Origin of the sequence: Kordiimonas sp. (assembly GCF_048264555.1) — a bacterium.
Taxonomy (GTDB): domain Bacteria; phylum Pseudomonadota; class Alphaproteobacteria; order Sphingomonadales; family Kordiimonadaceae; genus Kordiimonas.
Window position 1 is genome coordinate 792,022 of record NZ_JBLXCX010000001.1, and the last position, 53,991, is coordinate 846,012.

The following is a 53,991-nucleotide window of genomic DNA, read 5'->3' on the forward strand; positions in this document are numbered from 1 at the left end:
GTGCTGGAGATGTTCCCCTACCCAAGCGGGCGTATCCACATGGGGCATGTGCGCAACTATACGCTTGGTGACGTGGTGGCCCGGTTCCGCCGTGCAAACGGCTATGAGGTGCTGCACCCCATGGGGTGGGACGCTTTTGGCATGCCAGCAGAGAATGCGGCGATGGAGCGCAAGGTTCACCCGGCAGACTGGACCTACGACAATATCGCCAACATGCGCGACCAGCTCAAGCAGGTTGGTTTTGCCATTGATTGGGACCGTGAGATCGCGACCTGCGACCCTGCCTACTATGGCAAAGAACAGCAGATCTTTATCGACTTTTTCAAGGCTGGCCTTGTTTACCGCAAGGAAAGTTGGGTCAACTGGGACCCGGTTGATAACACAGTGCTCGCGAACGAGCAGGTGATCGACGGCAAGGGCTGGCGCTCGGGCGCAACCGTTGAACGCCGCAAACTGAGCCAGTGGTTCCTCAAGATCACCGATTTTGCCGAAGAGCTGCTTGATGGCCTCAAGACCCTTGAGCGCTGGCCCGATAAAGTGCGCCTGATGCAGGAAAACTGGATCGGTCGTTCCGAAGGTCTCAAGTTCAATTTTGAGATCACCGAGACGGACGAAAAACTGCCGGTTTACACCACGCGGCCCGACACACTTTTTGGTGCAAGCTTCTGCGCTATTGCGGCTGACCACCCGCTTGCCGCCAAGCTCGCGGAAGAAAACGCAGAGCTGAAAGCCTTCTGTGAAGAATGCCGCAAAACGGGCACCACGGAAGAAGCGATCGAGAAAGCCGAGAAAAAAGGCTTCAACACTGGCCTCACGGTTAAACACCCCTTTGATGAAAACTGGCACCTGCCGGTTTATGTGGCCAACTTTGTGCTGATGGATTACGGCACGGGCGCGATTTTCGCCTGCCCGGCGGGTGACCAGCGTGATTTTGACTTCGCGCGCAAATATGACCTGCCGATCATCCCTGTCGTGTTGCCGGAGGGCGAAGACGCCGCAAGCTATAACCTCGGTGATGAGCCCTACACAGGCCCCGGCACCATGATCAACAGCCGCTTCCTCGACGGCATGGACACCATGGCCGCAAAAGCCGCGCTCATTGACCGTGCGGAGGCCGAAGGCTGGGGCGAGCGCACGGTTAACTTCCGCCTGCGCGACTGGGGCGTTTCCCGCCAGCGTTACTGGGGTACACCAATCCCCTTTGTGCACTGTGATGATTGTGGTGTGGTGCCGGTACCTGCTGAGCAGCTGCCCGTCACGCTGCCGGAGGATGTCTCGTTCGACAAGCCGGGCAACCCGCTTGAGCATCACCCCACCTGGAAACACACCAATTGCCCGAGTTGCGGCAAAAAGGCCGTGCGCGAAACCGACACGATGGACACATTTGTCGATTCGTCATGGTATTTCCTGCGCTTCTGCACACCAGATGCGGATGCGCCGTTTGAAAGCGATGTGGTGAACGAATGGCTGCCGGTTAAACAATATATCGGCGGTGTTGAACACGCGATTTTGCACCTGCTGTACGCACGTTTCTTCACGCGTGCGCTCAAACATGTGGGCCGCACCAATGTGACCGAGCCGTTTGAAGGGCTGTTCACACAAGGCATGGTCAACCATGTGACCTATAAGGACAGCGACGACGAGTGGGTGTTCCCTGAACTTGTTCGTGCCCGCGATGATGGCTCGCTCTACCGGTCCGATAACGGCCTTGAGGTGACCGAAGGCCGGGTTGAGAAAATGTCCAAGTCCAAACGCAACGTGGTGGACCCGGATGATATTATCGACCAGTACGGTGCGGACACCGCGCGCTGGTTTGTGCTTTCCGACAGCCCGCCCGAGCGGGACCTGTTGTGGACAGAAGCTGGTATTGAAGGTGCGTGGCGCTTTGCACAGCGTGTGTTCCGGCTTGTTGATACACCGCCTGCGCCTGTTGGGGCGTATGGTGCGGCTATTCCTGAAAAGCTGTCAGCCACAGCGCAGGCGCTTCGGAAAGCAACCCATAAGTCTATCGAGGGCGTAACAGCCGATATTGAAAACCTGCATTTCAACAAAGCTGTGGCGCGCCTTTATGAATTTGCGAACGCCATTGGCGGCAAATGCACCGGTGACGGCGCGGGCGAGGTGCTTCGCGAAGCGCTTGAAGCTTTGGTGCTGCTTGTTGCGCCGATGATGCCGCACCTCGCGGAAGAGCTCTGGAAAAAGCTCGGCCACAAGGAACTGGTTGCCAATACACCGTGGCCGAAGGCTGTCAAGGCCCTGACCGTAGACGACACGGTGAAAATGGCGGTGCAGGTAAATGGCAAGGTGCGCGATACCATTGAGGTGGCGAAGGATATGCCGAAGGACGAGGTTGAGAAGGTCGCCCTCGCCTCCGACGCCATCAAACGTTTCACGGAGGAAGGCACAATCCGCAAGGTTATCGTTGTGCCGGGCCGCATCGTCAATATTGTGGTGAACTGATATGAAACACGCATTTGTCATCGCCAGCCTTCTCCTCCTCAGCGCTTGCGGGTTCCGCCCGCTTTATGAGGCTGGTGGCTCGGCAGATGCGATGCGTGATCATCTCTCTGGCATTGAGGTGGCGCCAATTGCCGACCGTCTTGGCCAGCAGATGCGCAACCGGCTTCTTGACCGGCTCGGCAGCGAAGGCACGCCCGAGTACCGGCTTGAGATAACGCTTGAGCAAGCAAGTGAGGGTTACGGCATCCGCCCCGACGCGGCGGCCACGCAGGAACAGCTTACGGTTATCGCGCATGTGAAGCTCGTCAACCTGAACGGTGAAGAGCTGGTGTTTGAAGAAGACATGCGGTCGGTCACCTCCTATGACCTTGTGCTGTCTGACTATGCGATCCTGAGCCGCCGCGAAGACAGCGCGCGCCGCCTTGTGCTTGAACTGGCGGAGCGTATCCATCGCCGCCTTGCCCTTTATTTCACCAAGGCCAAAGAAACGCCGTGAAAGCCAAACCCCGCGACATTCCCGCCATCCTGAAGGCCGTTGACCCGAATATGCGGGCGGTTCTGGTGTTTGGTCGCGATGACGGGTTGGTGCGTGAGCGTGCCGAGAAAATCGGCAAACAGATCGCGCCAGACCTTTCCGATCCATTTCAGGTAGCACGCCCCGGCGCGAGCGAGATCAAGGAAAGCCCGTCCATCCTGCTTGATGAAGTGGCTGCGCTTTCCATGATGGGGGGCAGGCGGCTTGTGCGCCTTGAAGGCGCAGGCAATGAGGCGACCGAGGCGGTGAAGCTTGTGCTTGATAGCACACAGGGCGACGGCCTTCTGGTGATTACTGCCGGTGACCTCAAGCCAACTTCGAGCCTCAGGAAACTGTTGGAAGGCGCAAAAAATGCTGTCGCCATCGCCTGTTATGAAGACAGCGCGCAAGACCTGATGGGCCTCGTGCAGCAGGTGCTTTCAGCGGCGGGGCTGAGTGCCACACAGGATGCAGTAACCTATCTCGTCGACAACCTCGGTGGGGACCGTATGATCTCCCGCAGTGAGCTGGACAAGCTTGTGCTCTATAAGGGTGCGGGCGGCGGCCAGGTCACGATAGAGGATGCCAAGGCCTGTGTGGGCGATACGGCAGCACTTGGCCTTAACCAGATCGCGGAAGCGGTGACCGCAGGCAACCTGAAACAGCTTGAGCGTTTCCTTGAACGGGCCTGGACGGCCGGTGAAAGCGCCATTGCCATCATTCGCACGTTGCAGAACCGCCTGATGCGCATTCATCTGGCGCGCGGGTTCATGGATCAGGGTATGAACGCAAGCGAGGCCGTGGGCAAGCTGCGCCCGCCGGTGTTTTTTGGCGAGCGGGATAAATTTATGGGCGAGGTGAGCCGCTGGTCATCCCGCAAGGTGGAAACCGCGCTTGATATTCTGCTTGAGGCCGAGCTTGAGTGCAAAACCACCGGCAACCCGGCGGATGTGATCTGTGCGCGTGCGCTGCTCAGGCTCGCGAAAGCCGCGAGGTAAGTCATGCGCATCGGGTTTTTTGGTGATAGTTTTGTGGCTGGCATTGGTGACCCTTCCGGCAAAGGCTGGGTGGGGCGTTTGGCTGAAAGCCATGGTTTTACCGCCATCAACCGCGGTGTGGGCGGTGATACAAGCACGGATGTGCTCAAGCGCTGGCGCGCTGAGGCAGAGGCAGAAGAGCCCGAGCGGCTGGTGTTCTCATTCGGTGCGAACGACTGTTTGCTGACAGAGCGCAAACGCATCACCGTGGGGCAGGTGGACCGGCTTAAAAACGCGAAGGCGATCATGATGGCGGCACGCGCCCGCTGGCCGGTTCTTTTCATCAGCCCGCTCCCCATCGCAGACGACGCTGCCGCCACCAACCGCATTGGGGAGATGGCGCGCCAGCTTGCTACTGTGGCGCAGATCAACGGCGCTGCTTATGTGAATGTCTTTGATGCTGTGAATACGAGTGACGTATGGCGACAGGAAGCGCTGGCAGCGGACGGCGCTCACCCGGCGGCGGGCGGCTATAGCCTTGTGGCAGATCTGGTTAAAAACCACCCCGTGTGGCAGGCGTGGTTCCAGGGATAGAGGCCGGACGCGTTAGCCCATATTTTGGTTTTTATGCAGGTTTCGGTAGGCTGTGGGCGATAGGCCAAAACGCTTTTCAAACACCTGTATCAGGCGCGGGGCGGTGCCAAAACCGGCTTCTGCGGCCACGGTTTTCAAAGGTTCTGACGTTTCTTCCAGCATTAGGCGTGCCGCATCAAGGCGGAGCCGCTCCAGATATTTGGCGGGTGTGCTGTTGGTCTCCGCCACAAAACGCCGGTGAAAGCTGCGTTCGCTCATGCCCACATGGTCTGCGGCCCCGGTTACCGTGACCGTGCTTTTCATATTATCCACCATCCAGCCGATGGCCTTGGCAACGGGGGCACTGCCTCGGCTCTGGCCACGTAGCAGTGTGCTGAACTGGCTTTGGTATCCCGGCCTGCGAGCATAAACCACCAGCCGCCGCGCAATCGTCATGGCAAGCTCGCGGCCGTGGTCGCGTTCCACCATGGCGAGGCTCATGTCGATGCCTGCCGTTACCCCGGCTGAGGTCCAGTAGGGTCCGTCCTCCACATAAATGGCATCGGCGTCCACGCTCACGCCGGGATAAAGCCGGGCAAGCGTGTTCGCTGATTGCCAGTGGGTGGAGGCGCGCCGCCCCTTCAGTAGCCCGGCTGCCGCAAGGATGAAGGTGCCGCTGCACACGCTTGCGACCCGGCGCGCATCCTCTGCCGCGCGCTTCACCCAGTCAATGAGCTCGTCGTCCATTACGGCTGCGCGGGTGCCGTGCCCGCCTGCCACCATCAGGGTATCCGCGACCCCTTCGGGTTCCAGCGCCGAAAGGGCGGTTGTTTCAAGCGCGATGCCTGCGCTTGTGGCGGTGCGCTGCCCGGCTGAGCTGACGAGGGTGATTTTATAAGCCTCCCGCTCAAGTGCTTCGTTGGCGGATGCAAAAACCTGCGCGGGGCCCGTGATGTCCAGCACCTGTGCGCCGTCGAAGGTCAGCAAAATCAGCTTGTGGGGTGTGTTTATGGTCATCCGTGCACTCAATTTGGCAGTAATTAATAATAATATGTCATATCTGCCAACCCTTCACAAGGATATGGTGCAAGGAAAGGGGCCTAGGAAGGCCCCGCCGAGCACGACACCGGAGAAAAAGGATACCCCAATGAGCATTAAGTTTGGCTTCTACCTGTTTCCGCAACTGACCCAGCTTGATTTTGCTGGCCCGTTTGAGGTTTTCTCCCATGTGCCCGGCGGGGAAGTGCACCTTGTCGCCAAAACACTCGAGCCGGTGGCGGCGGATACTGGCCTCAAGCTCACCCCGACCACCACATTTGAGGAGTGCCCCCAGCTTGACGTGCTGTGTGTGCCCGGTGGGCCTTATGTTGACTATCTGTTTGATGATCAGCCAACGCTTGAGTTCCTGCGCCGCCAGGCTGCGGGTGCACGCTATGTTACAAGCGTATGCACTGGTTCGCTGATCCTTGGTGCGGCGGGGCTTCTGAAGGGTTACAAAGCCACCACACACTGGACATCCGTTGACATGTTGGCGGATTTTGGCGCCATACCATGCACAGACCGTGTGGTGATCGATAGGGACCGGGCCACCGGCGGCGGCGTAACAGCAGGCATTGATTTTGCGCTGACATTGACGGCGGAACTGGTGGGCGAGCGTGTCGCCAAAATGATCCAGTTGGCAACGGAATATAACCCGGCGCCGCCTTTTGAAAGTGGTCACCCCAGCGTGGCGGAGGAAGAGATTGTTGGCGCTGTCAGTATGCTGATGTCAGAGCGGCTGGAGCGCCGCCGGGCGCAGGCTGCCAAACATCGTGAGCTGGCATAGATTATGAGACTGGCGCCGGGCGCTAGCTGCCCGGTGTGCACTTATGGGTTGAATATGACGTGAGCTTGAAGTAAAGGAGGGCCGAGGGGCGCTAGAGTAATGTAGTTTTGTACTGGAGTCCCGTGTTGAGTATTGCCCGTAGTGCTGTTTTCCTGCTTCTTTTTGCCTTGAGTTTTGCTACCCAAGCGCTTGAAAATAATGCCGAAAATACAACCTACCCTACCCTTCGTGTGTTCACGAATACGCACCCGCCCTACAGTTATGTTGATCATCGCGGCAAGCCGGTGGGCATTGCGACTGATCGGGTACGTGCGTTTCTTGACCGCGCAGGCGTGCCTTATGAAATCACCGTCGTGGGGTGGAAGCGCGCACTGCAATCAACGAGCCTTGAGAAAAACACGCTTATATACTCCCTGAACCGTATCCCTGAGCGCGAAAACCAGTTTCACTGGATCATGCCACTCAATGTGAAGAAGCTCTCGATCTATATTCGCAATGATGACCTCGCCCCGCAGGACATCCCCAGCCTCGTGCGGGGTGGGTACCGTGCGGTGTGCAATATGGGCTCCAGCCAGTGTGAATTTTTCGAGAAACTTAAAATGCCTGAGCGCTCAGTAATGGCGGTGCCAGCCCTGCCGGTTGGTGGGCAGATCAACCTGTTACTTGGCGGCCGGGCAGACCTGATGCTTGCGGATAAGGCTGTGGTGGCCTGGTACATCGGTCAGGGCAGTGTTGGCGCGGATGCGCTCAAGTCGCTCGGCGAGATAGATGTCGATGTGCTTGACTATCTGGCGGCGGGTAGAAACATGGACGACAGGCTTCTTGATGCGCTTCTCAGCGCGGCGCAAGACAAAGAACCCCCTTTAGAAACGAAAACCGACTGACGGGTCACCCCGACAGCCGGCCTGCATTTCGGAAATTTACTGCCTGATCAGTTAAGGCTGATCGGGGCAGGGTCTTCGCCACTTGCCGCGTTAGCTTGCGCTTCCCCGGCTTGTTGCGCTTCCTGAGCCTGTTGAGCCCGGAAAAGCGCTTCGAAGTTGATCGGTTCCAGAAGAAGGGGCGGGAAGCCACCGTCACGGCTTGCGTCCGCAATAATGCGGCGTGCAAACGGGAACATCATCATTGGCGCTTGAACCAGAAGGAAAGCCCGCAGAGCTTCTTCTGGAACGTTGCGGATACCGTAGAGGGAGCCATAAGCAAGCTCAGCCACAAAAGCCACCTGTTCGCCACCGTCCTGGGTTGGTGCAGTTGCTTTAGCGGAGATTTTGAGCTCAACCTCATAAACTTCGTCGTTCATTTTGCGAACGCCAACATTGACGTTTACGTCAATTGCAGGCTTCGCGCCCTGAAGCGCCTGAAGGCTTGCTGGCGCGTTTGGGTTCTCGAACGAAAGATCTTTTACATATTGTGCAATGACGCCGGCTTGTGGGCCTTCGGCACCTTCTGGTGCTGGGCCGCCTACTGGCGTTTGGTCGTTACCAAATTCATTTTCAGCCATTTTTTCACTCTTTTAATTGTCTGCCACCCCCCCAAACCACCTGGGTTGGCGAATCTGGGGCAAACGGCTAGCACGGTTTCCGGGATTGAACAATAAACAAATGCGCCGGAGATGGCGGATTTCCTAATTTTCAGGCTTGTTTGTGTCCCTTTTTTCATCCTCAAGGGATTTCACATACTCATAGGGGCGATCGTCTCGGCTTTCAGCCTGCCAAAACTCCCCCTCAATGATGATATTGCTGCGCTTGAGGCTGTCGGAGCGGTGTTTGCTGAGCCAACCCACAATACCGCGCCCGAGAAACAGCCTGAGCGGCGGGATCAGCAGCAAGGCACCAACGATATCGGTCATAAAACCGGGGATCAGCAGGAATAGGCCTGCAATGGCAAGGAACACACCATGCACGAGGCTTGTGCCCACGCGGGCACCTTCAATATTCCGGAGGGTTGAAATACCCTGTTGGCGTACAATCGAAAGGCCGATCGCTGCCGTCAAAAAACATAAGGCGATGGTGGGAAGTGCGCCGATCTCACCGCCAATGTCGATAAGGATCGACAATTCCACCACCGGAATCGCCAAAAATAACAATAATATGAGTAAGGGCATTCCTTGTTCTTTCTTTCAAATCCTCCTATCTATAAGGGCATGTTGGTCCGCCGGTTCAATAGCTGCGTACCAAGACTTGTAATTTTTAAAGATGATCGGGCATAAACCTAACCATGTTGGATATCATTCTTCTTGCAATGCTGGCGGCCTTCATTCTGTTGAGGCTGCGGTCTGAACTGGGCAAAAAAACCGGTAATGAACCGTTGCCGCCTGCTGCACCGCGTCCCTCTTCCCGAGGCGGGGACCGCACGACGGTGGATGCGGACTATGAAGATGTGTCCGCCCGCAATGACACGGTCATCGACATGGAAGAAGATCCCGCGCTTCGGAAAGCCTATCAGGATATCCGCCGGGCGGATTCTTCCTTTGATGTGCCCACATTTGTGGGCGGTGCCCGCGCGGCGTATGAAATGATCCTTGAGGCCTTCTGGTCTGGTGACAAGGAAACCCTGCGCAATTTCCTTGATGACAGCGTTTATAACCAGTTCACGGCCGCGATTGATGCGCGCGAACAAAACGGCTACCGGCTTGAGAACAGGCTGGTGGATATCGCAGAAGCTGAGGTTGCGGACGCGAAGCTTGAGGGCCGCACGGCGGAACTTGTTGTGCGCTTCAAAGCAGAGATTATCGCCGTGACAAAGGATAGCGACGGCAACCTTATTGAAGGCAACCTTTCTGAAGCTGTTGAAGTGAACGACCGCTGGACCTTCTCACGCGATACAAAGTCGCGCGACCCGAACTGGCTTCTTGTGGCAACCCGCGCGGGCTAAGGGCCATGCCGGGGCGGCTTCTCAAATATCTGGGGCTCTTTGCCCTTCTGGCGCTGCCGGTTCTGGCGGCGCTTTTGCTTATGAGCCGCAAGCCGGACGGGCTGCATTTCCGTGCCGTGCCGTTTGCGGAGCTTCCCGGTTGGCAACAAGATGACATCGCGGGCGCGCTTCCTGCGCTCCGTAAAAGCTGTGACAGTATGAAAAAACAGCCTGCCTCAAGGGGGCTGCCCGGCGCACGGGTCGGCGGCACCATGGGGGACTGGGCTGAGGTATGCGACACCATTCTCGGCCTCAGCGCCACAGATGATGTGCGCGGCTTTTTTGAAGCCGAGTTTCAGCCGCTTGAGGTCAGGCTGGGCGGTGAAGCCATGGGTATGTTCACCGGCTACTATGAAACGCTCCTTAAAGGCAGCGAAGTACAGAGCACACGTTACCATGTACCGCTTCACGTGAAACCGCCCGAGCTTGTAAGCGTTGACCTTGGCGCTTTTCGGTCTGACCTCAAAGGTCGCCGCATCGCGGGCCTCGTGAAAGGGGACAGGCTTGTCCCGTTCGCGGACCGGGAAGCGATCGCCTCAGGTGCCCTCGCGGGGCGCGACCTTGAGCTTTTATGGGTTGATGACCCTGTGGATGCCTTTTTCCTCCATATTCAGGGCTCGGGCCGGGTACTGATGGAAGACGGGCGGCTCGTGCGGGTTGGCTACGCGGGCCAGAACGGCCATGCCTATACGGCGATTGGTCGTCAGCTGATCGCGGAGGGTGAGGTCCCGCGTGAGCAGATGTCCATGCAGGCGATCCGCACCTGGCTGAGCGAAAACCCGGACCGTGCGGAAGAGCTTCTCAATACTAACGCGTCTTATGTGTTTTTCCGCCTGCTTGAAGATGGTGACGGCCCGTTTGGTTCCGCCAACGTGGCGCTCACGGCTGGCCGATCGCTCGCTGTTGACCGCAGCCATCTGGCGCTTCATGTGCCTATCTGGCTTTCCGCCACCTATCCTGACCCTTTGAGCCGCGAGGCTGAACCCCTGCCGCTCAACCGCCTGATGGTGGCGCAGGATACGGGCGGCGCCATTCGCGGTGAAATTCGCGGTGATGTCTTCTGGGGTTTTGGCGATGAGGCCGAAGAGATCGCTGGCCGTATGGCAAACCGCGGACGTTATTGGCTCTTGCTGCCAAAACCACTGGCGGCCCGCGTGCTTGAGGGCCAGAAGGGTGGCTAGGAAAAAAGAACCGCTGAGCGCCCGGGACCTTGAGATATGGCGTAAGGTGACAGAGACGGTAACCCCGCTTGGGGGCCGCCCGGACACACCGCCCCCGCCCGCGCGCAGCCGCCCCCTTATTCGGCAGGAAGCCGAGGACCTGCCCTATGAGTGGCATACCCGCACCTCCCCCAAACCCGAAGCCCGGATAGACAGGCGCATGCAGCGCCAGATCGCCACCGGCAGGCAGGAGGTTGACCGCTCGGTCGACCTGCACGGCATGACACAGGACCGTGCTTTTGCCACCCTTCGCCGTACCATTGAGGGTGCTATCCGGCGTGGGGACAAAACGCTGCTGGTGGTTACAGGCAAGGGCGGCAAACGTTTCGCGCAGACCGATGCAACACCCGCCGCGTACCGCACCCGCAACGACTTTGACCAGCACGGCGGGGTGCTTCGCCGCATGGTGCCGCTGTGGCTTGAGGGGCCTGAGCTGAAACCTTTCATACAGTCATACGGCAGTGCCGCGCAGGAGCATGGGGGTGACGGCGCGCTTTATGTTATTTTGCGCAAGCGCCTGCCGGGCAGCCGGAGGGCGCAGGCATGACCCCCTTTGGTGAAAAGCTGCGGGCGCTGAGGGAAGCGCGCGGCATCAACCAGGCTGAGCTTGCGGCTGAGCTCGGTGTAAGCCCCGCGTATCTGTCCGCGCTTGAGCACGGCAAACGCGGTGCGCCGTCGTGGGCGTTCCTCCAGAAAGTGATCCAGTATTTTGGCCTGATATGGGACGATGCGGAGCAGTTGCAGGATCTGGCGCATCTCTCCAAACCCAAGGTTACGATCGATACCGCAGGTATGGACGCCCGCGCGACCCGCGCCGCCAATCTGCTTGCCCGCCGCATTGGCCGACTGAACGACCGGGAGCTGGACCAGCTTCTGGCGTTCCTCTCCGAACAGCCACGTGGCAAATAACGCGGATCTCTCCTTATATCATCAGCAAGGAACGGGACGACACCAGCCCACCTGTGCCCGCATCATGCAGCGATCATCCTTTTAGGGGCATTTTGGTGCGGGAGATGGCACATGAAAAACTTCCTACTCATTCACGGCAGCTGGCACGGGGCCTGGTGCTGGTTCAAGATATGGCCGCGGCTTGAGGCAGCGGGCCACCGGGTGATGGTGCCTGACCTGCCGGGTCGTGGCCGCTCGCCCGCGTTTGCCCCTTTTGTATCGCTTGAACGCATGGTGCGCTCGCTTGAGGCGGCGCTGCCACACGGTGAGAAAACAACGGTTGTGGTGCACAGCCGCTACGGCATCGTGGCCTCCATGCTGGCGGAACGCGCGCCCGAGCGGGTTGAACGCACCATTTATCTGGCATCCTTCATGTTGCCGGACCGCAAGCGTGTGCTTGACTATGTGCCCGACAGGGCGGCGGCGATCACAGGTCATGTAGAGGTCAACCGGCGCAGTATGTGGGACTGGCTGGACCCCAAGGTATACCGTGAGGTGCTGTATGCAGATTGCACGGACGATGACATCGCCCTCGCCCGTGCGCTTCTGGTGCGGGAGCCGGTGCGCCCGGCGCTTAGTAAACTCAAACTGAGCGCTGAGCGATACGGCAGCGTGCCGCGCGCTTATATCCGCCTCACTGAAGATCAGGCGGTATCGCTGCCGTTGCAGGACCGGTTGCTTGGTGAAACAAAGGTTGAGCGGGTGGAAAGCTTGCACGCCAGCCATTCGGCTTATTTCTCAAAACCCGATGAACTGACGGCAATGATCCTTAAGCTTGCGGGAAGCTAGGGCGGCGTTGGTGGCTAGCCTGCCAGCAGCTCAAGGCCGGTCATGAGGTTTGAGCCTGAGGCGTGGGTCGCCTTCAGGCGCAGCCCTTCCGGGCCCGAGATCAGCTCATAGGTTTCCCACAAGTCCACCACAGCGTGCCACTGGGCCTGGCTCATTTGCAGGTAGGATTTCCGGTGCACACCAAAACACAGGCAATGTGTGCGTGTTGTGCGCTTGATGCAGCGGTCGAACTTCTTGTCAGACAGGGTAGACTTGGCCCAGACGGTGCTGACAAAAGGTTTGCCGAAGCTATAGAGGTTTTCCACATTCTGCGCTTTGCGCACATACGCCTCATACACATAAAACTCGGTGAGCTGGCGTTCAATGGCGGCACTCAGGAAAGTTTCGGCATCACCGCCGAAATGCTCACCAAGCAGCGTCCGGGTCGTGGCAGTTTGCATGATATAAGGCGTCCATGCAGGCATGCGCACCTTGCCCGCTTCAAACAGCTCGGTCCCAATAAAACCAAATGAGCCTTCATAGAAGTTGCTCAGGTTTTTCTCGTTAAACTGAAGGAAGCTGACAGCTTTTGTCTCGGCAAAAAGCGTCTCGGCTGAGGCCCGGCGGATAAAATGGTTTTTGCAGTCAAGCGCCAGAAACCAGGGCGAGCCAACATGTTGGCTGATGAAAAGCTTGTTCGCCATCTGGATATACCATGGCGGATATTTGGAGAGATCAGCACCCGCCAGAAGGTCGGACGACTGCAACAGCACGACCCTGTTCTGGAAGCGGCCATATTGCGGTTTGATCTTTGTTTCAAAATACCGGGCGAAAACGGCATAGTCGTCGCTGTTGTATACCGCGAATATCTTGCCAACGAAGTCAGAGTCCAGATGCTTCTCAAAGGACCTCGCCTGCAGGATCAGCGACATATAGTCGCCTGAATATACTGTGGTTACAATGTCGATCACGGCCGGGTTGTCCAATCGCTATTTTACTCAGGCCAAATGGCCCGAAACTTTCGCACGGCTTTCTTAATCCCCCGTTTAAAACCGGGGACAATTGGCTGTATTTTTTTGAAAGAGATAACTCCTCAACACATCCACTGAAGGTCCATATCTCACTGAAAGTGGCGGTTCGTCAACACACTTGGCCCTTTGTGCAGGTCGCTTTTAGGTTTGTTTACACTTGCTGGCGTGGGAAAACATCGGTGTTTGAAGGCTTTAGGGCCGCAGCGTCCAATGTTGCCAGTTTTGGTCTTCCGCGCCGCCGTGGCAGGTATAGAAGCGCTGCGCCGCCAGATTGTCCGGCAATACCAGCCAGTCAAGGCTCGAGGCACCCGCTGCCTTGGCGGCAGAGACGACGGCGCCGAACAGCTTTTCCCCCACACCATGGCTGCGCGCCTCGCGAACCACGTACAGCTCTTTCATGATGAGGCGGGGCCGGAGGTCATAAGTGAAGGGAATTGTGTAATAAACCGCGTACCCAACAAGGGTTTCGCCCTCAACCGCCACAAGGGCATGGAATTCAGGGGAGGGGCAAAAGCCGCGGTCCAGAAGGTCCTGTTCCGTGACCCTGAAATCATCGATATAGCCTTCAAAACGCGCGAGCGAACGCATGAGGGTGAGAAGCGCAGGCACATCCGCCCGGCAGGCCGGGCGGACGGTTATCGGGGAGATGGCGGGCATCAGGCGGCCTCCAGCTCCCGCACCGATGAGGGTTCAGCCCCTTCAGCGAGGGCAAAACCTTCATCAAGCCAGCCGGTGATGCCGCCAGCCATCAGCTTGACCGGGCGCCCAAGTTCCGCCAGCCGACGGGCTGCTTTTGCGGCACCGTTGCAGTGTGGCCCCGCGCAGTACACCACAAAAAGTGTTTCCTTGGGCCAGGTTTCCATGCGGCGGCGGATGATCTTGCCGTGCGGCAGGTTCAACGCCCCCGGCACATGGCCCCTCTCATAAAGCGCTGGCCCGCGTACATCGAGAAGGACAAAACCGGGCTCATCCAGCATCAAGGTTTCATGGGTGTCCCAGCAATCGGTTTCAAATTCAAACTCGCGGCTGAAATGCTCAAACGCCACCTCAGGCGACGCGGCGGGAACATGGGTTACGGCATTGGACATGGTTTTCTCCGTCATTGTTGGTGCTGTTCAATAGCTATGCGGGGTCGCCGGTTTTTTGAAGTGGCGTAAATGACAATATGCGGTAATATTACGCCATGACTGAAAATACCCCCAAACGCCCGCTCGTATGTGCGCTGGTTTATGATGGCCTGTGCCTGTTCGAGTTTGGCATTGCGGCCGAAGTGTTCGGCTTGCCCCGGCCTGAGTTTGATACATGGTACGACTTCAAGACGGTCGCGGTGGATGATGGTCCCTGCCGCGCTTTTGGCGGCCTCTCCCTCACGTCAGACCACGGCCTTGAGGCGCTTGAAGACGCGTCGCTTATCATCGTGCCCGGCTGGCGCGGCGCGGATGAGCCGGTGCCTCGGCCGCTGGTTGAAGCCCTACAGCGGGCGCACGGGAGGGGGGTGCGGCTGGCATCTATCTGCTCCGGTGTTTTTGTGCTGGCGGCAGCGGGTCTGCTTGAAGGGCGGCAAGCCACAACCCACTGGCGCTACGCCACCAAGCTGCAGGACAGTTACCCCTCCCTCCGTGTGGATGCAGATGTGCTTTATATTGATGAGGGCGGCGTGCTGACCTCGGCGGGTTCGGCGTCCGGGCTTGACCTCTGCCTCCATATCGTGCGGCAGGATTTTGGTGTTGAGGTCGCGAATGAGGTGGCCAAGCGGCTTGTGTTGCCCGCGCACCGGGAAGGCGGGCAGGCACAATATATCCCCCGCCCCATGCCGAGGGAGCGCGGCGGCCAGATCGCCAAACTGCTCGACAAGGTACGGCTGCGCCTGAACGAGGATTGGGGTGTTGACCGCATGGCGGATGAGGCAGGCCTGTCTCCGCGCACGCTCCTTCGCCGCTTTGTGGAGGCAACGGGCGAAAGCCCCAAGGCCTGGATATTGTCCGAGCGGCTCGCGCGTGCCCGCGAACTGCTGGAGAGCAGCGACATAGGCCTTGATGACCTTACCCTCGCCTGCGGCATCGGCGCGCCAGAGACCCTGCGCCATCACTTCCGCAAACGTTTTGGCACCAGCCCGATGCAATACCGCGCGCGGTTCCGCCCGAGAGTTTAACGGCCTAGCGGCGTACCATCTGGCTCATGGCGGCCAAGCTGCACAGGGCAAAGAGACCGAGCATCATAAAATCAGCACTCAGGCCCGAGATCAGGGTTTGAGGGGCTAAAAATGCCTGCCAGGCATCCCCCAGAATGGGCGAGCTTTCCAGGCTGCCCGCTGGTGCGGCTGAAGCCTTTTGCACTGCCTCGCCCGCTGCGTGACGGAGGGAAAAGGCGAGGAACCCAAAAACACCGAGTATTGCTGTGCCCCATGGTAAAAAGCCTGCGGTGCCCTGACGTTTTTTTGGCGCCTGTTTCAAAGCGGGGAGCGCGGCGATGCGGGCGGCAATCCTGGCGTCCATGCCTTGGGGGGCATCGCTGAGCGGCAGGGTTCGCAGGTGTTCGCTAAGGAGCAGGCTGGCGTTCATCGCCGCATGGCAGCCCTCACAGCCTTCAATGTGGGCGCGTGCCTCAAGGGGCAGTTCGCTACCCTCAACGCTTGCGAGGTCAATGGCATGTTTCACCTGATCGCAGTTCATTGTGTTTCTCTCTCTTCACTTGTTTCGCTCAGCTGTTCCCGGAGCTTTGCGCGCGCCCGAAACAGCAGGGTTTTCACCGTGCCTTCGGTAACACCAAGCGCAAGGGCGGTCTCAGCTAAGGTCATGTCATCCCGGTAGAACAGATAGGTGGCGGTGCGCTGCGCCGCCGGTAATGCGCTTACCATGTCCCAGACCGTGGTCGCTTGCTCGTTTGCCAGCAGGGTCGAGAGGGGTGTCTCACCGGTCAGGTGCGGCTCAAGGCTCTGCTCCGCGTGATAGTCTTCGTTTTTTTCTCGCTCTCGCTGCCTCTTCCTCAGCTCGGTTTGTGCGAGACGGACAGCGATTGTTGCCATCCACGGGTAAAACGGCCGCGCAGGGTCATAGCGTGCGATGTTCGCATAGGCTTTTACAAAAGCGTCCTGCGCGATTTCTTCCGCGCGTTCAGGCTGCTTGAGCACGGCAACACAAAGGTTGAAGATGCGGCGGTCAAAAAGCGCCACAAGGGCACCAAACGCCTGATGGTCACCCGCTTTTACGGCGTTTACGGCCAGACGAACGGTATGGCTTTCATGCGCATCCGTTCGTCCTCGCAGGGTATGAGGCTTGTCAGCCATATATTAGTCGGTCTCTGCTGTATCGAGACTATTGTCGAGGCCCAGCCCCAACACGCCGTACATCACTTTGCGCCCACCAAAAAACAGCGGGAAAGCACCGATGATGATGAGCGGCGGGAAAGCCAAACCCAGCACACAGAAGGCCACACCGTACATGGTCATATCAACCGCTTCCCGGGTTTCATCTTCTGATGTGGGGGCCGCGCGCAGATAGTCACCAAAGCTTCTGTAGCCATGGGCTACTGCGTACCCACGGTACCGGTTCAAAAGCTTGGCCACAAAAACCAGTGCCGCGATGATAAAAATAAGCCCGACTGCCAAAACAAAACCACTAAACATCGTGTTCTCCTCTTTTTCTTGTTGGCGCCGGGTGGGGGTATCCCACCCAAGCGCTACTTATGATACTCACGGCAAAAGGATCAGGTTGACAGCATAGCCAATTATTTTCCCGAAGCTCCATCCTCCCGCATTTTGGCTGGACCGCGTTCCCTTTTTGTTCTAATTTATGCCACCAAGGTTGGAGGAATGGGGGCATTATGGTTGCATCGGTCCAGACGGTTGCTTTTGAGGGTATCGAAGCCCGCCCGGTTGAGGTGCAGGTGCAGATCAGCTCCGGCCTGCCGTCGTTTACCATTGTGGGCTTGCCTGACAAGGCTGTTTCTGAAGCGCGGGAGCGGGTGCGTGCGGCCTTGTCCGCCATTGGTCTTGCGCTCCCGGCTGAGCGGATCACGGTCAACCTCTCCCCCGCTGACTTGCCGAAAGAGGGCTCGCATTACGATCTTCCCATCGCCCTTGGTATTCTCACCGCCATGAACGTGCTGCCGCATGACGGGCTTGAAGGGCATGTGGTGATGGGGGAGCTGGGGCTTGATGGCAGCATCCGCGCGGTTGCGGGCGCCTTGCCTGCCGCTATTTTCGCGAAAGAGCAGGACGGCATTTTCATTTGCCCGGCGGCGGTGGGGCCGGAAGCCGCATGGGCGGGGCTTGACGGCCTTCTCGCGCCCGATAGCCTGCTTGCGCTCATTAACCACATGCGCGGCAACCAGCTTTTAAGCGTGCCGGATATCCTGCCGGAGGCTGACCTCTCACCGCTCGCAGACCTTGCCGACATCAAGGGCCAGGAGGTGGCAAAACGTGCGCTTGAGGTGGCCGCAGCCGGGGGCCACAATATGCTGATGGTGGGCCCTCCCGGCTCTGGGAAATCCATGCTGGCGTCACGCATGCCGTCTATCCTGCCGCCCATGAGCGCTGAGGAAGCGCTGGAGGTCAGCATGATTGCGTCTGTCGCCGGACTTCTCAAGGAAGGGCGTATCAGCAGGGCGCGCCCGTTTCGCTCCCCGCACCATAGTGCAAGTCAGCCCGCGCTGATTGGTGGCGGGCAAAAAGCCAAACCGGGCGAGGTATCGCTCGCGCACGGCGGTGTGCTTTTCCTTGATGAACTGCCCGAGTTTAACCGCTCGGCGCTTGAAGCGCTCCGGCAGCCGCTCGAAAGTGGGGAGGTGGCGGTGGCCCGAGTGCAGGCTCATGTTACTTACCCCGCCCGTTTTCAGCTTATTGCGGCGATGAACCCGTGCCGGTGCGGCCATCTGGATGATGCGGCCCTTGCCTGCGCCCGTGCGCCCCGGTGCGCGCTTGACTATCAGTCCAAAATCTCGGGGCCGCTATATGACCGGATTGATTTGCATGTGGATGTGCCCGCCGTGGCGGCGAGTGATTTGAGCCTGCCCGCACCGCGTGAAAGCTCCGCCGATGTTGCTTTGCGGGTGAGTGCCGCGCACGCTATCCAGAAGGCACGCTTCAAGGCGCTCGGCGCTCCCGTCCACATGCGGCTGAATGCCCATGCAGATGGCAGGGTTTTGGAGGAGATCGCAGCGCTTGATACCTCCGGCCGTAGCTTGATGGAACGCGCGGCGGAGCGTATGCGCCTTTCCGCCCGTGGTTATCACCGGGTGCTTAGGGTGGCGCGCACGCTCGCGGACCTTGAGGCGGCAGAGCATATCAACTCAGGCCATATCGCGGAGGCCCTGACCTACCGCCGCATGAGCCCTGCACTCGCCCTGAGCGCTGCCGTTTAGCAGGCGAGCCGGAATAATTTCAAATTTTATTTCCCATATTTTTCAATATGTTGGATGTGGTTCACCAATCTTTTTTGGCTTGGCTGTCACGTTTTTTGTCGTGGTTTCGTCACCGTGCTAACACATGGAAATCACGGCGACTGAACAGCAAACAACCACCGGGGAGCGCAGATGAAAGAAGAAAACGGGCTGGCGGCGCATTTTGAAGATAGCCGTGGCCGCCTGAAAGCGGTGGCTTATCGCATGCTGGGCACCAAAGCCGAGGCGGAAGACGCGGTGCAGGAAGCCTGGATCAGGCTCAACCGGTCTGATGCAGATGAGATTGACAATCTGGGCGGTTGGCTCACCACCGTGGTGGCGCGTATCTGCCTTGATATGCTGCGCAGCCGCAAGTCACGCGGCGAGGAGGAGCTGGAGCCTGACGTGCTCGAGCAGGCTGGCGATGCCGGCGAAAGCATAGAGGCTGATCTTATGCTGGCGGATGCGGTTGGCCCCGCGCTTCTGGTGGTGCTTGACCTCCTCACGCCAACGGAGCGCATCGCCTTTGTGCTGCATGATCTTTTTGATCTGCCGTTCCGGGATATTGCGCCGATTATTGACCGCACGGAGGAGGCCACGCGCCAACTGGCAAGCCGGGCGCGCCGCCGGGTACGCGGGGCAGCACCACGGCAAGATACCCTGCGCCAGCAGGAGATGGTTGCAGCTTTCCTCAAGGCCTCGCGGGAGGGCAACTTTGAGGCGCTGATCGGCCTTCTGCACCCTGAAGTCGCGCTTTATGCCGATGAAGCCGCCATCAAGATCACCGCCGCCAACAAAGACAAGGGCGCGCCCGAGTTCAGGGATGAGATCAACGGCGCGAGCCATGTGGCAGAAACCTTCAAGGGCCGCGCGGCAGGGGCCCGGCTTGCTATCATCGACGGCGCGATCGGCGCCGCATGGGGCTGGGACGACAAACCCGTTGTTGCCTTCTGTTTCACGCTTGAGGGTGACAGCATCTCAAGCATCAAGGTGGTTATGGATAAAAAACGGCTGAGCGAGATGGACATCAGAATGTTTGACGCAGATGAAGGAGCATCATCATGAATATCGTTCTTTGGGTTTTAGGGGTGTTGCTCGCGCTGCATACAGCCGTGGGCGCCGCGTGGAAGTTCACCAATTCGGAACAGTCGGTGCCGTCCCTGAACGTGATCCCGCACGGGGTGTGGATGGCCATGAGCGGGGTTGAGATCCTGTGCGCCATCGGCCTTGTGGTGCCAGCTTTCTATAAGCCGCTTGCGTTCCTTGTGCCGCTGGCTGCTGTGCTTATCGCCATAGAAATGCTGGCGTTCTCCGTCCTTCACCTCGTATCGGGAGATAGTACCATGGGCCCTATGGTCTACTGGCTTGTGGTTGCGGCCATCTGCGCTTTCATCGCCTACGGGCGTTATGCGCTGACCCCGTTTTCATAACCGCCGCAGCGCGATAATTGCTTCACATTCCCGCCATCCTGCCGTCTTGAAAGCAAGAAACCTTTCAAGGAGGACAGGATGGCCCTTGATGCAACCCTTGCCGCCAGTGTGTCTGCGGTCCTCAATGACCTGCCGCCGGTGATTGACCATATCCAGCAGCGGAAGGACTATGCAAAAAGCACTGCCGCGCAAAAAACGGTGACGACCTATAACGCCTATAGCCTTGCGCTGAAGACTCTGCAGTCGAGCCAGAACCCGAGCGCGACAGATTATCAAGCGCTGGATGACACCACAAAAGAAGTGGTGCTGCCGCAAACTGCGGACCTGATCTCCGCCAATATTGCGATGGCTAACATGGGCCAGCTCAACACCAGCCGCACCATCGAGCCCACATACGCGACCGAAGAAAACAAACTGCTCACCAAACTTCTGGATGATTGCCAGACGCTCTCAAGCCTTCTGGCGGCGGAGTATGCGGGCAGCAACCCGCCATCCCCACCACCAAGCGACCTGCCGGACCCGCCGCCTTCCCCCAGTGAAGGTGCCAACACCGATACGCCCAATTTTGACATCGACAGTTACCAGCCTGAGACAATCACGGTGGGTGATCTCGATCCCTATCAGCTGCCCGGCGATACCACGATTTATGTGCAGGACAAAAACTGAGCGACCCCCAACAAGGACCACCCATCATGCTGAACATAGACTTTACAGCACAACTGCCAGCCACCCTGCCCGGCGTGAACCGTAATCAGGTGGTCAAGTTCAACAACAGCTGGGTAAGGGTGGGCCAGAACGGCAACAACGTGCAGTTCCTCGTCGCCTACCGCGCCATGGTCCACAAGGTGCAGGACCAGCAAAACAACTGGGTTTTTGCCAACCCGGCACCGCAGTTCCCGGGGCAGGCAGGCACCCCGTGGGGCTCTGGCTGGGGGCTTCCGGCCGGGCAAGCCATCCTTGAGGGGCAAGTGCCCGATGGGCGCGGCGGGCGCTATTTTGACGGAGTGGGCATCGCGCAGATACAGATAGATATCAACAATCTGGGCAACCCGGCGCAGGCGTTTCAGGTTGTTGCTGACGAGATCATCCCCAACACAGACGGTTATGAAGACCCCCGCATTTTTGAAGCGAACGGGCGCTATTTCATCCACTCCCACAGGTATCAGCCAGACAGCTTTCGCGGTGCGCCGGGGCCGCAACACCGCATCTACAAAGGTTATGCGCCCGAACGCATCCCCTGGGTGCCAGGCGACATCAATACCCAGCAGCGCTCGCTTTTTGTCAAGATCACTGAAGTTGAGTTTCGCAACAACCAGTTCTGGCTCGGGCCTGAGTTCTACTATGGTAGCAACGTCTCCAGCAATTTTGAGAAAAACTACGGCTTTTTCCTTGATGGTGACACGCTCTGCGCTGTGTATGGGGTAACACCCAACAACCGGCCTTTCACCATGCTGCGGGCCATTCGCGGGCTTGGCGGGCAGGCGGTGCATGATTTCCCGCGCGGCAACCGTTTCATCGCGGAAGAGTTTCAACCCAATACTGACCCCCAAACGGGTAACACGCGGGACTGTTTCCTGCGCCTGCAGCAGTATTATGCAGACTTTTTCCCCGGCCCTGCACCGACGGTGTTTTCATCCAGCGGCCCCTTGATATGGGATGCAGGCTTCCAGCGTTGGCAAGGGGTGGGTCACGTGAAGGTGCTGCATGCCAACTATATGGCTTACCTGCGTCAGATTGTTGTCTGTGCGCTGGCGGCGGGGCAGGCGGCCAACTACCAGAATGGCCCGCAAAACGGCAATCAAGCCTATCAGGCGCTCATGAACACCAATGCTTACGTGCAGGCGGTGGATGCATATCTGACCCAAAACCCCAACACGGCGCAGCAATATGTGGCGGCCTATCTGAACGGTGTAACAGGTGGTAACCTGCAACCCGGACAGGTCGCGGACGACGACCGAGATACTTTCATCAACGCTATCCGGTCGGACTTCATTCGCGGCAGCCTCAGCCGCCGCATTGCGGAAGCCTATAGCCTGCAACAGGGCAATGTGTCGCCGTGGCAGGGCAACCTGCTGCCTAACCCGCGCAACGGGGGTGACAACCGCGTCATTTTCCATCCAGCGTGTTTCTATTACAGCTTTTTCTATGAGATCGAGGCGAACACCTATCGGCTCAATCGCTTTTCCAATTCGTTTCTGGTGTATGACCAAAACAACCCGAGCTTCCTGCAGTTTGCCAGCAATCTGGCGCGCGCGGGCGGCAATTATCTCATGAGCTTCGGGCAGGATGACAACCGCACCAAGGTTCTCCAGATAACAGCGCAGGAATATGATAACGCCATGGTGCACGATGCCACCAATTTTGCACCAGCGAACTATAACTTCGTAAATACCCCGGTGAATGAAACCGTGCTTTAGCCGGGCTGAAAGCCAGTAAAGGTTTGCAGCGTCCGTGCTATGCAGCCTAAGCTGCGCCAATGCAAAGGCAGCTTTATATTCTATCAGGCGGTTTGGTGATGGCATTGGTGCTATGTGGTGCCATTTGGCTGCCTGAAGGCTTGCACGGCACAGGTGCCCGCTGGGCCGCGCGCGGTGCGCTCGTGGGCGTGTTTATCTGCCTGCGCCTTCGCCGCTATCAGATGCAGCCGCTTTACACCAGACATGTGCTGCTCTCTGCCGCGACCGGCGGGTTTTTGGTCATGGCCGCCGCGAGCCTGTGGCTGGTGGATACAGCACCCGCCCCCTTCATCTGGCTCACGCCTATCCTAAGCGCCAGCCTTCTCAGCCTCAGCTTTCACCTGCTCACCCTCGGGCGTGGCAGAATGGTTTAGCGCGGCGTTATGTTGCCTCTTCAGGCCATTCACTTACGGAAGTGAAAAAGTGATCTGCTTTCTCTCGGATAAGGGCCCAATCATCCTTCATCGCTCGCGCAAAGCTAATTGAAATCAGAAACTTATCGCGCCAGATATACTTTAGGGTGCATTGGGGGTTTGGAACGCGATCTGTGCGGCTGCAAATAAGCAGTTTTGCTTGCGCACTACCTTGATTCACCGCAAAAATATCTTTCTCCAATTCGCCCGCTTTTGCCTCTAGAGTAGAAACGCGTGTACCCAGATGCTCCATACCTGGAACGTCTTGGTTATCAGGACGTTTCTCTTCAGCAACTGGCGCCAATGACTGAGCGTAAACTTTGAATAACGACTGCAGACTGGATGTCGCCGTGCAAGGCTTCGCGTCAATACTCCTGGGGCCTACGCGGCACATTCTTCCAATTGACACGTACACTACTTTGTTGGCTTGCCCCTCGGCGATGAAGTCATCTTTGTGCTCATAAGAGAAAGGTAAAAAGTCAGGCATAAGGGCATGCACCATGAAGCCGTTTGCCAGCTCATCCGGTTTCCGATCACTAAGCTCCAATAACGACCTGAGATGATTGCCGGGGATATGAAATGTTACCCCCTCCATTTTCGCATCAACCGTTTTGGCAGAGGTTTCCCAGGGGCTTGCTGGCCTGAACGGTTTGCCTTTTATTTTGCCGTACAGCAGAAACCCGCCGACAAACAGGGCGGGTACCAGAAAAAGCGCGATGATATGGCTTGGTTTGACCATCAGTTCCCCCATCAACCGTTGGCGTTTCGCCCAGGCTTGCGGGGATACTAGGGGCGGGACATCCGCTTGTACATAACCTTCGTGCAATGGTTGTGAAGGTGGGGTTATTCCACCCTGAACTCAGTGCGCAGGGTTTTGCTTTCCGCGCCATCGCGAGAGGCTTTGATCTCTGCGGTCCAGATGCCGGGCGTCAGGCCGCCGGAGGGGCGCTTGCGGCCAATGAAGCGGTAGATAAACTGGCGGTCCCGCTCCAGCGTCTCGGTTTTCTCCGCGAAGGTGCGACCCATAGGGTCTTTGATCTTCATGGCCCAGACATCCCCCTCGCGGGCATGGAAGGCGTGGGTTGTCATCACCAGCGCGGGTGCAGTGCGGGGGATCACCTCATTTGGCGCCTGCCAGATATCCGCGCGCTCAGGCGGCGCGGATGAGAGGCGAATGCCGATCAGCACCAGCGGTTCATAGGAGGGTGTTGTGGCCCATTGGCTGTTGTCGTCCGCGCTATCGGCCGTGCAGGCGTCGCTCATCTTGCGGCCATCAAAGGGGTCGATGATCTCACCGCCCTCGCGCAGCATATAGTGCAGGTGGGGGTATTCCGTCTCGCCCGAGAGGCCCACCTGCCCGAGCTTCTGGCCTGCCTTTACGCTCGCGCCCTCACCCACCGTGAGGCTGCCGTTTTTTAGGTGGCAATATTGGCTTTGGCGGCCATCTTCATGTTGGAGCACGATACCGTTGCCGCATTCCTTGCCGTCGATATCGCTTTCATCCAGTTGCCGGGCAGAGATGTCGGCCACGCCGTCGCGGCGGCGCAGGATGGTGCCTTCGGCGACCGCAAGCACATCAACGCCTGCTTCCATCATGCCCATATGCCGGAGCGCGATATCCACGCCCTTGTGGCCTTCCTGAGTTTCGCCCAGGCAACGGTAGTCGGTCGCAGCGCCACCTGTGCCCGCGCCCCGGTCTACATACCGCGCGATGAGGCAGGTATCGCCCAGTGTGCAGTCCAGCGGGAACTTGAGGCCATCCGGGTTGGTTGGTGTGGCCTGTGCGGCTTGTTGCTCGCTCGGTTGGTTGCTCTGCTCTTCGCGCTTTTGTTCGCAGGCAGTGAGGGAAAGGGCTGTCAGGCTCGCGCATAATAGGGTGAAACTTTTCATCTTTATGGTCATCGCGGTTGCCTTTCTTGCTCTCTCACATCTTAGGTTTTGCGGTTCGCCTTCTCGGTCAAGCCCGAGAGCCCTTCGCGGCGCGCCAGCTCCTCCGTGACATCGCTGAGCGACAGGCCCTTGGCGCTGAGGAGCACCATCAGGTGAAAGAGAAGGTCCGCGCTTTCGCTCACCAGCTCACGGTCGTCGCCTGCGGCTGTGGCCATCGCGGCCTCCACCGCTTCTTCCCCTACCTTTTGCGCGATCTTTTTGGCACCTTTATGGTAAAGCCGCGCAACGTAACTTTCATCTGCTGACGCGCCTTTGCGCTCCTCCAGAAGGGCCTCAAGCCGGGCCAGGGTATCGCCGATGCTGTTTTGCTTATCCGTCATATCCATGCCTCACTTTCCGCCACACATGCGCCACACATTGGCGGTTTATACCCAATATACGCCACAGATACGCCTCACATTTTGGGCTTTTCGCCACACTTTTATAGCCTAACAGCTATGCCCGCTTTGGCCATATGGGCTTTTGCTTCCGCGATCGTGTGGTCCCCAAAGTGGAAGATCGAGGCCGCCAGCACGGCAGATGCGTGGCCGTCCCGCACCCCTTCAACCAGGTGATCAAGCGTGCCAACACCGCCCGATGCGATCACCGGAATGCTCACTGCGTCAGAGATTGCGCGGGTTAGGGCCAAGTTGAAGCCTTCGCGTGTGCCGTCCCGGTCCATGCTGGTGAGGAGGATCTCGCCCGCGCCCAGCCTCGCGGCCTCCTTGGCGTATTCAACCGCGTCTATGCCGGTTGCCGTGCGGCCGCCGTGGGTGAAAATCTCCCACTTGTCTGGCCCAACTTCTTTGGCATCAACGGCCACCACAATGCACTGGGCGCCAAATTTTTCAGACAGTTCGCCGATCAGCGCAGGGCGGTTGACCGCCGCTGTCATCACGGAAACCTTGTCTGCGCCCGCGAGCAGCAGCTTGCGCACATCTTCTTCCGTGCGTACCCCGCCGCCGACCGTAAGCGGCATGAAGCACGCCTCCGCCGTGCGGCTCACCACATCAAGGAGGATGTCCCGCCGCTCGCTGGAGGCGGTGATGTCAAGGAAGGTCAGCTCGTCGGCGCCAGCGGCGTCATACACCCGCGCCTGTTCCACCGGGTCGCCCGCGTCGATAAGGTCAACAAAGTTAACACCTTTGACGACCCTGCCGTCTTTCACGTCAAGGCAGGGGATGATGCGTGCCTTCAGCATTTTGCAAGCTCCAGCGCGGCTTTGAGGTCCAGCCGTCCGTCATAAATCGCGCGGCCCGTGACCACACCTTCAAGGTTGCCAGCGGCTTTCACGCGAGTAATGTCGTCAATATCCTTCACGCCGCCGGATGCGATCACCGGGATAGAAACGAGGTTCGCGAGGGCGGATGATGCCTCTGCGTTGACGCCGGTGAGCGTGCCGTCCCGGTCGATATCCGTATGGATAATGGCGGCAACGCCCGCATCTTCAAACTTGCGAGCAAGCTCGCCCACCTCAAGCTCGCTGGCTTCCGCCCAGCCTTCAACGGCAACCATGCCGCCCTTTGCGTCAATGCCCACGGCGATCTTGCCGGGGAAAAGGCGGCAGGCTTCTTTCACCAAATCCGGGTTTTTGACGGCTAAGGTGCCGAGGATAAGGCGGGAGATGCCAGCCTCCAGCCACCGTTCCATGGTTGCGATATCGCGGATACCACCCCCAAGCTGGACCGGGATTTTCACGGTTTTCAAAATGGCTTCAACGGCAGCGGCGTTCACCGGCGCACCCGCAAACGCGCCGTTCAGGTCCACGAGATGCAGCCAGGTACAGCCCGCATCCTCAAACTCTTTGGCCTGGGCTGCGGGGTTGTCGCTAAACACGGTCACAGCGTCCATATCGCCTTTGAAAAGGCGCACGCAGTTGCCGTCCTTGAGGTCAATGGCAGGATAAACTGTAATCATGGTTTCCACTCCAAAAACGCACTCAGGAGCCTGAGGCCAACCGCCTGGCTCTTTTCCGGGTGGAACTGGGTGCCCACCATGTTGTCTCGGCCAACTATGGCCGTTACCTGCCCACCATGGTCGGTATAGCCCAGAAGGGCATCACCTGTGTTGAGCGCCATATGATAGCTATGCACAAAATAGGCATGGTCTCCCGCTGTAATGCCGCGGCACACAGGGTGCCTCGCGCCTGCGTCCGTCAGCGTCAGCTCGTTCCAGCCCATGTGCGGGATCTTGAGGGCCGGGTCTTCCGGCTCCATGCGTTCAACGGTGCCGTCAATCCAGCCCATGCCTTCATGGATGCCGTGCTCGTGTCCCTCATGCGCCATAAGGTGCATGCCCACACAGATACCGAGGAAAGGTTTCCCGGCCTCCAGCACCGCTTCTTCAATGGTGTCGGCAAGGCCCTCGATCGCCATAAGGCCGCGGCGGCAATCGCCAAATGCACCTACACCGGGCAGCACTATGCGGTCGGCTTTTGCGATGACATCGCAATTGTCGGTCACAACAATCGTGCTTGAAAGCCCGGCCTCACGGGCCGCCCGCGCCAATGCCTTTTCAGCAGAACGCAAGTTGCCCGAGCCATAATCAACGATGGCAACGGTTTCGGTCATCAAAAGCTCCTTGCCGCTTAGAGGCTACCGCCGAGGGTGCCCTTGGTGCTTGGCACGGCGTCTGCCTTGCGTGGGTCTACCTCAAGGGCGACCCTGAGCGCCCGTGCGAGCGCCTTGAAGCTGCTCTCGATAATATGGTGGTTGTTCACCCCATAGAGATTTTCCACGTGCAGGGTTACACCGGCGGCAAAAGCGAAGGCCCGGAAGAACTCTTCAAACAGCTCCGTATCCATCTCGCCGATCTTGTCGCGGCTGAAATCCACCTTCCATACAATGAAAGGGCGGCCTGAGATATCGATGGCGGCGCGGGTCAGCGTTTCATCCATCGGAATATAGGCGCTAGCGTAGCGGGTGATGCCCAACATGTCGCCCAGCGCTTTTTTGATGGCTGTGCCGATCACGATACCACAGTCTTCGGTGGTATGGTGCCCGTCGATATGTAGGTCGCCTTTTGCGCGCAAGGTGATGTCAATGAGCGAATGGCGCGATAGCTGTTCGATCATATGATCGAGAAAGCCAATGCCGGTATGAACGTCGTACGAACCTGTACCGTCCAGATTTACCGTCACGGAGATTTCGGTCTCCTTGGTCTTTCTTTCATATGATGCTGTGCGCATTTCATGCTCCGCATTGCAGTTTGGTTTGACCAATTGGTGCTCATGCTCCAATTTGAAAACACTATGGCTTTAGGGTTAAAGCGCCTCTAAAGCAAGGATTTATGCGGCTTTTCCGCACATAAGCTTGTAAGAGATCACTTCGGTTCATATATGCTTTCGCAAAGATAAAAAGTAGAAAAGGAAAACTTAAGTCTCATGACTCAGTTCCATTCAGAGCTGCCAACCTGGCATGCCACCACCATCTGCAGCGTACGCAAGGACGGTAAAGTTGTGATCGCTGGCGATGGTCAGGTTTCCGTTGGTGATACGGTGATGAAAGCCAATGCGCGCAAGGTCCGGCATTTGGCGGGCGGCAAGGTGATCGCTGGTTTTGCGGGGGCAACGGCGGATGCCTTCACGCTTTTTGAGCGCCTTGAAGCCAAGCTTGAGCGGCACCCCGGCCAGCTCGCCCGCGCCTGTGTTGAGCTTGCGAAAGACTGGCGTACGGACAAATACCTGCGCCAGCTTCAGGCCATGATGATTGTGGTGGACGGTGACACGAGCCTTGTGGTGACCGGTAACGGTGATGTGCTTGAGCCAGAGCACGGTGTTGTGGCTATCGGCTCAGGCGGTAATTATGCGCTTGCGGCTGCTCGCGCGCTTTATGACCAGGACCTGAGTGCCGAAGACATCGCCCGCAAGGCCATGAAAATTGCCGCTGATATCTGCGTTTACACCAACGACAATGTGATCGTTGAGCAGATGGACGCCACCAGCAGCACCGCCTTTAGTACCGACAGTCAGGAGTAAATATGTCCAGTTTTTCCCCGCGCGAGATCGTCTCTGAGCTCGACCGTTTCATCATTGGCCAGAAAGACGCAAAACGCGCTGTTGCCGTGGCGCTCAGGAACCGCTGGCGGCGCCAGCAGCTTGAAGGCCAGATGCGCGAAGAGGTGCTGCCGAAGAACATCCTGATGATCGGGCCAACCGGTGTTGGTAAAACCGAAATCTCCCGCCGTCTCGCCAAACTTGCGGAAGCACCCTTCATCAAGGTTGAGGCCACCAAGTTCACCGAGGTGGGGTATGTGGGCCGTGATGTTGAACAGATCATCCGTGACCTGATCGAGAATGCTATCCTGATGATGCGGGAGAAGCGCCGCAAGGAAGTGGCCGCCAAGGCTGAAATTCACGCGGAAGAACGCGTGCTTGACGCCCTTGTAGGCGAAGGTGCCTCGGATGCCACACGGCAGAAGTTTCGCAAGATGCTGCGGGAAGGTGAGTTGGCGGAAAAGGAAATCGAGCTTGATATCGCGGATACCACGAGCCCATTCCCGCAATTTGATATCCCCGGCATGCCAGGCGCCAGCGTTGGCATGCTCAACCTCGGGGACATGTTCGGCAAAGCCATGGGTGGCCGCAAGGTGAAGAAGCACCTGAAGGTGGCGGAAGCCTATGAAGTCCTGATGGGGGAAGAGGCAGACAAGCTGGTGGATGATGAAAGCATCACCCGCGAAGCCACGACACTCGTTGAAGAACACGGCATTGTCTTTCTGGACGAGATTGACAAGATCTGTGCGCGCCAGGATGTTCGCGGCGGTGACGTGAGCCGTGAAGGTGTGCAGCGTGACCTGTTGCCGCTGATTGAAGGCACCACTGTTTCCACCAAATATGGTGCGGTGAAAACCGACCATATCCTGTTTATTGCGTCTGGCGCATTTCATCTCGCGAAACCGAGCGACCTGTTGCCTGAGCTTCAGGGCCGCCTACCGATCCGCGTTGAGTTGCGCCCGCTGACGGAAGAAGATTTCAAGCGCATCCTCACGGAGCCTGACTTCAGCCTCATCCGCCAGTATGTGGCGCTCATGGGCACAGAAGACCTCACACTTGAGTTCACTGATGACGGCATTGACGAGATCGCGCGTATCTCGGCGCATTTCAACGAAACCGTTGAGAATATCGGCGCCCGCCGCCTGCATACGGTGCTTGAAAAAGTGCTGGAGGAGATCAGCTTCACTGCCTCTGACCAGAGCGGTGTCACCATCAAGGTGGACGCTGATTTTGTACGCAAAAACATGGGCGAGCTGGCGGAAAAAGACAACGACCTCTCCAAGTTCATTCTCTAGGACGCTGTGGCGGTTATTTTCGCGGTTGGTGGCTGGACGCCGCCAACCAGCCCGCTATAGTGTGCGCATTCCAGTGAGCAAAGCGGGAGTGCAATCCATGGCCTACGACAAGAACAATATCTTCGCAAAAATCCTGCGCGGGGAAATTCCTTGCAACAAGGTTTATGAAGATGAGTGGGCGCTGGCGTTCCATGACATCAACCCGCAGGCGCCAACCCATGTGCTGGTGATCCCGAAGGGGCCTTATGTTTCGATGGCTGATTTCACCGCAGAAGCACCGGCGGACCTGATCGCCGGTTTCATGCGCGCAGTGGGTAAAACCGCAGAAATGCTGGGCCTTGTTGATGGTGGCTACCGTACGCTCGCAAACGCGGGCGATAACGCGCACCAGGAAGTGCCGCACCTGCATATCCATATTTTTGGCGGTAAAGCGCTTGGCCCGATGCTGATAAAAGACTGGTCAGGCAAGCTCTAGGGCTTAAAGTTCCCGCGCTTCATCCGCCAGCAGGATGGGAATGCCGTCTCTGATCGGGAAGGCAAGGCCCGCGCTTTTACTGATCAGTTCCTGCTTTTCCGCATCATACTCAAGCCGCATTTTGGTGACCGGGCAAACCAGTATTTCAAGAAGTTTGGGGTTTGTGCTGCTGCGCTCAGGCATCTTAAATGTCTCCGGAGAAATAAAATCGCGCCTAGTGGGCGGAGCTGTCACTATCGTTTGCGGCTAGGTTCGAGGCTGCCATGGTGAGAAGTTGCTTCAGAAGCTCTGAGCGGTCCCACACCTCAGAGGCTTCGAGAAGCGCCTGTTTCTCCGCTGGCGAGAAGGGCACGATCATCGAGAGGGTGTTCACAAGCACATCATCGGGTGCTTCCGCAATGGCGCTGAAGTCTGCGTCCAGCCCTTTGATATCAAGATATGCTTTTAGGGATGCCATCAGGGTATCCCGCTCCACCCGGGTTTTGCTGTTGCCGCCCCATGGGTCCTCTTTGAAGGCTTTCCAGTCGGCGCGCACCTGTCTGTAGGGTGTGGTAACACTCAGTTCTTCATCCACACGGAAGCGGGACAGGCCTTTGAGCCGAATGAGGATGCGGCCATCCTCGGTCTCGTGAAACTCGCTGATCGAGCCGACACCGCCAATAGAGAAAAGCGGCGGGGCTTTGCCATTTCCTTCTTTTTCGCGCGGCTGCAACATGCCGATGAGATTGTGGCCCGTGGCGGCGTCCCGCACCATCTTGAGGTAACGGGGCTCAAATATATTGAGGGGCAGGCTGGCGCCGGGCAGCAGGATCACCCCCGGTAGCGGAAACACAGGAATAACGGAAGGCAAAGCGTCCAGAGTTTTGCTTTTCTCCGTCATCCCCAAACCCTCAGCTAAACAGCACTGACGACAGGCGCCGCCGGTATTTCATCGTGAAGGGGTCACTGGCGCCTGCGGCTTCAAACAGCTTCAGAAGCTGCTTGCGCGCAGCGTCTTCGTTCCATTCACGCTCGCGCATGATGATGCCGAGAAGGACTTCCGCCGCTTTATCAAGCTCGCCCGTTCCCTGGTAGGAGAGGGCAAGCGAATAGCGGGCTTCATGGTCAAGCGGGTTGCTTTCAACTTTGGCTTCAAGCTCTGCCCGGTCGCCCGCCTCTGCACCCTCTGCAGCAAGATCAAGGGCCGTGCGGATACGCGCGAGGCGTTCTTTCTGTTTCGGGTCCTCGATCTCATCCTCGGCAACAGCTTCAAGGATGCGGGCTGTTTGGTCGCTTTGCCCCAACTTAAGGGACGCCTCGGCCATGCCGATCAAGGCGGCTGTATTGCCTTGGTCATGCATCAGGATCTGCTGGTAAATCTGGGCTGCCTGCATCGCTTCGCCGCTATCAAGCAAGCCGTTTGCATGCTCAACAGCTTCCGCGATCGGGTCATCACCACCCTCACCGCCGGACATGGCAACAAGCTTGTCGACAAAGGTCTTGAGGTGTGAGGGTGGCACAGCGCCCTGGAAACCATCAACAGGTTGCCCTTGCCAGAACGCCAGCACCGTTGGCAGGCTTTGCACTTGCATCTGGGCACAGAGTTGCTGGTTCTGGTCCGCATTTACCTTCACGAGCGCCACGGCGCCGTTCGCGGCCTTTACGGCTGCTTCAAGGGCGGGCATCAGCTGTTTGCACGGGCCGCACCAGTCAGCCCAGAAATCAACAATCACCGGGCGCTGTTGGGAGGCTTTGATGACATCTTCGCCAAAAGAGCGCGTATCCGTGTCTTTTATAAAATCTGTGCCTGCGCCGGGGGTGCCGTCGCCAATGAGTGCGTCCATCTCAAAACTCTTGGATCAAATTAATACTGTACCAACAGGCGCTCTGGCCCATGGCGATCTACCGCTGACCATAGGAGGTCATGCCGGTCTTTGCCAGAGGGGATTATCTATTTTTTCGCGTTTTCCGGCCGTGGCTTCAGCTGAGGTCAATTATCAGCGGTTCATACCCGCAGGCACGGATAAATTTAAGGAGGTCATCGGGGGCGATGGCCGTGGTGGCGGCATTATGAAGTGGGTGGCAATTGACGACCGGGCCCGACAGCAGCGTTTTATCAATAGCGACTGTAAGCGAAGGCTCTTCGCCTTCAGGCACCCGCGCGTTAAAGAGCCCAAAGGCGGTGACGGAGCCGGGCTCTACCCCCAGCATGTCCCTCAAGCTATCCGCACTCCCGAATGACACGCGCCCAAGGCCGATGTGGTCCGCGAGTGTGCGAAGGTCGATTTTCACACTTTCCTCAGCCACCACAAGCGCGCGGCGCTTTTTCTTGTCACGCACAAAGAGGTTTTTGGTGTGCCAGCCCGGCATGCCGCCTTCTGCGCCCCGCCGTGCGGCCTGGGCTTCCTCGACCGTGAAAACGGGGGCATGCCGCACCGTTTTGGTAGCGATGCCAAGCGTTTCCAGAAAGGTAAAAAGGGCATCCTCAGCGGGAAGCGATTCCATGATCCTGACCTGTGTTTCTCGTTTGAACTGAGGGTTTTATCGCATAAATCACTATGCATTTCATGAGCTTAGTGAGGTTTCATAAAAAAATAAAAAAAGGTGTTGCAATGGCAATGCGGATAGCTATTATCCCGCCTCGCAGACGGCACCGCCGCCTGTTACCCCTCACAACGCTTGCGTTGTGTACGCGATGAGCGGGCGTAGCTCAGGGGTAGAGCACAACCTTGCCAAGGTTGGGGTCGTGAGTTCGAATCTCATCGCCCGCTCCATCTTCTCCTTGAGAAATCAAGGCGTTACAAGAAGCCTCCTCGACTAGCGATAGTCTGGAGGCTTTTTTGTTTTCCGTGGATTTTAGGGTGGAGGCTGTGCCGCGTGAGGCTGATCTTGCATCGCCATTGTGGGCGTGCGGCATATACGAATATCCCGCCTCCCGTCTTATAGATATGGGCTCAAACGGGATTGCTTCAAGACCCTGTTCATCCTGTACATATGCGCCGGATCGTTATTTCACGGAGCAAGCTGATGACATCTTCCACCGATAACCTCCCGCTGGAGTTTTACCATGGCACGCGAGCAGACCTGAAGCCCGGGGACTTGATTGAGACGGGCTATAACTCCAACTTTGGCAAGCGAAAGCGGGCGTCCTGGGTTTATCTCACAGGCACGCTGGATGCAGCGATATGGGGAGCTGAATTGGCTGTCGGTGATGGGCGAGAACGCATCTATATCGTGCAGCCGACAGGTGCGATCATAGACGACCCGAACCTGACGGACAAAAAATTTCCAGGCAACCCGACAAAATCCTACCGTTCCGCATTACCGCTGCGGGTGATCGGGGAGGTCGAAGAATGGCGGGGTCATTCGCCCGAACAGTTAAAAACTATGCGGGATCGTCTTCAATACTTGAAAGAACAGGGTATCGAGGCGATTGACTGAGGCCTCCTCGATCAACGCGGCGTAACTAGGTTTGCCTAGAGACGCGCTTCTGTCGTTCGGCAACGGCGGCGAGGATCGTGCGTTTTTCTTCATTGCTAGCGGTAGACCATACCGCGATCTCGCCCCGGGTGCGCAGGCAGCCGATGCAATAGGTGCTGCTGCTATCAAGTTTGCAGGTACCAATACATGGGCTTTCAACCTCACCCCAGGTCACTATTTTAGTATTGCTCATACGGGTTTCAATAATGGGGCGGTGGTGGCTCGGATTTGCTGTCGCGTCTGCCGCCGTCCTCAAGCTCGATCACTTCCGCCTGCAGCTTCTCTAGCCGCCTTTTAAGGCGGTCAATCTCGCCCCACTGTGCCGTGACGGTTTCATTGAGTGTATCGATGGTTTCCTGCATGAAGGCGAACCTGATTTCAAGGTCCGCGATCTGCTCGCTGCTGTCTGTCATTCATTCATGCCTTTGCGCGGTGATACAGTTTTTCAAGCCGTTCACCATAAAGCTCACCCACCACATGCCGCCTTAGCTTCAGTGTCGGGGTAAGCTGCTCGTTTTCAATTGAAAAAGCCTCATCCGCGATTATGAAGCGGCGGACCTTCTCAAGGTTTGATAGCCGGTGGTTGATACGGGTCACGGCGGCATCGATTGCCTTGCGGAGGTCAGGGTCGGCGTTCAGCTCCATGCCTTCAAGGGTTTTACCCTTGGCTTTTGCCCAGCCTTTGAGCCATTCGGCATCCGGCACAATCAGCCCGACAAGGTGCGGTTTGCGGTCACCATAAACCATGGCCTGGGCGATCTCGTCCTCAAGGGCAAGCATGCCTTCAATACGCTGTGGTGAAACATTATCGCCCTTGTCATTGACGATAAGGTCTTTTTTGCGGTCGGTGATGACAATGTGATTGTCTTCATCAAACTTGCCGATATCGCCGGTGTGCAGCCAGCCGTCCACAATGGTCTTGGCCGTGGCTTTATCGTCCCGCCAATAGCCTTTCATCACCAGCTCACCTTTCACGAGGATCTCGCCGTCTTCAGCGATTTTCACCTCCGTGTTCGGGAAAATGGTGCCAACCGTGTGCGCCTTGGGGGCGGCTGGCGGGTTCACGGATATAATCGGGCCGGATTCTGTTTGCCCATACCCTTGCAGAAGCGGCAGGCCAAGGGCTTCGAAAAAATACCCCACATCAGGCGCCAGCGGCGCACCGCCGGAGACCAGCGCTTTAATGCGGCCACCAAACTGGTTGTTCACCTTGCGCCGAACCGTAAGGCTCAGGAAGATATTCTCGATCTTTTCCTTGAAGCTCAGGCGTTCACCCTTGGCGATTTTGGTGCCAAGCTCAATTGCCCGGCCAAACAGCTTGGCCTTGGTGCCGCCTTCTTTTTCTATCGCGCGGCTGATGCGGGTGCGCAGCATTTCAAAAAGCCGGGGCACCACCACCATAACCGTGGGTTTGGCCTCCGCCATGTTGGTGGCCAGCTTTTCAAGGCTTTCCGCGTACCAGATTTCCGCGCCGATGGTGAGCGGCCAGCACTGCCCGGCTGTGTGCTCATAAGCGTGGCTGAGCGGCAGGAAAGAGAGAAAGACATTATTAGAAAGCCCAAGCTCGCGGAAAATCTCAATCGCGCCTTCTGCGTTATGGAGGATGGAGCCGTGATGGGTTTTCACCCCCTTCGGCGCGCCGCCTGTGCCGCTTGTGTATATCAGGCAGGCGATATCATGGCGCGATACGTCTTTAGCGCGCCGGGCAAAGTGAGCGACATCGGCTTCCTGTGCGGCAAGGGCCTTGTCCCAGTGGTGCACAGCTACATTGAGCTGTTGCTCAAGTTTCACCTCTTCAATGGTGATGGTGTGCTCCAGTTCATCAGACTGATGCGCGGCTTTGAGGAAGGTGCGGGCAAGCGTTTTGGTGGAAACGATGGCGGCCTTGGCGCCGCTGTTCTCAAGGATATGCAGGTGGTCTCGCGCCGTGTTGGTGATATAGGCGGGCACGGTGATGGCACCAAGGGCCATGATGGCAAAGTCCGCGATCAACCATTCCGGCCGGTTTTCAGAGACGACAACAACCCGGTCACCGGCAACGACACCCAAGGCTTCAAGCGCCTTGGCAAGTTTGCTGACCTCTTCTGCCGTCTCGGTCCAGCTTCTTGATCGCCAGGCTCCGCCTTCCTTGGCGTAAAGCAGTGGTTTGCTGCCCATCTTGGCGGCTTGATCAAAAAACATGGCCGTGAGGCTTTGCCAACGCGCATCTGGCTGCGTGTTCTGCATAGTCTGAGTCTCCCTTACCTTCCCCCGAAAGATCAGTTCTTTTTGGCGCAAAAAGGATTTCGGGGCAAGCCGGAACGCTTGGCAGCGCTGTCAAAACAGTGTGTAGTGAAGCTGGTGTAAAAAAGTTGTCTAATCTGGTTGATCTTTCTTGCATGTGTTCTAGGGCGGTGCCATACCCGACTTATGCGACACACGCTGACGCAGAACTCAGAAACGGTTTGTTGGCCATGAACGGCGACGAAGAAAAAAACGCAGACCATAGCCCCTTGGACGCCGGCGTCCCAGACGACTTCTCGACCGCTCAATCCAGTGATGCCGAAGAACGCCGCCTGCATTTGCGCGCGTTTGATTATTGGCTGCAGCTGAAGGCGGAAAAAGCCTTCCCGCTTTTTAAAGACCTCACACCAGATGGGCTTGCGCCTTTCAAGACCAACACGCTGCTGCTGGAGTTTACACCTGCGGGGGCGGTCGTGCGTTTTGCGGGTGATGATGTGCGCCGCCTGATGGAAGAGCCGATCGGCCCCGGTGTGAGCCTTGAGGCTTTGCCGAAATCTGCTTTTGCGGGGGCGCTTCTGGGCCAGTTTGAAACCGACGACGGGCGTGAGCGTGCGGCGGAGTTTGAATTTGCAGAGGGCTCCCTTGATTGCCGCGGCATTATGCTCCCCTTCAGCCGCACAGGTGACGCACCGCACTTTATCATGGTGGTGGTAAGTTTCCGTGCGCGTGATGCTGCGCTGCGTGAGGTCGCGGAAGAGAGCGATGCCTCTGAATTGGCTGACAGCCTTGACGCCTGTGAGCGTGCGGCAGGCCGGGTGGCGCACCTTGATGGTGGCGGGCGTGATAGCCTTTATCAGGCGCTTGCTGCGGCCCTTTCGCTTTATGAGGAAGGCGAGAAAGCGCCAGACGCCTATAGTGCGCTTCTCAAGCGGCATAAATTGAGGGTGCAGGACCGCGCGCCTTTCACCCCCGTGCTGAAGCTGACATTTGGCAAAAATTACGACAAGACCCGTTTGACGGAATATGCCTCTGCGCTTGCGTTCGCGCGGCGGCACGGCGAAACACCAGAAAGTCTCGTAGCGTTTTTGAAAGCGCAGCCGGGTGGCATCAAAGGCTGTGTGAAAGCCGAGCGTATGGCCCGGCGCGGTGAGGTTGGCAGTGCGGCGCATAACCGCCAGGACGAGGCGCGCGCGCATGCGCTCAAGGCACCTGCCGCCGACATGCAGGCGCTTGATATAGATAGTGAATTTTGCCTTGTGCTTGCACGCCGCAAAGATGGCGGCGGGCTTGAGGCAATTGGCGTGGCAGAGGCCGGGCCAACCACGGTGGACACAATGGTGCGCCGTTTCAAAAAGAAATAACGAAAAGAAAAGACCCCAGTATCCGGTTGTGAAGGGACCAAAACAGTGACCAGTGACGAGCAGTATAAGCAGATCATGGCGGCGATTAGCCGTTTTGCGGTTGAAGCGATGTCAGGTGAAGACTTCGAGGCATTTGACAAGTTTCTAGGCCAGTTTTACGCGCAAGGTCCCGACGATCTGATGGCGGGTGAGCCAGAGACATTGTTCGCGGTAGCGCGCAGCATGTGGCAGATGGCGGAAACCCGGCCGGTAGGTAAACCGCTTATCAAAATCCTGAACCCGCGCGGCGGCAAATCAGGCTGGTCCACCAAACATACGGTTATCCAGATCGTTAATGACGACATGCCGTTTCTGGTCGATTCGATCACCGGCTGTCTGGCGGTCACGCTGCACTCCCGCATCCATATGATGCATCACCCTATCCTTACCCAAAGCCGGGACGAAAAAGGCAAGCGGGTAGCGGCTGGCAAGGGGACCGAGACGACCGAGTCGTACATGTTCATCGAGATCGACGCCCAGTCTGACAAGGACGTCCTGAAGGAGATTGAAGACACGCTGGCAGTAACGCTTGCAGATGTGCGCGCCGCCGTGAGTGACTGGAAAGCCATGCTGGCCAAGATTGACGAGACCGTTGCGTCGCTCACCGTTAATCCGCCACCCATTGAGCAGGAAGAAGTGGATGAAACCATTCGCCTGCTGCGCTGGCTGGGGGCTGATCATTTCACTTTCCTTGGTTTCCGCGAATATCGTTTTGAGGGGGACCCTTCCAAGTTTGATTTCAACCGGGTTGAAGGGTCTGGCCTTGGGATCCTGCGCGATCCGTCCCGTAATGTGCTGCGCGACAAGGAGGGTCTCACGCCCATGTCGCCGGAAATCAGGCACTTCCTGTCCGCACCTGACCCGCTCATCATCACCAAGGCCAATGTGAAATCCACGGTGCACCGCCAGTCGCACATGGACTATATTGGCGTGAAGATTTTTGATGCGAACGGCGTTGCTGTGGGCGAGCGCCGCTTTGTTGGCCTGTTCACATCACTTTCCTACCGCAAGTTTGCAACTGACGTGCCGATCATCCGCGGCAAGGTGGCGAACATCATGCAGCGCTCCCAGTTTGCGCCGCGGTCTTATGCCGCGAAGGCACTGGCGCATATTTTGGAATCTTTCCCGCGCGACGAGCTTTTCCAGGTGGGTGAGGATTGGCTCTTTGACACCTCCCTTGGCATTCTGCAGCTAACGGAACGGCCGCGCCCCCGCGCCTTTGTGCGCCCGGACAGGTTTGAACGTTTTGTCTCAGCCATGGTGTATGTACCGCGTGACAACTACCACTCCGGCCTCCGCCAAGCGGTAGCAGATATCCTCTGCAAATCTTATAATGGTGAGGTTTCGGTTTATTACGCCAACCTCACGGAAGAAGCGCTGGCGCGCTGGCACTTCATCATCCGTACCTTCCCCGGCAAAGTGCATAACCCGGATGTGGAAGACATCAACCGCGCCATTGCGGAAGCTGCGCAAGGCTGGGTAGACCGGCTGCATGCCGAACTGATCGCGCATAACGGTGAAGAACGGGGCAGTGCGCTGCATCACCGCTACAAGAGCCGCTTTAAGGTTGCCTACCGCGAGGCGTTTACACCAGCGCAAGCCGCGTATGACGTGCAGAAACTTGAGGACGTTTCCGGTCAGGACGATGTGCGGGTTGATTTCTATCGTCACCGTGAAGACGGGGACAACCGCTTCCGGCTCAAGATTTATCACGGCACCCAGCTGATCGCGCTCACCAATTGTATGCCGATCCTTGAGAATATGGGCTTCAAGGTGCTCTCGGAGCATTCTTATGAAGTTGAGGGTGTGGCCACCAGCTATATCCATGATTTCTCGCTCGACCGGCCCGAAGGCACGCCGTTTGCGCTTGAGCGTTTGAAGCCGCTGATTGAAGAGCTGTTCGTGAAAGTGTGGCACGGCAAGGTTGAAAACGACGGTTTCAACGAGCTGGTGATTACCTCCGCCATGAGCTGGCAGGAGATTTTGATCCTGCGGGCTTACGGCAAATACCTGCGCCAGCTTGGCATGGGCTACACGCCTGACTATATCGCTGACAGCATGGTTGATAACGCGCAGATTTCCGCGCAGCTCGTGGCGCTTTTCAAGGTACAGTTCGACCCGGCCTATGAAGCAACAAACCGCGACACCATGGCCGAGAATATCGTCACCGATATCCGTAGCCTGATGGACGCGGTAAATAGTCTCGATCACGACCGTATCATGCGGGCTTACCGCAATGTTATTCGCGCAACCATTCGCACCAACTTCTACCAGCCTGGTGTGATTGAAGGTGTTGATGAGCGTGCATTGGCATTCAAAATTCGCTCCCGCCAGGTGGACGAAATGCCGCTGCCAAAACCATTCGCCGAGATTTGGGTCTATAACCCCCGCGTTGAAGGTGTGCACCTGCGTGGTGGCCCGGTGGCGCGGGGTGGCTTGCGCTGGTCAGACCGTCGCGAGGATTTCCGTACCGAAGTGCTCGGTCTTGTGAAAGCGCAACAGGTGAAAAACGCGGTGATCGTGCCGCAGGGCGCGAAAGGCGGCTTCTATCCCAAACAGCTGCCGCCGATGAGCGACCGCGAAGCTTTCATGGCGGAAGGGATCGCGGCTTACCGTACCTTTATCTCCAGCCTTCTGTCGGTGACAGACAACCTTGTTGGCAACAAAGTGAAGCCTCCCAAGGATGTTGTGCGCCGGGATGGGGACGATCCTTACCTCGTGGTGGCAGCGGACAAGGGCACAGCCACCTTCTCTGATATTTCAAACGGTATCTCGGTTGAGCAGAAATTCTGGCTTGGAGATGCGTTTGCCAGTGGTGGCTCCAACGGCTATGACCACAAAAAAATGGGCATCACCGCCAAGGGTGGCTGGGTCAGCGTTCAGCGCCACTTCCGCGAGATGGGCATCAATGTCCAGAAAGATGAGTTTACCGTTATTGGCGTGGGCGACATGTCTGGCGATGTGTTCGGGAACGGCATGCTGCTCTCGAAAACCATTCGTCTGAAGGCAGCCTTCAACCACATGCATATCTTTATCGACCCCAACCCAGGCGACACTAAAGCCGCGTGGAAAGAGCGTAAACGCTTGTTTGATATGCCGCGCTCAAGCTGGGAAGATTATGACAAGAAGCTGATCTCCAAGGGTGGTGGTGTGTTTGCGCGGTCCGCGAAATCCATCTCCCTGACGCCTGAGATCAAGGAATGGCTGAACGTTGAAGCGGACGCCATGACCCCAACCGACCTTATTCATATGATCATGAAGGCGGAGGCTGACCTCCTGTGGTTCGGCGGTATTGGCACTTATGTGCGTGCCACAAGCGAGAGCAACGCCCAGGTGGGTGACCGTGCGAACGACGGCTTGCGTGTGACCGCACCAGAGCTGAAGGTGAAGGTGATTGGTGAGGGCGGTAACCTCGGCATGACCCAGAAAGCGCGGATTGAGTTTGGCCGCCGCGGCGGCAGGCTCAACACCGACTTTATCGACAATTCCGCCGGGGTGGATTGCTCGGATAAGGAAGTGAACATCAAAATTCTGCTCACAGGTGCTATCGCCAACAAAAACCTCAAGGCGGAAGACCGTGATGCCCTGCTTGCTGAGATGACAGATGAAGTGTCTGAGATCGTGCTTTCGGACAACTATTTGCAAACACAGGCAATCTCGCTTGCGGAAGCAAACGCGGTTCGGTCCCGCGAGTATCACCTGGGCCTGATGCGCGCACTTGAGCGTGACGGCGGCCTCAATCGTGAGATTGAATATCTGCCGTCTGACGAAGGTTTTGCGGAACTGGCCGCAAACGAACAGGGCCTTTCACGGCCGGAGATCGCAACCCTGATGGCTTACGCCAAAATGTCGCTGCTCGACATTCTGGTGAAAAGCAAGCTGATTGAAGACCCCGTGCTTCGGCCTGAACTTGAGTGGGGTTTCCCAAGCGTGCTGCGCAAACGTTTCGCGGATGACCTTTCAAACCACCGTCTGAAACGTGAGATTATCGCAACTGTTCTCGCCAACGAGGTGGTGAACTGGGCTGGCCTCACCTTTGTATATGAGGTGAAGGAAGAAACCGGCCTTGGGGTTGAAGATATTGTGGCGGCTTTTGTGATTGTGCGCGCTGTTTTTGGTTTGCAAGACCAGTGGGAAGCCATCAACGATCTTGACTATAAGGTCCCGGCCACTGTGCAGTATGACATGCACCAGTCGGTATCTGATTCGATGAAGCAACAGGTGATGTGGGTGCTCAGGAACCTGCCACGGCCATTTGACGTGAGCGGGCTTGTGGAGCGTTTCTCTGACCCTGTGAAAAAGCTCTTTGGCATCAAGCAGGAAATTCTGTCTGAGCCTGCACAGGAAGCTTTTGTGAGCCGCCGTGACGCACTCAAGAAGGCGGGTGTTGGCCATGATCTGGCAACATTTGTTTCTGCCTTTGAGGTGCTGGCGTCTGGCCCTGATATCATTGAGGTGGCGGAGAAAGCCGGCAAGCGGGTTGACTATGTGGCGGCGGTGCACTTTGCCCTTGGCGACAGACTCGGTTTTGACTGGCTGCGCCAGCGCGCAGACCGCATTCAGGCGGAAAACCACTGGGATGTGCTTTCCGTTCGGTCCGAGCTTGAAGACCTTGCGGACCAGCAGCGCGCGCTCGTTGAGAAGGTTTGCCTTGAAGCGGGTGAACGTACGGCGCGGCAGGCAACCAAAGACTGGGCGTCTTCCCAGGCCACACGCATCATCCGTGCGGAACGCCTGATTGAAGACCTCAGCTCATCTGGTGGCCTGACGGTGGCGAAACTGAGCTTTGCTACACGCCACCTGCGCTCGATCCTGCGTTAGGGACATATCTGAGGAGGAGGGGGAGCTCCACCATGGCGTCTGAGCCAGAAAATAAAGAGACAGAAGCGCCTGCCGGGAAAGGCGGGCGCCTCTCCAAAGACACGCTGAACCTGATTATAGCGGCCTGTGCGGTGCTGATCTCCGCCGCCAGTTTTGTTGCTACTTACCTGCAGTCGGATGCCGCCTACAGGCAGGTGAAGGCCGAGACATGGCCATATCTCCAGCTCAGCTCCAGCAACTATGATATGGGCAGCGACTCCAAAGTCATTTCGCTTAACCTTGAAAACGCAGGCGTTGGCCCTGCGGCGGTGAAGAGCTTCACGCTCTATTACGACAAGCAGCCGGTCGAGACAGTTTGGCACTTATTGCTCGCCTGCTGCACAGATGAGGGCACAGACAGGATGACGTTTGTGCAGGCTTATATCGATGGGTCGCCTGAAGCGCCCATTATCACATCCGGGGCTTCGGGGCAGATCATGCCAAGCGGCAATGGCGCTGGCCTTTTCATCATGCCGCGTGATGCCTCCAATGCTGAGCTTTGGGAAAGGCTTGATAAAGCCCGGCACAAGCTTGAAGGCAGAGCCTGTTACTGTTCGCTGCTTGAAGAATGTTACATGACAGATTTCAAATCTGACCCGGTTGAGGTGAAGATGTGCCCGGCTAACCCCCACAAGAATTATAATGGATGACAATAAAGAGGCTGGCGCATATGCCAGCCTCTTTATTGTTAAGGGTAGCCCCGAGCCTTCGCGAGGAATGGGGGAGGAAAAGGCCCGGGGCAGAAGCTCAAGGGGGTCAGGAGCTTCGTAGAGAACATCAGTGGAAACGCATTCCTTTTACGAGGCGTCGAGGAAACGCCCTTTGTTCCAATCATCGATTGTCGCGAGAATTTCTTCCCGCGTGTTCATCACAAACGGGCCGTATCGCGCCACAGGTTCACGGGTGGGCGCCCCTGCAATCATCAGGAACTGCGCGCCGGGTTTGCCTTTCACGGTTACGCGGTCGCCATCAGACAACACGGCCAGCGTGCGGGTCGGCACAGTTTGTTCACCCACGATAAAACCGCCCTTTATGCCGTATAGAAACGCCGTATGGCCGGGTGCCACCGGCAGTGTCGCCTCGCCCTTTGTGAGCGTGATATCCGCGAAAAATGGCTTCACGGCGATGTCGCGCACAGGGCCGGCCTCACCCAGAAGCTCGCCTGCAACAAGCCGGGCTTCATAGCCGTCCCCAACCACGGTCGGGATCGTGTCTTTGGTCACATCCTGATAGCGGGGTGAGATCATCTTCTTGGCGGCAGGCAGGTTTACCCACAGCTGGAAGCCGTGCACATCCTCATCTGACGCAACGGGCATCTCTGAATGGATGATACCGCGCCCGGCTGTCATCCACTGCGCATCGCCGGGGCCGATCACCCCTTTGTTGCCCACGCGGTCGCCATGTTCCATGCGGCCAGACAACATATAGGTTACGGTTTCAAAACCCCGGTGCGGATGCTCGGGGAAACCGGCACCTTTGGCCTCTTTTGGCAGCACCATCTCGTCAAGCAGGAGGAAGGGGTCCAGCACAGAAAGGTCTTGCCGGCCAATGGTGCGGTGCACAGTAACACCTTGCCCCTCCGGGGTGGCAACAGCCTGATAGAGGCGTTCAATTTTACGGTCTGTCATCTTCTTTCTCCTGCCCCTAAAGCCAGTCGCGGCCATGGGGTGCATCAAGGTCCATCACCGGGCCATGTGGGATAATACCACCTGGGTTGATGGTCTTGTGGCTCTTGTAATAGTGCGCTTTGATATGGCTCATATCCACCGTCTCGCGCACGCCGGGCAGCTGGTAGATTTCGCGCATATAAGCGCTCAGTTCTGCATAGTCTGCGATGCGGCGTATGTTGCACTTGAAGTGGCCCACATAAACGGGGTCAAACCGCACAAGCGTGGTGAATAGCCGGATATCAGCTTCGGTGATGCCATCGCCCGCCAGGTACCGGTTTTCAGCCAAGTGTTCCTCCAGCCAGTCAAGCGTTTCAAAAAGTGGGATAACCGCCTCTTCATATGCGCTTTGCGTGGTGGCGAAGCCCGCTTTGTACACACCGTTGTTGACCGTGTGATAAACACGCTCGTTGATATCATCGATCACACCGCGCAGGGCTTCGGGGTAATAGTCCCCCTCTTTCGCGCCGATACCGTCAAAGGCGCTATTAAGCATGCGAATGATCTCCGCACTTTCGTTTGAGACGATCGTGCCGGTCTTTTTATCCCACAGCACAGGCACGGTAACACGGCCTGAATAGTCGCTTTTCGCGCGGGTATAAATTTCATGGAGGAAACGGGCACCATAGAGGGGGTCACCTGTGCTGCCGTTCTTCTCATCAAAGGTCCAGCCGTCTTCAAGCATATCAGTACCCACGACAGACACGCTGATCACCTGCTCCAGCCCTTTGAGCGCGCGCATCACCAGTGTGCGGTGCGCCCACGGGCACGCGAGGGAGACATAAAGGTGATACCGCCCGGCTTCGGCCTTGAACCCGCCGCTGCCGGAGGGGCCAGCCTCTCCTGTTGCTGTGATCCAGTTCCTGAAAGCGGACTCCTGGCGCTTGAAGCGCCCGTCGCTTTTGGTGTCATACCACTGGTCGTGCCATTTGCCGTCGATCAGCAAACCCATGTTCGCCTCCTTGGTTCATTGTTATGAACCCTAGATAAGGATTATGGCGACCATCGGTAGGGCGTGAAAATCGAAGTCAGTGTTGCTGAAATGCGAACGCGAGCGAGCTATAGACGAGCCTATAGGTTGCAGGCGTTGCAGTCTTTGCTGAAACAGTCTGCAAGATGGTCAATAAGCGCGCGCACCTTGAGCGGCAACAGGCGGCGCTCTGGATAGAGGGCATAAAGCGTGGTGGGTGCGCGCGGGAAATCCGCCAGCACCTCAACAAGGCGGCCACTTTCAAGCCCCTCATATACATAAAAGCGTGGCAGGTTCGCGATGGCGAGGCCCGCGAGCGCTGCTTCGAGCTGCATCTGGCCGGAGTTGGTGGTTAACCGGCCCTTGACCCGGACACCCTCCGTTTCCGTACCGGTGCCAAAGCGCCAGTGTTTTGCGGCCTCAACGTTGGAGTAGAAGATAGACTCGTGATCCTTGAGGTCTTCCGGCTTTTCTGGCGCACCGTGTTTGGCGATATAGTCAGGGCTTGCCACAAGGTGGCTGCGCATTTCCGCAAGCTTGCGCGCAATCAGGCTGGTGTCGTCTAGGTCTCGCGTGATGCGCAGGCCAAGGTCATACCCCCCGCCGATGATATCCACCCGCTCATCCGTCAGGTTCATTTCAAACTTCAGGTCGGGGTGCTTTGCGATAAAATCCATCAAAGGCGCGCCGAGGAAAAGATCAGCAAAACTGCGGGGTGCGGTGATACGAAGCGTGCCAACAAGATTGTCATCGGTGCATTTCACCGCCTGGGCTGCGTCCTCAAGATCATCAAGAATGCGCTGGCCGCGCTCATAAAACATCATGCCCTGATCGGTTGGCGCCACACCCTTGGTGGTGCGGGCAAGCAACCTGACCCCAAGGTCATCCTCCAGCATCTGGATGCGGCGCGACGCAACAGACTTGGTGATGTGAAGCGCTTTTGCGGCAGCCGTCAGGTTGCCGGTTTCCACGGCGCGGCAGAAGGTGCGGATAGCGGCGAGGTCCATAACAGGCTCCGTTGTTGCAGTGCGAACAATATCAGATGAATCATGCGCCAGTGTCGCGCTTCCCGCAACAAAAAACCGGCCCCAGAATAGACAATCAGAGGCCGGTCTATGCGCAGGCTAAAGTCTCAAGTATTTATCGCCAGCGGCGGCTGATGTAAAAACACGCGAGCCCGCCACAAAGGAACATGATGCCAAAAGCATAGTGCCAGCTGATAGCGGAAGGCTGGTTTGCTTTGGCGCTATCAAACAGGGTGTATTTGCGGTAGCCACCCTCCACAGGTTCAATGAAGCTGTTTCCCTTGTTCTCGCGCAAGGTCTGGAAAGCATAGTTTACGCGCTCGCTCAGGCTCTTGTTTTCACTATCGGGCCCACCGACCGAGAGAAACTCATAGATCATGGGCGATTCGCCCTTCTGGATCACGCCTTCAGAGCGGTAGGAATATATCATGTGCCTGCCGTCGGGGATCGAATAGGCGAGGCCAAACATGCCGCCGCCCAGCATGATCATGATAAGGCCAGCAACCAGCCAGGCCCGTACAAACTGGCTTTCTTTGTTCTGGCGCGTCAGCACTACTTGGCGCACGTCCTTGATCTCCCGAAGCTTATCCAGCTCCGCCGCATAAACCGACCGGCACAGGTCTTCCACATCAATGGAATAAGCGGCCATAAGCCGCGCAAATATATCCTCGGACGGGTAAGACTTTCCCGTTTCCAGTTTGGACAGATAGGATTGTTCGATATCGGCCCTCGCTGCGGCCTCGGGCTGGGTCCAGCCTGCTTTTTCGCGTGTCTGTCGTATATAGTCACCAAACTTCATGTTGGTCTCCTGTTCGGCGGTCTTTTTGCGCCGCTGCCTGCGAAAAGTGGCTTGGCCGTACGCCCGGTACGCCCTACGCCTCTCTTCTTGACCCCGGCACAAAATAGTTCCGCCGGGTGACGTAGACGTCTCTGCAGCCGCCATAGTTTGTTGAAAACACAACACATTCTTTGGAAGTCATGCCGGGAATGCCAGATGAATATAGCGGAATATCACGCCTATTGAGGAAATATTGCCTGAACTTTCGAATGCGAACGATGTTTCAGCCGTATCAGCGATATATGTTTGAGCGACGGAGACACAGCATGACGATAACCCTTCGGGTCTTTTTGTGTGTGGCAGCGTTTGTTGCTGCAATACCTTTTGCAGAGGCCAGCGAGCGTCAGATAGACGATGCTACCCTTGACCGGCTGTTGGAGCGTGCGGAGGAAAATAAAGCGCGGCTAGGTCTCACCCCTGAGCAAGAGGCGCGGGTCAAACCGATTATGGAAGCCGGACGTGACCGCCAGCTTGCCATTCTCGAAAGATATGGTTTTGGCCGTGGCCAGAAACCCTCCCTGAGGATGCGCGAAAAACTGAAGCTGGCGAGGGAAATGAAAGCGGCGCGATCGGATACAGAATCAGCCCTGTCCAAACATATGAGCCGGGAGCAGATGGCGATCTACAAGGATATTCAGGACGAGCGGCGCGAACGCATGAAGGCTTACCTGAACGAACACAAGCGTTGATCTTTGTTTCAGCCCAACAAAAAACCGCCCCAAAGCGAGGCGGTTGTTCGTTTACACTACCCGAAAGCAGATAGGCTTATTTAGGCGCGATCACCATGATCATCTGGCGGCCTTCCATCTTGGGGCGCGCCTCGATCTTGGCTTCTTCTTCCATCTCACCTGCAACCTTGTGAAGAACTTCCATGCCCAGCTCCTGGTGTGCCATTTCACGGCCACGGAAGCGGATGGTTACCTTCACCTTGTCACCCTTTTCGATGAACTGGTGAATTTTCTTCATCTTGGTCTGGTAGTCATGAACATCGATGCCCGGACGCATCTTGATCTCTTTGACTTCCTGGGTTTTCTGGTTCTTGCGGGCAGCGTTGGCTTTCTTCTGCTGCTCGTATTTGAACTTGCCGTAATCGAGAACCTTGCATACGGGCGGTTCCGCGTTTGGCGAGATCTCGACGAGATCAAGACCTGAGTCTGCCGCGATGTTCATCGCTTCAGCCGTTGACACGACACCGTGGTTTTCACCATTAGCTCCGATCAGCCGGACTTCTCTTACCCTGATCTGATCGTTAACGCGCGGCCCTTCCTGTTTGGGTGGGGTCGCAAATTGCCCTCTACGTATGGTCAGTTCTCCTGTCGAAGTTAAGTAGCGGGCCACACATGTAGCCCGCCTTGCACTTTTTACTATAGCTTGTAACGCGCCCGGTGCAAAGCCTTGAAAAACGTGGGCTTTGGCAGACTGTTACGGATTAGCCACATTAGTTGCCTGTTGGCATCGTTGCCTCAGCGGCCAGTTGGGTCGCAGCCTCGTCAAGCGGCATCACCTTGTTCTCGTTTGAGCCCAGGCGCCGCATGGACACTTTGCCCTCTTCCGCTTCGCGCATGCCCACTACCAGAATAACTGGCACCTTGGCGTGGCTGTGCTCACGGACCTTATAGTTGATCTTCTCGTTCCGAAGGTCCGTTTTCACCCGCATATCAAGGGCTCCAAGCTTGTCAGCAACCGCTTGCGCGTATTCATCCGCCTCCGAGGTGATCGGGGCAATCACGGCCTGCGTTGGCGCGAGCCAAAGCGGCATCTTGCCAGCATAATGCTCGATCATGATACCAATGAAACGCTCAAGCGTGCCAAGGATGGCGCGGTGCAGCATCACCGGGCGGTGCTTGTTGCCGTCTTCGCCGATATAGCTTGCGTCCAGCCGTTCAGGCAGCACGAAGTCTGTCTGCAAGGTGCCACACTGCCACGTACGCCCGATCGCGTCCGAGAGGTGGAACTCAAGCTTCGGCCCATAAAATGCCCCTTCGCCGGGCGCATACTCAAACTCCAGCTTCGCGGCCTTGAGCGCTGCTTCAAGCGCACCTTCCGCCTTGTCCCAGATCTCGTCCGTGCCCGCACGCATCTCCGGGCGGGTGGCAAGCTTGACCTTGAACTCAGGGAAGCCGAGGTCGCGGTAAACGCTGGCGAGGAGCGCACAGAAAGCAACGCTTTCTTCCGTCACCTGATCCTCACGGCAGAAGATATGCGCATCATCCTGCGTCATTTGCCGCACACGCATCAGGCCATGCAAAGCGCCGTGTGCCTCGTTCCGGTGACAGCAGCCAAACTCCGCAAAGCGGATCGGCAGGTCACGGTAGCTTTTGATGCCTTGTTTGAAGATCTGAACGTGCGCGGGGCAGTTCATTGGCTTCAACGCCATCAGCTTCGCGTCACCAGAGAGCACAGGTGCGTCTTCTTCGGTGCTCGGGATTTCATCGGGCACAACAAACATGTTTTCGCGGAACTTGGACCAGTGGCCAGACTGTTCCCAAAACTTGCTGTCGAGAAGTTGCGGTGTTTTCACCTCGCGGTAGCCTGCGCCTTGCAACCGGCCCCGGATGTATTTTTCCATCTGCAGCCAGATTGTATAGCCTTGCGGATGCCAGAAAACACTGCCCTGTGCTTCTTCCTGCAAATGGAACAGGTCCATCTCGCGGCCCAGCTTGCGGTGGTCACGTTTCGCGGCTTCTTCAAGGCGCAACAGGTAGGCTTTCAGTTCTTTTTTGTCGGTCCAACACGTGCCGTAGATGCGGGTCAGCATCTCGTTTTTGCTGTCACCGCGCCAGTAAGCGCCCGCTACCTTCATCAGCTTGAAGGCATCGCCCAGCTTGCCGGTTGACGGCAGGTGAGGCCCGCGGCACAGGTCAAGCCAGTTGCCTTGCTTATAGATGGTAACTTCTTCGCCCGCCGGAATGGCTTCGATCAGTTCGGCTTTATAGTGCTCACCGATCTTCTTGAAGTGCGCGACTGCGTCGTCACGGCTCCATACCTCACGGATGATCTCTTCATCGCGTTTCACGATCTCGTGCATGCGCTTTTCAATCACCTCAAGGTCTTCCTCGGTGAAAGGTTTGTCGCGCGCAAAATCATAAAAGAAGCCGTCTTCAATAACGGGGCCGATGGTGACCTGCGTACCGGGAAACAGTTCCTGCACCGCTTCCGCCATGATGTGCGCGGCGTCGTGGCGCATCAGCTCAAGGCCGTCATCGTCACGTTTTGTGATGATGGAAACATCAGAATCCACTTCAATCGCACGGCTCAGGTCCCACAGCTCACCATTCACTTTAATGGCAAGCGCAGCCTTGAGGAGGCCAGGACCAATATCTGACGCGAGGGTGGTGCCGGTCACCGGGCCATCAAACGTGCGCACGCTGCCGTCTGGCAGGCGCAGGTTGACCGGGTTTTTGACACTCTCGTTCGCGTTCATTGGTCTGGATTCCTTAAAATAGAAAATATGGAATTCGCGAGTTAACTAGCCCCCGCGCGGAAGTCAAGCAAAGCCTTGGGTTTTATACCCTACGGGTTGAAAAGAATTGCTGTGCGGTGACGGTTTCATCACAGCATTTTCTGATCAACGGAAAGGAATATTTCACGCTACTATACGGTTCGGTTCCCAGATTATTGTTGAAAAACACCTTCCGAGCGGATTTCTTAAAGGTGTGGCAGGTCGTGGGGACCGGCCATAACCTTATGGTGCGCTTATTTAATGGCAGTATTTCCCAAGACAATCTGGATGGTATGGCTGCAGGGCGAGCAAGCTGCACCAAGCCTCGTGCAGCAATGTATTAAAAGCTGGCGCGTCCATAACCCTTCCTGGGTGATAAATGTGCTGAACCAGGAAGATGTTGATCAACTGTGGGACACTGAACAGGAGCGCACAGCCGCGTCAAAAATGTCAGCGGCAGCGCTATCCGACTGGGTGCGGCTCAAGCTCCTTATGACCCGAGGCGGGGTTTGGGCCGATGCCACGCTTCTCTGTAAAACATCACTAGATTCTTGGCTTCCCATGTTTCTATCGGCTGGTTTTTTTGCGTGTAGCAGCCCGGCGCCGGACCGACCGATAGCCAGTTGGTTTCTGGCGGCCGTTCCCAAGCATTATATCGTTCATAAGTGGTATCAGGCCGCACTGTCTCTATGGTCCCATGAGAGGCTTGAAAAAGCTGATGGTGTTGCGGAAGCTGGTAAGTTTGTCGGAGATGCGGTTACTGAGCCTTTTGCCTGGCGCACTCGGCCTTTTTGGCAGACGTTGACTAGTGCGCCGTATTTCTGGTGCCACTATCTTTTTGATTTTCTGCTTCAGCATGACGCGCGATACGCTGAGATCTGGGCAAAAGCTCCCAAACTTTCAGCCAACCCGACGCACGTTATGCAACGGGGCGGTGTTATCAAAAAACAGCGCTGGAGCGAGAAAGAAGTACTGCGGCAGGCAAGCCTTGATATCGCACCCTTCTATAAACTTTGCTGGCGTACCATGAACCCAAGCGAACTGCCGACGCTGCAGGTGTTGCTTGATTATTGTAGTGAGAGACGCGAAAAACGTTCTGACCCATAATCAAGAGCATCTGGAAAATTCATGTCTGACCCCGATTTTTTGATCACGAAGCACGGCACACGGATTGCCTATCACCGCACAAAAGGCGCGGGACCGGGCGTTGTGTTTCTGGGCGGGTTCATGAGCGACATGGAAGGCTCGAAAGCCCTCGCGCTTGAAGAACAGGCGCGGCGCGCAGGCCGCGCATTTGTGCGGTTTGACTATCAGGGCCATGGCCAGTCATCCGGAAAATTTGCGGACGGGACCATCGGTCTTTGGCTCAAGGATGCGCTGGCGGTGATCGACCGCCTGACGACAGGCCCACAAATCCTTGTTGGCTCTTCCATGGGGGGGTGGATCGCGCTTTTGGCTGCGAAAGCCCGCCGCGCACGGGTGAAGGCGCTTGTTGGGATTGCCGCCGCGCCTGATTTCACGCTTTGGCACTGGGATGCGTTGTCAGACGAAGAGCGCAACACGATCCTCACGGAAGGCCGCTTGCTGGTGCCAAGTGACTATGGCCCCGACCCTTATGTTTTCACCCGCGCGCTCTTTGAAGATGGCTGGCGTAACCGCGTGAACCATGCCCCTATCCATTTGCATATCCCTGTGCGGCTCATCCAAGGCACCGCTGACCCGGATGTGCCGTGGCAAACCGCGATAAGCATCGCTGACAATCTAACGGGCGAAGATGTTGAGGTTGTGCTGGTGCCGGGGGGTGACCATAGGCTGTCACGCGATGTGGACCTCAAGCGCCTTGTGCGCGTCGTTGGCACCCTCGCGGAGGAAATCTGATGGCGGGTAAATATTCAAAGCTGAACCGGGCGCAGATTTTCGAGTTTTTTGCCCGCCTCGCGGAAGATAACCCAAACCCTGAGGGTGAGCTTGATTATGTGAATGAGTTCACGCTTCTGGTGGCTGTTGTGTTGTCCGCGCAGGCGACGGATGTGGGGGTAAACAAGGCCACAAAAAACCTTTGGCCGGTGGCTGATACGCCGGAGAAGATGCTCGCGCTTGGTGTTGACGGCCTCAAGGAACATATCAAAACCATCGGGCTTTATAACGCCAAGGCCGAAAATGTGATCAAGCTGTGCCGCGACCTGATTGAAAAACACGGCTCAAAAGTGCCGGAAACGCGGGAGGAGCTGCAGGCGCTCGCGGGCGTGGGCCGAAAAACCGCCAATGTGGTGCTCAATATCGCCTTTGGCCAGCCCACATGCGCTGTGGATACGCATATATTCCGCGTTTCAAACCGTACCGGCCTTGCGCCCGGCAAGAATGTAGACAGGGTTGAGGACGCCTTGATGAAAGTGATCCCCGAGCCGTTTCAGCTTCATGCCCATCACTGGCTTATCCTGCTTGGTCGTTATATCTGCAAAGCCCGCAAGCCGGACTGCGCCAAATGCAAGCTCACCGACATCTGCCTTTATAAGGAAAAGACGATTTGACGCCACGCGACCCGGAAAAACTGAAGAAGCGGCTGCTTTTTGGTCTGCCTTATGGCCTTTCCGTGCTGTTTGCGGCGATGGGGTTGCCAATGGCGCTTGGCATGGTTGACCCTAACCCGGTTTATGGTGTGCGGACCGCCCGCACGATGGCGGACCCGGCGGTCTGGTACGCCGCTAACACCACCGGCGGCACGGCGATGGTGGTGCTGGGCCTGCTCTCGCTGGTTATCGTTTATCTCCTGCACCGCTTTTGGGGTACGGACAGCGACAAAAAACTGATTATACCTATCTTTGTGCCGGTGGTTTTCACGTGCTGGAGTGCGGCTATTGCGCTCAGCCATGCGTGACCCTTGCGGGCCCGTAGCCCCGCCACCCTTCAAACAAAGCTCACAAACGGCCTCCCAAGCCGTCGTCTCCCTGATAGCTCAACAAAGGAGGCGATTATGGGTTCATCAATTTCACTAGTGCTCGCAGGCGCTGCAATGCTTGGTTTCACGACAGTGGGATCAGCGAGCAATGTGGTTTCAGACACGCAGCATGTTGCAAAGTCAGAGGCTCAGGGCCAAAGCTGCAGCAAAGGCAACACCGGCGTTGCAGGCATCAGTGTGAGCGGCAAGGAAGGCGACGCTTTCACGATTTCGCTCACATGCGGCAGTACGGTTGTCACCTCATGCACGGCCACGGTGAACAGTTCCGGCATCGGGCAGTGCCACGCACAGGCAACAATGCCAAACAGCGAGGCCATGACCTGCCCGGTGAAAGCTGCGAGCGGCAACTCCAAACAAGCAGGTGTTATCGCGACAAGCTGCTATTGATTGGCGGCGGGCTTGCCCCACACTATAGAGCTGACTAAGGCCGGAGATTCTCCGGCCTTAGTCGTCCAATGTTTCCCCGAACCACATGACAAATCTGGAATTGATGCTAGAACGCACTAGCTATCTCATCAGACATCTTGTGTTCTCAGGGGGACTATATG

61 protein-coding genes and 1 tRNA gene (2 of these 62 cut by a window edge) are annotated in these 53,991 nt (G+C 57.3%); 33 read left to right on the forward strand and 29 right to left on the reverse strand.

The window, feature by feature from the left end:
* The 4 genes in view from leuS to ACN0XZ_RS03830 are tightly spaced (at most 3 nt apart) and all read left to right on the forward strand, a layout consistent with a single transcriptional unit that may run on beyond the window.
* Positions 1–2,460, forward strand: partial view of a leucine--tRNA ligase gene (leuS, locus tag ACN0XZ_RS03815; RefSeq protein ID WP_417456649.1) — the 3' portion only. Its footprint begins 105 nt before the window's first position; 2,460 of the gene's 2,565 nt are visible here — the last part of the coding sequence; the start codon falls outside the window, past its left edge; it ends in the stop codon at positions 2,458–2,460.
* A gap of 1 nt (position 2,461) precedes the next feature.
* The gene (gene lptE, locus ACN0XZ_RS03820; protein WP_417456384.1) at positions 2,462–2,956 is read left to right on the forward strand and encodes an LPS assembly lipoprotein LptE; all 495 of its coding nucleotides are present in this window, start codon (positions 2,462–2,464) and stop codon (positions 2,954–2,956) included.
* The gene (holA, locus tag ACN0XZ_RS03825) at positions 2,953–3,972 is read left to right on the forward strand and encodes a DNA polymerase III subunit delta (protein ID WP_417456385.1); all 1,020 of its coding nucleotides are present in this window, start codon (positions 2,953–2,955) and stop codon (positions 3,970–3,972) included. Before lptE ends, holA begins: the two co-directional genes overlap by 4 nt.
* Positions 3,973–3,975: 3 nt before the next feature.
* Positions 3,976–4,545, forward strand: a complete 570-nt coding sequence (locus ACN0XZ_RS03830) for a GDSL-type esterase/lipase family protein (protein WP_417456386.1) — start codon at positions 3,976–3,978, stop codon at positions 4,543–4,545.
* 12 nt (positions 4,546–4,557) lie between these two features.
* On the opposite strand, the gene ACN0XZ_RS03835 is transcribed toward ACN0XZ_RS03830, so the two are convergent.
* A complete protein-coding gene (locus ACN0XZ_RS03835; RefSeq protein WP_417456387.1) occupies positions 4,558–5,541 on the reverse strand; it encodes a GlxA family transcriptional regulator in 984 nt (327 codons plus the stop codon).
* Positions 5,542–5,671: 130 nt separating this feature from the next.
* Between ACN0XZ_RS03835 and ACN0XZ_RS03840 the strand changes: the two genes are divergently transcribed.
* Both ACN0XZ_RS03840 and ACN0XZ_RS03845 read left to right on the forward strand, forming a co-directional pair.
* Positions 5,672–6,349, forward strand: a complete 678-nt coding sequence (locus ACN0XZ_RS03840) for a DJ-1/PfpI family protein (protein ID WP_417456388.1) — start codon at positions 5,672–5,674, stop codon at positions 6,347–6,349.
* Between the two features lie 125 nt (positions 6,350–6,474).
* Positions 6,475–7,233, forward strand: coding sequence for a substrate-binding periplasmic protein (locus tag ACN0XZ_RS03845; RefSeq protein WP_417456389.1), 759 nt, complete (start codon positions 6,475–6,477; stop codon positions 7,231–7,233).
* 47 nt (positions 7,234–7,280) lie between these two features.
* Here ACN0XZ_RS03845 and secB read toward each other — a convergent pair whose 3' ends face one another.
* Both secB and ACN0XZ_RS03855 read right to left on the reverse strand, forming a co-directional pair.
* On the reverse strand, positions 7,281–7,850 hold the full coding sequence (gene secB, locus ACN0XZ_RS03850; protein WP_417456390.1) for a protein-export chaperone SecB: 570 nt from the start codon (positions 7,848–7,850) through the stop codon (positions 7,281–7,283).
* A gap of 123 nt (positions 7,851–7,973) precedes the next feature.
* Positions 7,974–8,414 carry an FxsA family protein gene (locus tag ACN0XZ_RS03855; protein ID WP_417456391.1) on the reverse strand — a complete coding sequence of 147 codons (441 nt, stop codon included), beginning with the start codon at positions 8,412–8,414 and terminating at the stop codon, positions 7,974–7,976.
* 152 nt (positions 8,415–8,566) lie between these two features.
* On the opposite strand from ACN0XZ_RS03855, the gene ACN0XZ_RS03860 reads away from it, so the two are divergent.
* From ACN0XZ_RS03860 to ACN0XZ_RS03880, 5 genes are all read left to right on the forward strand, one after another.
* Positions 8,567–9,223: a Tim44/TimA family putative adaptor protein gene (locus ACN0XZ_RS03860; RefSeq protein ID WP_417456392.1), complete on the forward strand. Its 657-nt coding sequence runs from the start codon at positions 8,567–8,569 to the stop codon at positions 9,221–9,223.
* 5 nt (positions 9,224–9,228) lie between these two features.
* Positions 9,229–10,443 (forward strand): murein transglycosylase A, encoded by a 1,215-nt coding sequence (locus ACN0XZ_RS03865; protein ID WP_417456393.1) that lies wholly within the window; start codon positions 9,229–9,231, stop codon positions 10,441–10,443.
* The gene (locus tag ACN0XZ_RS03870) at positions 10,436–11,029 is read left to right on the forward strand and encodes a Smr/MutS family protein (RefSeq protein WP_417456394.1); all 594 of its coding nucleotides are present in this window, start codon (positions 10,436–10,438) and stop codon (positions 11,027–11,029) included. Before ACN0XZ_RS03865 ends, ACN0XZ_RS03870 begins: the two co-directional genes overlap by 8 nt.
* A complete protein-coding gene (locus ACN0XZ_RS03875) occupies positions 11,026–11,391 on the forward strand; it encodes a helix-turn-helix domain-containing protein (protein ID WP_417456395.1) in 366 nt (121 codons plus the stop codon). Before ACN0XZ_RS03870 ends, ACN0XZ_RS03875 begins: the two co-directional genes overlap by 4 nt.
* Positions 11,392–11,502: 111 nt before the next feature.
* Positions 11,503–12,219 (forward strand): alpha/beta fold hydrolase, encoded by a 717-nt coding sequence (locus tag ACN0XZ_RS03880; RefSeq protein ID WP_417456396.1) that lies wholly within the window; start codon positions 11,503–11,505, stop codon positions 12,217–12,219.
* A gap of 14 nt (positions 12,220–12,233) precedes the next feature.
* Here the strand turns inward: ACN0XZ_RS03880 and ACN0XZ_RS03885 are convergent, their stop codons facing one another.
* From ACN0XZ_RS03885 to ACN0XZ_RS03895, 3 genes are all read right to left on the reverse strand, one after another.
* Positions 12,234–13,169 (reverse strand): DUF6492 family protein, encoded by a 936-nt coding sequence (locus ACN0XZ_RS03885; RefSeq protein ID WP_417456397.1) that lies wholly within the window; start codon positions 13,167–13,169, stop codon positions 12,234–12,236.
* A gap of 252 nt (positions 13,170–13,421) precedes the next feature.
* Positions 13,422–13,886 (reverse strand): GNAT family N-acetyltransferase, encoded by a 465-nt coding sequence (locus tag ACN0XZ_RS03890; protein WP_417456398.1) that lies wholly within the window; start codon positions 13,884–13,886, stop codon positions 13,422–13,424.
* Positions 13,886–14,317 carry a rhodanese-like domain-containing protein gene (locus ACN0XZ_RS03895; protein ID WP_417456399.1) on the reverse strand — a complete coding sequence of 144 codons (432 nt, stop codon included), beginning with the start codon at positions 14,315–14,317 and terminating at the stop codon, positions 13,886–13,888. Before ACN0XZ_RS03895 ends, ACN0XZ_RS03890 begins: the two co-directional genes overlap by 1 nt.
* Positions 14,318–14,412: 95 nt before the next feature.
* On the opposite strand from ACN0XZ_RS03895, the gene ftrA reads away from it, so the two are divergent.
* The gene (gene ftrA / locus ACN0XZ_RS03900; protein ID WP_417456400.1) at positions 14,413–15,381 is read left to right on the forward strand and encodes a transcriptional regulator FtrA; all 969 of its coding nucleotides are present in this window, start codon (positions 14,413–14,415) and stop codon (positions 15,379–15,381) included.
* 4 nt (positions 15,382–15,385) lie between these two features.
* Here the strand turns inward: ftrA and ACN0XZ_RS03905 are convergent, their stop codons facing one another.
* Genes ACN0XZ_RS03905 through ACN0XZ_RS03915 form a run of 3 tightly spaced genes read right to left on the reverse strand, consistent with a single transcriptional unit; the run spans position 15,386 to position 16,854 of the window.
* Positions 15,386–15,901 (reverse strand): hypothetical protein, encoded by a 516-nt coding sequence (locus tag ACN0XZ_RS03905; protein WP_417456401.1) that lies wholly within the window; start codon positions 15,899–15,901, stop codon positions 15,386–15,388.
* Entirely contained in the window at positions 15,898–16,515 is a 618-nt protein-coding gene (locus tag ACN0XZ_RS03910) for an RNA polymerase sigma factor (RefSeq protein WP_417456402.1), read from the reverse strand. Before ACN0XZ_RS03910 ends, ACN0XZ_RS03905 begins: the two co-directional genes overlap by 4 nt.
* Before the next feature lie 3 nt (positions 16,516–16,518).
* On the reverse strand, positions 16,519–16,854 hold the full coding sequence (locus ACN0XZ_RS03915) for a hypothetical protein (protein WP_417456403.1): 336 nt from the start codon (positions 16,852–16,854) through the stop codon (positions 16,519–16,521).
* A gap of 197 nt (positions 16,855–17,051) precedes the next feature.
* On the opposite strand from ACN0XZ_RS03915, the gene ACN0XZ_RS03920 reads away from it, so the two are divergent.
* The 6 genes from ACN0XZ_RS03920 to ACN0XZ_RS03945 all read left to right on the forward strand — a co-directional run bounded on the left by ACN0XZ_RS03920 (position 17,052) and on the right by ACN0XZ_RS03945 (position 22,868).
* Positions 17,052–18,590, forward strand: coding sequence for a YifB family Mg chelatase-like AAA ATPase (locus tag ACN0XZ_RS03920; protein WP_417456404.1), 1,539 nt, complete (start codon positions 17,052–17,054; stop codon positions 18,588–18,590).
* Positions 18,591–18,761: 171 nt separating this feature from the next.
* Complete coding sequence (locus tag ACN0XZ_RS03925) at positions 18,762–19,673, forward strand: sigma-70 family RNA polymerase sigma factor (protein WP_417456405.1); 912 nt, start codon at positions 18,762–18,764, stop codon at positions 19,671–19,673.
* A complete protein-coding gene (locus ACN0XZ_RS03930; protein ID WP_417456406.1) occupies positions 19,670–20,038 on the forward strand; it encodes a DoxX family protein in 369 nt (122 codons plus the stop codon). Before ACN0XZ_RS03925 ends, ACN0XZ_RS03930 begins: the two co-directional genes overlap by 4 nt.
* A gap of 78 nt (positions 20,039–20,116) precedes the next feature.
* Entirely contained in the window at positions 20,117–20,704 is a 588-nt protein-coding gene (locus tag ACN0XZ_RS03935) for a hypothetical protein (RefSeq protein ID WP_417456407.1), read from the forward strand.
* Between the two features lie 26 nt (positions 20,705–20,730).
* Complete coding sequence (locus ACN0XZ_RS03940; RefSeq protein ID WP_417456408.1) at positions 20,731–22,455, forward strand: hypothetical protein; 1,725 nt, start codon at positions 20,731–20,733, stop codon at positions 22,453–22,455.
* Between the two features lie 98 nt (positions 22,456–22,553).
* Positions 22,554–22,868 carry a hypothetical protein gene (locus ACN0XZ_RS03945; RefSeq protein WP_417456409.1) on the forward strand — a complete coding sequence of 105 codons (315 nt, stop codon included), beginning with the start codon at positions 22,554–22,556 and terminating at the stop codon, positions 22,866–22,868.
* A gap of 7 nt (positions 22,869–22,875) precedes the next feature.
* Here ACN0XZ_RS03945 and ACN0XZ_RS03950 read toward each other — a convergent pair whose 3' ends face one another.
* The 7 genes from ACN0XZ_RS03950 to hisB form a co-directional block, all read right to left on the reverse strand.
* Positions 22,876–23,646, reverse strand: coding sequence for a hypothetical protein (locus tag ACN0XZ_RS03950; protein WP_417456410.1), 771 nt, complete (start codon positions 23,644–23,646; stop codon positions 22,876–22,878).
* 104 nt (positions 23,647–23,750) lie between these two features.
* Positions 23,751–24,797 carry a M23 family metallopeptidase gene (locus ACN0XZ_RS03955; protein ID WP_417456411.1) on the reverse strand — a complete coding sequence of 349 codons (1,047 nt, stop codon included), beginning with the start codon at positions 24,795–24,797 and terminating at the stop codon, positions 23,751–23,753.
* A 41-nt stretch (positions 24,798–24,838) separates the two neighbouring features.
* Positions 24,839–25,177 (reverse strand): phosphoribosyl-ATP diphosphatase, encoded by a 339-nt coding sequence (locus tag ACN0XZ_RS03960; protein WP_417456412.1) that lies wholly within the window; start codon positions 25,175–25,177, stop codon positions 24,839–24,841.
* A gap of 101 nt (positions 25,178–25,278) precedes the next feature.
* Positions 25,279–26,037: an imidazole glycerol phosphate synthase subunit HisF gene (gene hisF / locus ACN0XZ_RS03965; protein ID WP_417456413.1), complete on the reverse strand. Its 759-nt coding sequence runs from the start codon at positions 26,035–26,037 to the stop codon at positions 25,279–25,281.
* Positions 26,031–26,750, reverse strand: coding sequence for a 1-(5-phosphoribosyl)-5-[(5-phosphoribosylamino)methylideneamino]imidazole-4-carboxamide isomerase (hisA, locus tag ACN0XZ_RS03970; RefSeq protein WP_417456650.1), 720 nt, complete (start codon positions 26,748–26,750; stop codon positions 26,031–26,033). Before hisA ends, hisF begins: the two co-directional genes overlap by 7 nt.
* Positions 26,750–27,406 carry an imidazole glycerol phosphate synthase subunit HisH gene (gene hisH / locus ACN0XZ_RS03975; RefSeq protein WP_417456414.1) on the reverse strand — a complete coding sequence of 219 codons (657 nt, stop codon included), beginning with the start codon at positions 27,404–27,406 and terminating at the stop codon, positions 26,750–26,752. Before hisH ends, hisA begins: the two co-directional genes overlap by 1 nt.
* Before the next feature lie 17 nt (positions 27,407–27,423).
* Positions 27,424–28,023, reverse strand: coding sequence for an imidazoleglycerol-phosphate dehydratase HisB (gene hisB / locus ACN0XZ_RS03980; RefSeq protein WP_417456415.1), 600 nt, complete (start codon positions 28,021–28,023; stop codon positions 27,424–27,426).
* Positions 28,024–28,218: 195 nt separating this feature from the next.
* Between hisB and hslV the strand changes: the two genes are divergently transcribed.
* From hslV to ACN0XZ_RS03995, 3 genes are all read left to right on the forward strand, one after another.
* Positions 28,219–28,812, forward strand: coding sequence for an ATP-dependent protease subunit HslV (gene hslV / locus ACN0XZ_RS03985; protein ID WP_417456416.1), 594 nt, complete (start codon positions 28,219–28,221; stop codon positions 28,810–28,812).
* A 2-nt stretch (positions 28,813–28,814) separates the two neighbouring features.
* Positions 28,815–30,125: an ATP-dependent protease ATPase subunit HslU gene (gene hslU / locus ACN0XZ_RS03990; protein WP_417456417.1), complete on the forward strand. Its 1,311-nt coding sequence runs from the start codon at positions 28,815–28,817 to the stop codon at positions 30,123–30,125.
* Between the two features lie 97 nt (positions 30,126–30,222).
* Entirely contained in the window at positions 30,223–30,600 is a 378-nt protein-coding gene (locus ACN0XZ_RS03995; protein ID WP_417456418.1) for a histidine triad nucleotide-binding protein, read from the forward strand.
* Between the two features lie 3 nt (positions 30,601–30,603).
* Here ACN0XZ_RS03995 and ACN0XZ_RS04000 read toward each other — a convergent pair whose 3' ends face one another.
* The 4 genes from ACN0XZ_RS04000 to ACN0XZ_RS04015 all read right to left on the reverse strand — a co-directional run bounded on the left by ACN0XZ_RS04000 (position 30,604) and on the right by ACN0XZ_RS04015 (position 33,084).
* Complete coding sequence (locus ACN0XZ_RS04000; protein ID WP_417456419.1) at positions 30,604–30,783, reverse strand: Trm112 family protein; 180 nt, start codon at positions 30,781–30,783, stop codon at positions 30,604–30,606.
* 31 nt (positions 30,784–30,814) lie between these two features.
* Positions 30,815–31,480 carry an LON peptidase substrate-binding domain-containing protein gene (locus tag ACN0XZ_RS04005; protein WP_417456420.1) on the reverse strand — a complete coding sequence of 222 codons (666 nt, stop codon included), beginning with the start codon at positions 31,478–31,480 and terminating at the stop codon, positions 30,815–30,817.
* 10 nt (positions 31,481–31,490) lie between these two features.
* Complete coding sequence (trxA, locus tag ACN0XZ_RS04010) at positions 31,491–32,423, reverse strand: thioredoxin (protein WP_417456421.1); 933 nt, start codon at positions 32,421–32,423, stop codon at positions 31,491–31,493.
* A 136-nt stretch (positions 32,424–32,559) separates the two neighbouring features.
* Entirely contained in the window at positions 32,560–33,084 is a 525-nt protein-coding gene (locus ACN0XZ_RS04015) for a prolyl-tRNA synthetase associated domain-containing protein (RefSeq protein ID WP_417456422.1), read from the reverse strand.
* 194 nt (positions 33,085–33,278) lie between these two features.
* On the opposite strand from ACN0XZ_RS04015, the gene ACN0XZ_RS04020 reads away from it, so the two are divergent.
* Positions 33,279–33,353 (forward strand) — tRNA-Gly (locus tag ACN0XZ_RS04020).
* Between the two features lie 253 nt (positions 33,354–33,606).
* Positions 33,607–34,020, forward strand: a complete 414-nt coding sequence (gene arr / locus ACN0XZ_RS04025) for an NAD(+)--rifampin ADP-ribosyltransferase (RefSeq protein WP_417456423.1) — start codon at positions 33,607–33,609, stop codon at positions 34,018–34,020.
* Positions 34,021–34,045: 25 nt separating this feature from the next.
* On the opposite strand, the gene ACN0XZ_RS04030 is transcribed toward arr, so the two are convergent.
* From ACN0XZ_RS04030 to ACN0XZ_RS04040, 3 genes are read right to left on the reverse strand one after another with little or no spacing between them, the layout of a single operon-like run.
* The gene (locus tag ACN0XZ_RS04030) at positions 34,046–34,252 is read right to left on the reverse strand and encodes a DUF1289 domain-containing protein (protein WP_417456424.1); all 207 of its coding nucleotides are present in this window, start codon (positions 34,250–34,252) and stop codon (positions 34,046–34,048) included.
* A gap of 7 nt (positions 34,253–34,259) precedes the next feature.
* Positions 34,260–34,472 carry a SlyX family protein gene (locus ACN0XZ_RS04035; protein WP_417456425.1) on the reverse strand — a complete coding sequence of 71 codons (213 nt, stop codon included), beginning with the start codon at positions 34,470–34,472 and terminating at the stop codon, positions 34,260–34,262.
* A 4-nt stretch (positions 34,473–34,476) separates the two neighbouring features.
* Positions 34,477–36,285 (reverse strand): AMP-dependent synthetase/ligase, encoded by a 1,809-nt coding sequence (locus ACN0XZ_RS04040; RefSeq protein ID WP_417456426.1) that lies wholly within the window; start codon positions 36,283–36,285, stop codon positions 34,477–34,479.
* A gap of 227 nt (positions 36,286–36,512) precedes the next feature.
* Between ACN0XZ_RS04040 and ACN0XZ_RS04045 the strand changes: the two genes are divergently transcribed.
* The 3 genes from ACN0XZ_RS04045 to ACN0XZ_RS04055 are packed head-to-tail and all read left to right on the forward strand — an operon-like array spanning position 36,513 to position 43,192.
* Positions 36,513–37,643, forward strand: a complete 1,131-nt coding sequence (locus ACN0XZ_RS04045; protein WP_417456427.1) for a hypothetical protein — start codon at positions 36,513–36,515, stop codon at positions 37,641–37,643.
* Between the two features lie 45 nt (positions 37,644–37,688).
* Positions 37,689–42,503, forward strand: a complete 4,815-nt coding sequence (locus tag ACN0XZ_RS04050) for an NAD-glutamate dehydrogenase (protein ID WP_417456428.1) — start codon at positions 37,689–37,691, stop codon at positions 42,501–42,503.
* A 32-nt stretch (positions 42,504–42,535) separates the two neighbouring features.
* Complete coding sequence (locus ACN0XZ_RS04055; protein WP_417456429.1) at positions 42,536–43,192, forward strand: hypothetical protein; 657 nt, start codon at positions 42,536–42,538, stop codon at positions 43,190–43,192.
* Positions 43,193–43,339: 147 nt separating this feature from the next.
* Here ACN0XZ_RS04055 and ACN0XZ_RS04060 read toward each other — a convergent pair whose 3' ends face one another.
* The 4 genes from ACN0XZ_RS04060 to ACN0XZ_RS04075 form a co-directional block, all read right to left on the reverse strand.
* Complete coding sequence (locus tag ACN0XZ_RS04060; protein WP_417456430.1) at positions 43,340–44,170, reverse strand: pirin family protein; 831 nt, start codon at positions 44,168–44,170, stop codon at positions 43,340–43,342.
* Between the two features lie 16 nt (positions 44,171–44,186).
* Complete coding sequence (locus ACN0XZ_RS04065) at positions 44,187–45,161, reverse strand: glutathione S-transferase family protein (RefSeq protein ID WP_417456431.1); 975 nt, start codon at positions 45,159–45,161, stop codon at positions 44,187–44,189.
* Positions 45,162–45,280: 119 nt separating this feature from the next.
* Positions 45,281–46,186, reverse strand: a complete 906-nt coding sequence (locus ACN0XZ_RS04070) for a LysR family transcriptional regulator (RefSeq protein WP_417456432.1) — start codon at positions 46,184–46,186, stop codon at positions 45,281–45,283.
* Between the two features lie 133 nt (positions 46,187–46,319).
* Complete coding sequence (locus ACN0XZ_RS04075) at positions 46,320–47,003, reverse strand: helix-turn-helix domain-containing protein (RefSeq protein ID WP_417456433.1); 684 nt, start codon at positions 47,001–47,003, stop codon at positions 46,320–46,322.
* Between the two features lie 305 nt (positions 47,004–47,308).
* On the opposite strand from ACN0XZ_RS04075, the gene ACN0XZ_RS04080 reads away from it, so the two are divergent.
* A complete protein-coding gene (locus ACN0XZ_RS04080) occupies positions 47,309–47,731 on the forward strand; it encodes a hypothetical protein (protein WP_417456434.1) in 423 nt (140 codons plus the stop codon).
* Between the two features lie 76 nt (positions 47,732–47,807).
* Here the strand turns inward: ACN0XZ_RS04080 and infC are convergent, their stop codons facing one another.
* Both infC and thrS read right to left on the reverse strand, forming a co-directional pair.
* Positions 47,808–48,344 carry a translation initiation factor IF-3 gene (infC, locus tag ACN0XZ_RS04085; RefSeq protein ID WP_417456651.1) on the reverse strand — a complete coding sequence of 179 codons (537 nt, stop codon included), beginning with the start codon at positions 48,342–48,344 and terminating at the stop codon, positions 47,808–47,810.
* 136 nt (positions 48,345–48,480) lie between these two features.
* The gene (thrS, locus tag ACN0XZ_RS04090) at positions 48,481–50,466 is read right to left on the reverse strand and encodes a threonine--tRNA ligase (RefSeq protein ID WP_417456435.1); all 1,986 of its coding nucleotides are present in this window, start codon (positions 50,464–50,466) and stop codon (positions 48,481–48,483) included.
* A 279-nt stretch (positions 50,467–50,745) separates the two neighbouring features.
* Here thrS and ACN0XZ_RS04095 point away from each other — a divergent pair, with 279 nt between their 5' ends.
* From ACN0XZ_RS04095 to ACN0XZ_RS04120, 6 genes are all read left to right on the forward strand, one after another.
* Positions 50,746–51,591: a capsular polysaccharide synthesis protein gene (locus ACN0XZ_RS04095; RefSeq protein WP_417456436.1), complete on the forward strand. Its 846-nt coding sequence runs from the start codon at positions 50,746–50,748 to the stop codon at positions 51,589–51,591.
* Between the two features lie 21 nt (positions 51,592–51,612).
* Complete coding sequence (locus tag ACN0XZ_RS04100) at positions 51,613–52,362, forward strand: alpha/beta hydrolase (RefSeq protein WP_417456437.1); 750 nt, start codon at positions 51,613–51,615, stop codon at positions 52,360–52,362.
* The gene (nth, locus tag ACN0XZ_RS04105) at positions 52,362–53,015 is read left to right on the forward strand and encodes an endonuclease III (RefSeq protein ID WP_417456438.1); all 654 of its coding nucleotides are present in this window, start codon (positions 52,362–52,364) and stop codon (positions 53,013–53,015) included. The genes ACN0XZ_RS04100 and nth overlap by 1 nt, the downstream gene beginning before the upstream one ends.
* On the forward strand, positions 53,012–53,362 hold the full coding sequence (locus tag ACN0XZ_RS04110) for an SdpI family protein (protein WP_417456439.1): 351 nt from the start codon (positions 53,012–53,014) through the stop codon (positions 53,360–53,362). Before nth ends, ACN0XZ_RS04110 begins: the two co-directional genes overlap by 4 nt.
* Positions 53,363–53,458: 96 nt before the next feature.
* The gene (locus ACN0XZ_RS04115; protein WP_417456440.1) at positions 53,459–53,830 is read left to right on the forward strand and encodes a hypothetical protein; all 372 of its coding nucleotides are present in this window, start codon (positions 53,459–53,461) and stop codon (positions 53,828–53,830) included.
* Between the two features lie 158 nt (positions 53,831–53,988).
* Positions 53,989–53,991, forward strand: partial view of a M20/M25/M40 family metallo-hydrolase gene (locus ACN0XZ_RS04120; protein WP_417456441.1) — the 5' portion only. It continues 1,470 nt past the right edge of the window; only the first 3 of its 1,473 coding nucleotides appear in the window; it begins with the start codon at positions 53,989–53,991; the stop codon falls past the right edge of the window.

Excerpts from the sequence above, each read along its gene's own strand:
- ACN0XZ_RS03875 (WP_417456395.1), top strand. The coding sequence starts at position 11,026 with ATGACCCCCTTTGGTGAAAAGCTGCGGGCGCTGAGGGAAGCGCGCGGC.
- hslV (WP_417456416.1), top strand. The coding sequence starts at position 28,219 with ATGACTCAGTTCCATTCAGAGCTGCCAACCTGGCATGCCACCACCATC.
- ACN0XZ_RS04045 (WP_417456427.1), top strand. The coding sequence starts at position 36,513 with ATGAACGGCGACGAAGAAAAAAACGCAGACCATAGCCCCTTGGACGCC.
- ACN0XZ_RS03910 (WP_417456402.1), bottom strand. The coding sequence starts at position 16,515 with ATGGCTGACAAGCCTCATACCCTGCGAGGACGAACGGATGCGCATGAA.
- ACN0XZ_RS03940 (WP_417456408.1), top strand. The coding sequence starts at position 20,731 with ATGCTGAACATAGACTTTACAGCACAACTGCCAGCCACCCTGCCCGGC.
- ACN0XZ_RS04040 (WP_417456426.1), bottom strand. The coding sequence starts at position 36,285 with ATGCAGAACACGCAGCCAGATGCGCGTTGGCAAAGCCTCACGGCCATG.
- ACN0XZ_RS03830 (WP_417456386.1), top strand. The coding sequence starts at position 3,976 with ATGCGCATCGGGTTTTTTGGTGATAGTTTTGTGGCTGGCATTGGTGAC.
- lptE (WP_417456384.1), top strand. The coding sequence starts at position 2,462 with ATGAAACACGCATTTGTCATCGCCAGCCTTCTCCTCCTCAGCGCTTGC.
- ACN0XZ_RS03890 (WP_417456398.1), bottom strand. The coding sequence starts at position 13,886 with ATGCCCGCCATCTCCCCGATAACCGTCCGCCCGGCCTGCCGGGCGGAT.
- ACN0XZ_RS03950 (WP_417456410.1), bottom strand. The coding sequence starts at position 23,646 with ATGGTCAAACCAAGCCATATCATCGCGCTTTTTCTGGTACCCGCCCTG.
- ACN0XZ_RS04015 (WP_417456422.1), bottom strand. The coding sequence starts at position 33,084 with ATGGAATCGCTTCCCGCTGAGGATGCCCTTTTTACCTTTCTGGAAACG.
- ACN0XZ_RS04060 (WP_417456430.1), bottom strand. The coding sequence starts at position 44,170 with ATGACAGACCGTAAAATTGAACGCCTCTATCAGGCTGTTGCCACCCCG.
- ACN0XZ_RS03840 (WP_417456388.1), top strand. The coding sequence starts at position 5,672 with ATGAGCATTAAGTTTGGCTTCTACCTGTTTCCGCAACTGACCCAGCTT.
- ACN0XZ_RS03835 (WP_417456387.1), bottom strand. The coding sequence starts at position 5,541 with ATGACCATAAACACACCCCACAAGCTGATTTTGCTGACCTTCGACGGC.
- ACN0XZ_RS04065 (WP_417456431.1), bottom strand. The coding sequence starts at position 45,161 with ATGGGTTTGCTGATCGACGGCAAATGGCACGACCAGTGGTATGACACC.
- hisH (WP_417456414.1), bottom strand. The coding sequence starts at position 27,406 with ATGACCGAAACCGTTGCCATCGTTGATTATGGCTCGGGCAACTTGCGT.
- ACN0XZ_RS04075 (WP_417456433.1), bottom strand. The coding sequence starts at position 47,003 with ATGAAGTTTGGTGACTATATACGACAGACACGCGAAAAAGCAGGCTGG.
- ACN0XZ_RS03930 (WP_417456406.1), top strand. The coding sequence starts at position 19,670 with ATGAATATCGTTCTTTGGGTTTTAGGGGTGTTGCTCGCGCTGCATACA.
- ACN0XZ_RS04000 (WP_417456419.1), bottom strand. The coding sequence starts at position 30,783 with ATGCCTGAGCGCAGCAGCACAAACCCCAAACTTCTTGAAATACTGGTT.
- hisB (WP_417456415.1), bottom strand. The coding sequence starts at position 28,023 with ATGCGCACAGCATCATATGAAAGAAAGACCAAGGAGACCGAAATCTCC.
- ACN0XZ_RS03955 (WP_417456411.1), bottom strand. The coding sequence starts at position 24,797 with ATGAAAAGTTTCACCCTATTATGCGCGAGCCTGACAGCCCTTTCCCTC.
- ACN0XZ_RS04035 (WP_417456425.1), bottom strand. The coding sequence starts at position 34,472 with ATGACAGACAGCAGCGAGCAGATCGCGGACCTTGAAATCAGGTTCGCC.
- ACN0XZ_RS04115 (WP_417456440.1), top strand. The coding sequence starts at position 53,459 with ATGGGTTCATCAATTTCACTAGTGCTCGCAGGCGCTGCAATGCTTGGT.
- arr (WP_417456423.1), top strand. The coding sequence starts at position 33,607 with ATGACATCTTCCACCGATAACCTCCCGCTGGAGTTTTACCATGGCACG.
- secB (WP_417456390.1), bottom strand. The coding sequence starts at position 7,850 with ATGGCTGAAAATGAATTTGGTAACGACCAAACGCCAGTAGGCGGCCCA.
- ACN0XZ_RS03960 (WP_417456412.1), bottom strand. The coding sequence starts at position 25,177 with ATGACGGATAAGCAAAACAGCATCGGCGATACCCTGGCCCGGCTTGAG.
- ACN0XZ_RS03880 (WP_417456396.1), top strand. The coding sequence starts at position 11,503 with ATGAAAAACTTCCTACTCATTCACGGCAGCTGGCACGGGGCCTGGTGC.
- ACN0XZ_RS03860 (WP_417456392.1), top strand. The coding sequence starts at position 8,567 with ATGTTGGATATCATTCTTCTTGCAATGCTGGCGGCCTTCATTCTGTTG.
- ACN0XZ_RS04030 (WP_417456424.1), bottom strand. The coding sequence starts at position 34,252 with ATGAGCAATACTAAAATAGTGACCTGGGGTGAGGTTGAAAGCCCATGT.
- ACN0XZ_RS03935 (WP_417456407.1), top strand. The coding sequence starts at position 20,117 with ATGGCCCTTGATGCAACCCTTGCCGCCAGTGTGTCTGCGGTCCTCAAT.
- ACN0XZ_RS04070 (WP_417456432.1), bottom strand. The coding sequence starts at position 46,186 with ATGGACCTCGCCGCTATCCGCACCTTCTGCCGCGCCGTGGAAACCGGC.
- ACN0XZ_RS04055 (WP_417456429.1), top strand. The coding sequence starts at position 42,536 with ATGGCGTCTGAGCCAGAAAATAAAGAGACAGAAGCGCCTGCCGGGAAA.
- nth (WP_417456438.1), top strand. The coding sequence starts at position 52,362 with ATGGCGGGTAAATATTCAAAGCTGAACCGGGCGCAGATTTTCGAGTTT.
- ACN0XZ_RS04095 (WP_417456436.1), top strand. The coding sequence starts at position 50,746 with ATGGCAGTATTTCCCAAGACAATCTGGATGGTATGGCTGCAGGGCGAG.
- ACN0XZ_RS04005 (WP_417456420.1), bottom strand. The coding sequence starts at position 31,480 with ATGACGGAGAAAAGCAAAACTCTGGACGCTTTGCCTTCCGTTATTCCT.
- ACN0XZ_RS04100 (WP_417456437.1), top strand. The coding sequence starts at position 51,613 with ATGTCTGACCCCGATTTTTTGATCACGAAGCACGGCACACGGATTGCC.
- hisF (WP_417456413.1), bottom strand. The coding sequence starts at position 26,037 with ATGCTGAAGGCACGCATCATCCCCTGCCTTGACGTGAAAGACGGCAGG.
- ACN0XZ_RS03920 (WP_417456404.1), top strand. The coding sequence starts at position 17,052 with ATGGTTGCATCGGTCCAGACGGTTGCTTTTGAGGGTATCGAAGCCCGC.
- ACN0XZ_RS03995 (WP_417456418.1), top strand. The coding sequence starts at position 30,223 with ATGGCCTACGACAAGAACAATATCTTCGCAAAAATCCTGCGCGGGGAA.
- hslU (WP_417456417.1), top strand. The coding sequence starts at position 28,815 with ATGTCCAGTTTTTCCCCGCGCGAGATCGTCTCTGAGCTCGACCGTTTC.
- ACN0XZ_RS03945 (WP_417456409.1), top strand. The coding sequence starts at position 22,554 with ATGGCATTGGTGCTATGTGGTGCCATTTGGCTGCCTGAAGGCTTGCAC.
- ACN0XZ_RS04080 (WP_417456434.1), top strand. The coding sequence starts at position 47,309 with ATGACGATAACCCTTCGGGTCTTTTTGTGTGTGGCAGCGTTTGTTGCT.
- ACN0XZ_RS03865 (WP_417456393.1), top strand. The coding sequence starts at position 9,229 with ATGCCGGGGCGGCTTCTCAAATATCTGGGGCTCTTTGCCCTTCTGGCG.
- ACN0XZ_RS03895 (WP_417456399.1), bottom strand. The coding sequence starts at position 14,317 with ATGTCCAATGCCGTAACCCATGTTCCCGCCGCGTCGCCTGAGGTGGCG.
- ACN0XZ_RS03925 (WP_417456405.1), top strand. The coding sequence starts at position 18,762 with ATGAAAGAAGAAAACGGGCTGGCGGCGCATTTTGAAGATAGCCGTGGC.
- ftrA (WP_417456400.1), top strand. The coding sequence starts at position 14,413 with ATGACTGAAAATACCCCCAAACGCCCGCTCGTATGTGCGCTGGTTTAT.
- ACN0XZ_RS03915 (WP_417456403.1), bottom strand. The coding sequence starts at position 16,854 with ATGTTTAGTGGTTTTGTTTTGGCAGTCGGGCTTATTTTTATCATCGCG.
- thrS (WP_417456435.1), bottom strand. The coding sequence starts at position 50,466 with ATGAACGCGAACGAGAGTGTCAAAAACCCGGTCAACCTGCGCCTGCCA.
- ACN0XZ_RS03905 (WP_417456401.1), bottom strand. The coding sequence starts at position 15,901 with ATGAACTGCGATCAGGTGAAACATGCCATTGACCTCGCAAGCGTTGAG.
- trxA (WP_417456421.1), bottom strand. The coding sequence starts at position 32,423 with ATGGACGCACTCATTGGCGACGGCACCCCCGGCGCAGGCACAGATTTT.